Source organism: Amaricoccus sp. W119 (genome assembly GCF_047275745.1).
GTDB lineage: Bacteria > Pseudomonadota > Alphaproteobacteria > Rhodobacterales > Rhodobacteraceae > Amaricoccus.
The window spans coordinates 1-57,092 of record NZ_JBKQWU010000022.1 but is presented as its reverse complement, the minus strand read 5'-3'; the positions used below and the strand labels follow the sequence as shown (position 1 = coordinate 57,092).

Below are 57,092 nucleotides of genomic sequence, written 5' to 3'. Positions count from 1 at the left end.
CCGGTAGAAGACCTGCTTGTCGATGCCCTGCGAATTGGCGAGCACCAGCGCGCCGCTCGTCGAGAAGGGGCTGACATCGACGATCGTGGAGGCGACCGCCATGCCGGCGATGAAGCCGATCGGACCGACGCCGGTTCCGGCCTGCAGGAAGGGCACGGCGAGCGGGATCAGCGCGCCGAGCAGCGCCGTCGAGGAGGCGAAGGCCGAGACGATGGCGCCGATGTAGAAGAGCAGCAGCGCGGCCAGCATCGGCGAGGCCATCGCGGCGACGCTCTCGCCGATGAAATCGATGGTGCCCATGTTGTCGAGCACGGCGATATAGGTGCCGACGCCGGTGATCAGCATGATCTCGGGCCAGGCGACCTGGGCCATCGCGCGCTTCTGCAGGTCGGGCTGGCAGAGCGCGATGACGAGCCCGACCGTCAGCGAGACGAAGCCGATGTCGAGGCCGAAGCCGAGCACCAGGATGGCGACCAGGGCGAGACCGACGATGGTGACGATCTGGACGGGGCCGCCGTCCGATCCCGGGCCCTCGGCGGTCCCGTTGGAGTCGCCGCTTTCCGCCATGTGGCTGCTGAGCGCCTCGGCCTCGCTGTCGCCGAAGATCTGCGGTCCGGTGGCGGGCTTCGCGATCTCGATATGCGGCACGGTGATCGCGCCGTTCGTGCCTTCGGTCATCCTGGCGCTCATCAGCTTGCGGCCGCCGAGGACGAAGAACAGGATGACGACGCAGACGAGGTTGGCGAAGAAGCTCGCCGAGGCGGTCGCCAGTACGTTGAGCGGCAGGCCGGCGCTGGCCACGACGCCGTTGGTGATGCCACCGAAGATGCCGATGGGCGAGAAGGCGCCGGCGGAGGCGCCCTGCGCGACCATCATGCCCATGAGAAGCGGCGGGATCTGGTAGCGGAAGGCGAAGCTCAGCGCGATCGGCGCCACGATCGCCACCGCGCCGGGCGTCACCGCGCCGACCGAGGTCAGGAGCGCCGAGATGCCGAACATGATCCAGGGGATCAGCCCGATCCGGCCGCGCACCGCGCGGACGGCGGCGCGGACCAGCCAGTCGATGGTCCCGTTGTTCTGCGCCAGCGCGAAGAGCCAGGTGATGCCGACGAGGGTCAGGAACAGCCCGCTCGGGAATCCGGCGATGATCTCCTTGGCGGTGTCGGCGGCGATCAGCGAGCCGACGAGGAACGCGCCCACGAAGGCGAGCACGCCGATGTTGATCGGCAGGGCCGTCGCGATGACGAACATCGCGACGAGCAGGAGAATGGCTATCAGGTGATGGGTCATGCAGGCTTCCTCTCCACATGCGCCTCCGTCGAGGGGGGCGTCGTCTGGTTGCGTAATTCATAATTATGAATTCAATTTGATGCCAGAGAAATCTGCATCCGATGCGGATGAGGATCGAATGACCCTTTCGTCCGGGGACGACCCTGCGCGCGGTAGCGATTCTCCTGGGGAGTTTCGAACGCGACCGCGTTCGGTGGAGTTACCGAATCAATCTGATTTTAAACACTTATATATCCGGCAGCGCGACTCGGGCGGCAATGCGCTTCCTTGCGGCCGGATCGCCTTGGGCAAGTCTTCCAATGGTGGAGATCGCGCCCAAATCGGCCCCGACCGCCGCATCCTTCGAAGGAAGGTTGAATGCATTATTCAATTGCGGCGGCCCAAGGTGATTCGAGCCGCGCGACCACGCCCCGCCCCGGCCGACCCCGGCATTTCCTCGAAGCGCCGGCGCGGGACCGAATCGACTGCCGGGCCTCGCCGGCGCGCTGCTCCCGACCCTGCCCGCGGGCCACGATCTTCAGCCGGGAAGGTGGCCCCACCGGTGGATCCGCCGGTCTCGCCCATCCCGTACGGCTGGCGAGTTCACGCGTCGATCGCCTCGAAGAGCCCCGGCTCCAGTTCTTCCCAGAACCTGAGGATCGCGCGGGCGTTGAGGCTGGAGCCCCAGCCATGCTCACGAAAATGCTCGGCGTCGAGCGGGTCGTGGAGCGAGGCGGCGAAGAGCTTGCGGTCGGCATCGCGCTGGGTCGGCGAGCGGGCGGCGGCGGTTTCACGGACGCGGCGGAGCCGCGCGACCCGGAGCCGGCGCTCGCGCTCGGCCGCTTCCGCCTCGGCGAGCGCCTCGGGCGAGACCGGCTCCGCGATCGTGCCCTGCTCCGGTGCCTCGCCGGGCAGGTCACCCCCCTGCCCTGCTCCTGGACGTGCGCCTGAACGTGACCCGGGCCGCCCGGGCATCGCGTAATCCTCCCGGAGCGCGGCGGAGAGATAGCGCAGCGGGCTCGCCACACCATCGCGCGCCTCGACGTAGCTCAGCTTCTCCGCGACATGCGCCTCGCCATGCTCGGCGATCCACTGCCGGGCCAGCCGGTCGCCGACCCCGAGTGCCACCAGCCGGGCATAGACCCCGCTGTCGCGCACGCCCTCGGCGTCGTCGATCTCGAACATCGCGAGCTGCGGGTTCTCGCGGATGCGGAAGCGGATCTCCTCGACCGCCCTGCCCCGCCGCCGGAATTCGGGTGCGACGATGATGTTCGAGGTCCGGTTGATCTCGGTGACGGCGGGTTTGATCACCTTCGCATTCAGGTGCTTGAAGGTCTCGTAATAGCTCGACCCGTCGACCCCCATCAGCCGCCGGAAGAGCTCGATCGGCCACCAGCCGGTGGAGCCGGTCCGGACGAAACGGTAGCAGTTCTCGTAGAGCGCCAGCGCATGGCCGGAGGTGAAGCGGCGCTGGATGTTGAGATTGATGAGCGCGAAGACCTTCGGATCGTGCAGCTTCTCCGCGAGCGCCGGCGAATAGGCGTATTCGCAGACGCCATCCTTGAGCTTGGCATAGGAGAGCAGCGCCGAGACGCCCCACTCCCGCCGCCCGCGCTCATCGAGCATGTCCCATTCCGCGACCGTCTCGGCGAGCCCGCGCAGCGAGGTTTTCAGCGTCGCCATGTCGTTGGAATTGTAGCCGATCATCACCGAGAGCGCCCGCGCGTCGATCCGGTGCGACGGTTTCGACAGCAGATCGTCATAGGCGTTGAGCAGCAGCACGTTGGAGAGCTTGCGCTGCAGTAGCGTGAGCTTGCCCGAGACATGGATCGCCGCGACATTCTTCTTCACCGCGCTGCGCCGGAGCGAGCCGGTCAGCTTCTCGCGCGGGATATCCCTGATCGCATTCATGGTGCGTGCCTGTGGGTTTTCGGAGCCGAGATCGTTCGGGCCCGTGGTTTTGGGGACAGCGTGCCAGACGCGCGTCGCTCGGGCAAGCACCCAGGGCTGGACCGTACGCGGGTACCTCGATGCGCCACGAGCCCTGGACCGCCCTGCCCCGCCCGATTCGCGTCCCGAATCCGGGTACCTTAGGCGCCCAGGCAGCTCACGGGTGCCCCGTGAACGGGTACCTTGAGTGCGGATCGCTGCCACCGAACCGGCCTTTTGGGCTTTCGGAGTCGCTCTGAACGCCCGAAATTAGGCCCGATTGTGCCATCCCGCGAATCGGCACCCGTTGTCCCATGGTGTCCCGCATCCGGGTACTTCCCTTCCTGTTCAAAGGTACCCGTCCCCCTGTTCCCGGGTACCCTCTGGCCCGTGCACGGGTACCATGCGCCCGATACTGCCTTGATATGATGGACGGTTCTCACGGCAAAGATTCTAAAGACTCTTCAAAGACTCTTGAACTTTGTATGGAGCGGCACCCATTCCCGCAGGCCCGAACCGGTGGTTTCGCCGCGAAACCTCGGGCTGGGCTCGGCGCAGATCGATACACGGTTTTCAGAGCGTCATCCCTGTGGAATATAATTCACTGCGATACAGGCAAATCCAATAACAACAGGCAGAACCCGAGCATGACACGCAAGCCGGACCCCGCTCCGCCGCCACCAGCCTATTTCAATCTCGATCCAGAGACAGCCGCCGGCAAGCTCTCCGAGCCGGTCGACACCACCCGATTCGCGAAAGCGGCCGCCTTCGCGTCGCGGGGACGGCTCGATCTCGCCAAGAAGGGCTACGCCCCGGACGGCAAGAAGCGGCTGCGGAAGTTCTCCACCTGGGAGGTCTGCCGCTACCTGCTGCCGATCGCCCCGGCGCATTTCCGCCGCGTGCTGCGCCAGAACCCCGATTTGCCCCAGGGCGAAGGCCAGGGCGGCACCAAATGGTTCACATTGGAGGAAGTCCTGCGGCTCCGCGATCATCTCGCCGACGAGGGTCTCGCGACGAAACAGTACCGGCCGTACCGTCCCAAGGGGCTGCCCGCGAAAATCACCGCCGTGGCCAATTTCAAGGGCGGTGTCGGCAAGACCTCGACGGCCGCGCATCTCGCCATGGCGGCGGCGCTCGACGGCTACCGGGTGCTGGTGATCGACCTCGACAGCCAGGGCTCGATGACCTCGATCCTCGGCGGTTCGGTCGCCGACGAGTGGATGACGGTGTTTCCGCTGATCGCCAAGGACTACGTGCGCTACCTCGATGACGAGAACCGGGTCCGCGCCGCGAAGGGCCTGACCCCCCTGCCCCTCGACGAGACGCTGTCCGAGGCCCGCACCCGCACTGCGCGCGACGTGATCCAGAGCACGCACTGGCCCAACATCGACCTGATCGGCGCGCAGCTCAACCTCTACTGGGCCGAGTTCCAGATCCCGGTCTGGCGCATGCAGGCGCGTGGCTGGCCGCTCTGGGACGGGTTGTCGAACTTCCTGCAGGACGAGGGGCTGCTCGAGAGCTACGACGTGGTGATCCTCGATACGCCGCCGGCGCTCGGCTATCTCACGATCAACGCACTGGCGGCGGCGGACATCCTGCTGGTACCGCTCGGGGCCTCCTTCCTCGAATTCGACTCGACGGGGCGGTTCTTCGACATGCTCTACTCGACCTTCGCCTCGATCGAGGCCGGCGAGAATTCCGCCCGCCGCGCGGCCGGGCTCGAGGAAGTGCGCTTCGAATGGGATGTGGTGCGCGCGCTCATCACCCGCTTCGATGCCAACCAGCAGAGCGACCTGGCGAATGTGATCCAGGCCTATTTCGGTGACCTGATGTCAAGCTATCGGCAGGAATATACCGCGCTGATCGGCCAGGCGGGGGAGCAGGTGAACGGGATCTACGAGGCGGATTACCGCGACTTCAATCGCGAGACCTACGCGCGCGGGCGGGAGGCTTTCGACCGGACCTACGCGGAGTTCAAGGAATTGCTGATCGGCTGCTGGTGGCGCGACCAGCGGATGCTGAAGGCGGAGAAGGAGAGCCGGCATGGCACGCAGAAAGCGGGTTGAGGCGCCGAGCATCGATGAGCTCCGCGACCTGGAGCAGGGTTTCGCGACGAAACCGGCGTCCAATCCCTTCGCGGTGCCGCCGATCGCCCAGGTGGCGGGCGAGGCGGCGGCGGCCTCCGAACCGCTGCCGGCCGAGACCCGGGTCGAAGTGGCGCGGGACCGGTCGGACGCCGAGGCACTGCGCGCCGCGCGCGAGGCCGGGCGGCTGATCGCGGAGATCCCGGTTTCGGAGATTCTCGTGGAGGAGCTGACCCGGGACCGGATGGCGCTCGACCGCGAGGAGATGGATGAGCTGAAGATCTCGATCCGCGCCAACGGTCTGCGGCTGCCGGTCGAGGTCTTCGAACTGCCGGAACCGCCGGGCGGCTCGCCTGACGCCACTGGGGACGGTTCGGGTGAAGGTTCTCGGGGCGGCGTGCGCTACGGGCTGATCTCGGGGCTGCGCCGGGTGACGGCGGTGCGCGAGCTCTACGGACCCGGGGCGCGGATCGCGGCGCTGGTCCGTGCGCCGCGCGACGCGGGCGAGGCGATCGCGGCCATGGTCGAGGAGAACGAGGTCCGCGCCAACCTCAGCCATTACGAACGCGGCCGGATCGCGGCGCTGGCGGTCGGGCAGGGGCGGTTCGCCGATCTCGAGGAATCCGTCGCCCGGCTCTTCGCCTCGGCCTCCAAGGCGAAGCGATCGAAGATCCGCTCCTTCGCACTGGTCCATGAGGAACTCGGGGACATGTTGTCCTTCCCGCAGGCACTGACCGAGAAGGGCGGGCTGCGGCTGGCCAATACGCTTCGCATGGGTTACGAGGCCGCGCTGCGCGCCGCGCTGGCGGAAGGGCAGGGGGTCGATCCGGCGAGCGAGTGGGAGGCGATGCTGCCGGTGATCGAACAGGCGGAGGCCGGCGGCCGGGTGCCGAGCCGGGGCGGCCGCCCGCGCAAGGAGCCGGAGGCGGTGCCGGTGCCTCTTGTCGAATCCTTCGAACTCGCGAACGGCGCGGTGATGCGGCATCTGCGCGACTCGCGGGGCCATGTCATCCGGCTCGAAGGGCCGTCGGTGAGCGCCGAACTGGTGCGCGAGGTCATGGGTGAGATCCAGCGGCTGCTCGGACCGGGCAAGCGGGTTTCGCGGCGAAACCGGATGGAGACGTGAAGCATCCGGGGCTCGGGGAGGGGCAGGGCGCCCTTCAACACAGGTCCCGGGCAGCGTTCGCCGGTTGCTCCCCGATCAGGTCGGGCCCCGGAGGGCGATGATGGCCATCCCCAGAGTCCCAGGCCTCGGAAAGGAGGCAGGTGTCGATGAAGAACATCGCAAGGCCGGGGGCAGGGCCGGGGCCAACGTCCCCCGCTCTCGCCCTCTCCCGGCCGCGAGATCGTCGTCCCAGGCCGCTCCGCGCTCGGTTGCTGTCTTGCGAGATCGAGAATTATCGGACATAGCGAGGAAGCAAGCCATGCGGCGCATTATGCCGCGAATAGCGCCAGAAAGCGCCGGCTTGGCAGAACCGCCCGCGTCAGGCGCCGAGCGCCCCGCGGCGAGGCTGGCCGAGCCTTCGGCGCCGTCCGTCAGACTGTCTCGGCCCCGCGTAGCCGGTCGATTTCCCCGCGGCCGAAGCCATGGCTTGCCAGCACGGCGTCGCTGTGCTCGCCCAGAAGCGGCGGGCGGCTCATCTCGACGCCGCCACGCGAGAGACGGGCCGGGGGCGGCACGATCGGCACGGGGTCGGAGCCGGGGAAGGGCACGTCGCGCATGAAGGTCGCGCGCAGGTCGAGCGCGCCGCCCACCACCTCGGCGGGTGCGAGCACCGGCCCGCAGCCGATATTCGCGCCGCCGAGGATCTCGATGCACTCGTCGCGAGAGCGGCCGGCGGCCCAGTCCCGCATGATCCTGCTGAGTTCCTCGCCATTCTCGCCGCGCAGATCGTCGCTCGCGAAGCGCGGGTCCTCCAGCAGATCCTCACGGCCGATCAGCCGGCACCAGCGTTCGAACACCTTCTGGCCGATGACCTGCATGATGAACCAGCCGTCGCGGGCGCGGAACACGTCCGAGGGTCCCGACATGGGGCTGCGGTTGCCGGTCGGCTCGCGGTGGCGGAAGCCGGTCGCCTCCTCCATCAGGATCTGGTTCGTGATGTTGAGCGATGTCCCGACCAGCGAGCCCTCGACATGCGCGCCCTCGCCGGTCCGCATCCTGCCGATGATCGCCGCCAGCGTCCCGTAGGCCAGCGAGAGCGCGGTCGCGAAGTCGATCGGCGCGGTGGCGGCGCGGAAGGGCTGCCCGGGCTCTCCGGTCAGATGGATCGCGCCGCTGACCGCCTGGCCGACGCCGTCGAAACCGATCCGTTCCGCCATCGGCCCGTCGGTTCCGTAGGCCGAGGCGGAGGCGAGGATGATGTCGGGCCTGATCGCGCGCAACGTGTCGTAGTCGAGCCCGAAATGCCTCAGCCCGCTCGGCGAGTAGTTCGCGACCACGACATCGGCCTGCGCGATCATCCGGCGCATCACCTCGCGGCCCTCGGGCGAGGTCATCCGCAGCGACAGGCTCCGCTTGCCGTCGTTGCATTGCAGGAACTGCGCGCCCTCGCCGTGTCGTGTTACCGGCATCAGATAGCGGTCGTCCTCGCCCTTCGGGCGTTCGACGCGCACGACATCGGCGCCGAGGCTGGCGAGGATATGGGCGCAGTAGGGGCCGGCGATCCAGCGGCCGAAATCGAGGACCCGGATGCCCTCCAGAATGCCATTCATCGTTTCTGGTTCCTTTCGCTCAACTCCTGCGAGAGCGCTTCCCTCAGGAAATCCGGCACCTCGACGGCGCGCCTCGTGTCGAGATTGACGGCGACGAGGCATTGCTCGTTGCTCGCGACGGTCTCGCCGCTTCGGGTGACGATCCGATGCGCGATCGTGAAGGTCCTGCCGCCAACGCCGAGAACGCGCGACTCGCCGTAAAGCACGGTGCCGACCGGTGGCATCGTCCCGAGCGTCACGCGGAATTCGACGGCCATCCGGTTGACACGGCTCCGCTTCGAATAGCCGGGAGTCACCCCGCGGCTGTTGAGAAGGTCGTGGGAAGCGATGGCGAAGCGCCGGGTGATTTCCTCCGCCGTCAGCGCCCCCGTGTGATCCAGCTCGCTCGATCGGACCGGACCCAGCATGACCGTCCCATCGGTCCGCGTGAAGGACGGCCATGCGGGGCCGTCATGCGCTGCGAGACCGCGAGGCATCGCCATCGGGATCGCATCGGCCGCGACATCCGGCAGATCGGCCGCCGAGGTTCCCGGATCGGCGTCGATTCCGGTGTTGATCGCCGTGGCCGACAGCTCGCCCTCGCGGAAGAGCAGATGCGCGATGGCGCCATCCATCGCACCGCCGCGCACGCGCGCGCCGCGGACCGTGACCGCCTGCGAGGCAAAGACCTCGCGGTGAAACCGCATGTGGCGCGCGCGGACCCGCCATCCGCCTGGGCTGATCCCGTCCGGGCCGGCGAAGACACTCTCGGCGGCGAGCTGGAAGGCACGCACGTGGAAGCGGGTGCTCCAGTGATCGTTGAAGTCGCATTCCCAGCTTTCCGCGCGGGCGTGGAAGCTCGGCGCGCCGATCCTCGTCGTCTCCATCTCAGTCGTCCGCTTTCATGGAATGTCTCATCTCGCATCGCGCCGTCCCGGGCGCTCGGCCGCTGGCCGACCGGCTCCGGACGGCGCTCTCCGGCCTGGCCCGTCCGGGCGAGCCGAAGCGGGAGGCGCGGAGAAGGGCTTGCGTCGCGCGGGGGGTCACTCGCGCCCGGCGTGATCCTCGGTCCAGGCGCCGAGCATGAAGTCGACCATCATGCTCTGGACCGCCTCGACCATCTGGTCCCCGGTCGCGGTCCGACAGCCGGCATCGCGGGCGGCCTGGATCAAAGGGGTGACGCCGTGGCCGGCGATCACGTCGCCGACGAAGATCGAGGGATCGAGCAGGCCGGGATCGATCGGCATCGCATCGCCCTCGGCCATGCCGAGATGCGTCGCATGGCAGAGCATGGCGCAGCCGCGCGGGTCGGGCGGGCCATGATGCGCCCGCCCGTCCGCGCGGTCGCCGAGAAGGCGGATGAGATCGCGGACGCGGGTCTCGTCGATATCGTGGATCACGAGTTCCCGCGCACCTCCGGCCAGCAGGGCGATCGCGATCGCGCTTCCCGCGCCGCCCGCGCCGATCAGCAGGACCCTGGACCCCTCGACCACCGCGCCCTGGTCGATCTGCGCCTTCACGAAGGAAGACCCGTCCTGGCTGTCGCCGTGCCATGAGCCGTCTTCGTTCCGGCGAATGACGCTGACGGCGCCGAGCAGCCGTGATGTTTCCGAGAGCGTCGCGCAATGGGCGGTGACCGCGTGCTTGTGCGGCATGGTGACGAGGATGCCGTCAACGTTCCGGCTCGCCGACAATCCCGACATGACCGGATCGAGCGCGTCCCGCGGCACCTCCAGCGGCACGCAGGCGGCATTCGCGCCGCGCGTCCGCAGGCTCGCGGTCAGAAGCTCCGGCGACCGCGCATAAACGATCGGGTCGCCGATGATCGGGAACAGGCGGGTCTCGCCGTCCAGACGCATGTCACTCTCCTTCGTCGGATCTTCGCGCGAGGGTATCGAACGGAAGGGTCTCCGCAAAGCGATCCGGTCGAGGCTTCGGGTCCGCCTATGCGCGATATCGGCGCCCGCTCCGTGGCCGGCGCCGATGATCGCGAGACCGCCCGCTTGGCCGTAGGTCGCGGCCCCGGGACTGTCCGAACCCCCGATCCAAGGAGAGAGAGATGACCGACGAGGAACCGACCCGCTCCGCTCCGCCGGAGGCGCATGCGGTGTCGCCGCGTTTCGCCGAATATACCGACAGGCTCCTGTTCGGCGAAGTCTGGCAGCGGCCGGGCCTGTCCATGCGGGACAAGTCCATGCTGACCTGCTCCGTGCTGATCGCTCTGAACAGGTCACAGTACCTGAGCTTTCATGCGCGCCGCGCGCTCGACAACGGGCTGAGCCCGCGCGAGCTCAGCGAGATCGTCACACAACTTGCGGTCTATTGCGGCTGGCCAATGGCATCGGCGGCGGTCAGCGAACTGGCGCCGGTCTATGCCGAGCGGGGGATCGGCGCGGAGGATGTGGCGCCCGAACCCGTGCCTCCGCTCGACGCCGATCCGGGGATGGAGCTTCGCCGAAAGGCCGTGCTCGATGCCTCGATCGGCGCGGTCTCGCCCGACCTGGCGCGCTATTCCAACGAACTGCTGTTCGGGGATCTCTGGCTCCACCCCGAGCTTGCGCCGCGCGACCGCAGTCTCGTGACGCTGGCGGCGATCTGGGCGATGGGCCTTCAGCCGCTGCTCGACTACCAGTACCGGCGGGCTTTCGACAATGGCGTGACGCGGGACGAAATCAGCGATGCGCTGGTCCATTGCGCCTTCTATGTTGGTTGGCCCCGCGCGATGGCCGCCGCGATGGTCGCGCGCGAGGTTCTCGTCGGGGATGATGGAGAGGACCACGCCTGAGGATTCGGAAAACGGCTTCGCGGAGGCGGGACACCCTTCTCCGCGAAGCCCGCGCGCGATCAGCCCGCGATGTTCGGCAGCCAGAGCGTGATGATCGGGAAGGCGATCAGCAGTGCCAGCGTCACGAGATCCGTCAGCACGAAGGCGAAGGCGCCCCGGAACACCGTGGAGAGCGGCGCGACACCCTTCAGCGACGAGCTGATCACATAGCAGTTCAGCCCGACCGGCGGCGTCACCATGCCGATCTCGAGCAGCTTCACCACGATGATGCCGAACCAGATCATGTCGACATTCGCCTGCTGCAGCAGCGGGTAGATGATCGGCAGGGTCAGGAGCATGATGCCGATGCCTTCGATGAACATCCCGAGCAGCACATAGATCACCGCGATCATCACGATCAGCGTGTACTTGTCGCTGGCGATCGAGAGCATCGCGCCGGAGATCACGCGCGGAACACCCGTCAGCCCGAGAAAGGCGGTGAACATCGTGGCGCCGACGGCGATGATGAAGATCGTGCTGGTTCCGATCGCGGCGTCGCGCACCGCCGCCTTGATGACGGCGAGCGTCAGCGTGCGGCGGAAGGCGGCGATCAGCATCGCGATCGAGGCGCCGACGGCGCCGGCCTCGGTCGGCGTCATCACGCCGAAGAAGATGCCGCCCAGCACGCCGAGGATCAGCGTCGGCAGCGGCCAGACCTCCTTGAAGGCCTGGATGCGTTCCTCGCGCGGCGGGTTGTAGTCGATCGTCGGCGCGAGCTTCGGGTTCAGCTTCGCCCGGATCATGATCATCGACATGTACATGATCGTCGAGAGAGCGCCGGGGATGAAGCCGGCGAGGAAGAGCTTGCCGACCGAGACCTGGGCGAAGATGCCGTAGACGATCATCAGGATCGACGGCGGGATCAGCGAGCCGAGCGTTCCGGCCGATGCGATGGTGCCGGTCGCGAGCGCCTTGTCGTATCCGGCCTTCAGCATCTCGGGCACCGCGATGCGCGACATCGCGGCCGAGGTCGCGACCGACGAGCCCGAGGCCGCTGAGAAGAGCGCGCAGGCGCCGACCCCCGCGCAGGCCGGTCCACCGGGGACGCGCCGCAGCACGATCCGCATCGCGTCGAAGAGCCCACTGGTCAGCCCGCCATTGCTGGCGATGAAGCCCATCAGGAGGAACATCGGCACGGCGCTGAAGCTCCAGTTCGCGATGAAGTCGAACGGGATCGCCCGCGCCATGCCCCAGGCGACCTGAAAGCCGGTCGCGCTCCAGACGCCGACGAAGGACACCAGCAGAAGGACGATGCCGATCGGTGCCCGCATCGCAATCAGGAACAGGACCAGGCCGAGGCTCGCGAAGCCCACCGACCGGCGCTGGCCAGCGGTCGCGCCGGTTCTTCGGATGGCAGGCCGCAGTCCGGACATCACCCCAACCGCGACAGAAGGCCGCGCATGGTCTGGCAAGGGAACTATGACAAGCTGTTCGTCGGTGGCGCCTGGGTCGCGCCGAAGGGGCGCGACGCGCGCTGGACGCTCAAGCGTGGCCGGCGCAAGCGCCGCCCGGATGGGACGATGATGGAGGCGATCACCACCCCCATCTTCGGTTACAAGTCCCACATCAACATCGACAGGACCCACGGTCTGATCCGGAATCGGCGGCGATCTCGATGACCTTGAGACCGGTGAGAGGGCCCATGAAATCCTCCTGATCCGAAGCGGCTTTGCCCGATCCCGCTGGGCGGGCTCAGACCGCGATGACGCGCCGCTCCAGCAGGTCGCCGATCCGGGCCTGGGCGAGCCCCAGATCGACCGACAGAACCTCCTCGGTATGCGCGCCCAGCCGGGGAGCCGGAACGGGCGCGTGCGTCTCGGTGCCGGAAATCCGCGCCATCGCCGCCGGCACCGGATAGAGTCCGGTCGGCTGCGGCGTCTCGGTGAACATCGGGTTGTCGCGGACCAGCCGCGGATCTCCCTCGACCGCCTCGCGCAACGTCCGGTAGGGCTCCCAGCAGCCCGGCTCGCGGTCCAGACTTTCGGCGATCTCGGCGAAGGGCCGGGCAAGAACGGCCCTTTCGATGACGGGAAAGATCTCCCTGCGATGCGTGAAGCGCACGCCTTCGTCGCGGGCGAAGCTGATCCCGAGCCGCGCCTCGACCGATTCGATCTCTTCCCGGATGTCGAGCGCCCTGACGAGACCGGACCATTGCCGGGGTGTGATCGCGACGATCATGATGCGCCGCCCATCCGCCGTCAGGAAATCCCGCCCGAAGGCGCCGTAGAGGTCGTTGCCCATCTTGCCCCGGTCGCCATGCGCCAGCACCTCGGCGATCTGGCCGAGGTTCGCGAGCGAGCCGATGGCGATGTCGCTGAGCGACAGGCAGACCTCGCCACCCTGACCCGTGGCGCTCCGCCGCCGTTCCGCCGCGAGCAGCGCGAAGGCGCCGTAGGCACCCGTCAGAAGGTCCCACGCCGGGAGCGAACTGTTCACCGGTCGCGTGGAATTGGCGTCCGGATCCCCTGTCATGAAGGGCACGCCGACCGCCGCGTTCACGGTGTAATCGACCCCGCTTCGCCCATCCGGCCAGCCCATGACCCTGAGCGTGATCAGATCGGGCCGCAGCGCCGCCAGCCGTTCATGCGCGAGGAACCCGCCCTCCGGGTAGTTGGTCACGAAGAGCCCGCGCCCCGGCCCGGGCATGGTGATGATCTCCGTCGCGAGCTCGCGGCCTTCCTCGCTCCTCAGGTCGACGGCGATCGAGAGTTTGCCCTGATTGAGGCTTTCCCAGTAATAACTCCCGCCCGCGTGGGAGATGGGCCAGCGCCGCTGATCGGGTCCGCCCCCGATCATGTCGAACTTGATGACGCGCGCGCCAAACTGATGAAGATGCAAGGAGCAGGACGGCCCGGCGATGAAGGACGCGCCCTCGACCACGGTCAGATCACTCAGAATCCGGTACATGCTTCTCCCTGTCCCTCGAGTTCGCTCCCTGTCCCCGCGGCATTCGGGGGCGGGGCACCCACGCGCCATGAGGCTTCGGGCCGCAAGCTAGCGAAAGCGATCAGGCCGCGCCAATACGGGGGATTGATGGCCGTGAAAGGCCATGCCTGTCGGCGCCGAGCCTTTCGGGGTTCCCGCCGAATGACGCTTGTCCGGCTTCGACTCCGCGGCCGGAGCCCGCGGATCATCCGCGCAAAGCAAAACGGCGCGCGAGGACTCGCGCGCCGGAGGAGGGCCGCCAGGGCACGGAGAGACAGGGCCGGGGAAACAGGTCCGGAGAAGCCGGGCCGATCTCAGGGCAGGAGGCTTCGGCCGGCCTGTCGTTCCACTTCCTTGGCGGCCTTCAGCTGCGCCTTCGTATACATGAGCGCGTGCGTGGCGAGGTCGAAACCGTCTTCCCACAGGTTGCGCCAGACCCCGAGGATGCCTTCGAGCGGCTGGCCCACGACGCGGCTCGAGAAGCTCTCGAAGGTGATCGGGCCCTGGTACTTCGCGCGGACGATGGCGCGGAACACCGACTGAAGGTCGATCGACCCGGAGCCGAGGTAGCCGCGATGGCTGTCGCCGGTATGGAAGTAGCCGATATGCGGCGCGGCGTCGATGATCGCGGAGGTGATGTCCGATTCCTCGATGTTCATGTGATAGACATCGAGATGAACCTTCACGTTCGGCGCATCGATGCGCTTGCACATCTCGACCCCCTGGGCGGCGGTGTTGAGGATGTTGGTCTCGTAGCGGTTGACGACCTCCAGGCAGAGGTCGATGTCGCTCCGCGCCGCGACCTCCGCGACCTCGCGCAGGATCTCGGCCGAACGGGCGATGCCGCCGGGCGTGGGCTGGGTGTAGTATTTCCCGAAGGCGGAATAGAGGATGCCGGCGATCGATTTGCCGCCGCAGTCGCGGCAGACGGAGACCGCGTCGAGCAGGAGCGCCTTGCCGCGCTTCTCCTTCTCCGGGTCCTCCGAGGAGATGTCGGAGTCGAAGTCGAGCCCCATCGAGAAGGCGATGCCGATGCCGGCCTGTTCGAGCAGCCTGGTCGTCACCTCGGGGTTGATCGAGGACGGGTCGAGCGACGGCGCCTCGATGAAGTCGAAGCCCGCCTCGGCGGTCTTGTTGATCGCGCGCGTGGCCTGTTCCTTGCTCCAGCCGTGCTCCCAGACGAAGGCGTGGACACCCAGCTTGTTCATGGTCAGTCTCCCAAGGTTGTTTCCGCCGCGCCCCGGCTTTGGGGGACGCATCTGGCGCGTTGCCCGGACGGGCGTGCGAGCTCATCGGCCGCCGCCCGATGGTCCCCGGGCGGGGCAGGAGTCATGGCTTCGGGGCAGCCCGGCGACGGACACCGGTGCCCGGCGGCGCTCACGTCACGACGTAATCCGCCGAGGACCCCGAGGCGATCACCAGCCGGCCGTTGGGCAGGTCGTTGTCCTCGAGCTTCGCCACGATCTCGGACTCGCTCAGGCCGTGGCCGACCCAGCGCGCCCGCAGGCGCCGTCGCAGCTCCTCCTCGGGAACGTCGATGCTCACGGTCGCGTCGAAGAACGGGCGGAGCTGGCGCCAGGGGTCGGCGTCGAGCAGCAGGTAGTTCCCCTCGGCCAGGATCAGCCTCACCTCCGGCCCGATGATCCGGGCGCTGCCGCGCGAGATCTCCAGGTCGCGGTCGAAGACCGGAACGGCCACCGCGCCCTCGGCCGGGTCCCGCAACCGGTTGAGCGTGCCGCGCAGGCCGCCCACATCGAATGTATCGGGCGCCCCCTTCCAGGGCCGCCGCCCCATCGCATGCAGGACGGCGTCGTCATAGTGGAAGCCGTCCATCGGCAGGATCGCCACCGGCTGACCCGCCAGCTCGTCCGCCAGACGCTCCACCAGCGTCGATTTTCCCGATCCGGGCGCGCCGGCGATCGCCAGCACCCGCCGCTCGGGACGCGCGAGCAGGTCGCGCGCCACCTCGACCAGATCGCCGAATTCGATCCGCCTGGCCATCAGGGTCGCTTCCGGAAGAAGAAATTGACCACTGCCAGGAACTGCTCCGACCGCAGGATCATCACGGCGATGAGGAAAAGCCCCCAGACGGCGGTCGCGAGATGCTGGTTGGCGCCGATCAGATTGAGCCCGGAGGTCAGGATCTGCAGGATCAGCACCGAGAGCACCACCGGCGCCACCTTGCCATGCCCGCCGAAGGGATCGATGCCGCCGAGAAAGATCGCGAGCACGGTGACGAGCAGCAGGGCCTCGCCATGACCGACGCGGACCGAGTTGAACCGGGCGGCCATCAGGATGCCCGCCACCGCGCAGAGCGTGCCCGAGAGCGCGTAGATGAGCACCAGCGTCCGCTTGGTGTCGATGCCGGAATATTCGGTCGCGCGGATGTTCGAGCCCACCATGTAGACGGCGAAGCCATGCCGGGCCCGGCGCAGCATGATGTGCCAGACGAGGGCCACGATGCCGAAGAGGATGAGCGGCATCGGCAGGCCCAGGAACGAGCCGTGGCCGAGGAAGGCGAGATGCGGCGGGAAGCCCGAGATGTCGCCGCCCCGGGTCAGGAACTCGCCGAGGCCGCGCAGGAAGATCATCATGGCGAGCGACACGAGGATCGGATGCGCGCCGACATAGGCGATCACCGCGCCCATCACCGCGCCCGCGACCGTTCCGACGGCGAGCGCCGCGAGCGAGCCGACGATGATCGCGAACACGCCCGCCTCGGGACCGCCGAACTGGAGCAGCACCCAGGCGAGCGTCAGCCCGGAGATGTTCGCGGTGTAGATGATCGCGAGATTGAGCCCGCCGGAGATCATCGGCGCCAGCATCGCGAGCGTGAGCACGCCGAGCAGCGGCGCCTGGAAGCCGATGGAGGAAAGGCTGCCCGCGGTCAGGAACTGCGGCGTGGCGAGGCTGAAGCAGACCACCATGATCGCCATCAGGATCAGCAGGCCGAAGGTCTCGCGCCCGAAATATTCGCGCGCCCGGTAGATCGCCGCGTTCATTTGCCGCCCTCCGCGCGCTTGGCGAACAAGTTTCCGAACGAGATGCTCGATGTCGAGATCGCGACGAGGATGGCCGCGCCGATGATCATCTGGAAGGCGAAGGGCGAGATGCCGAGAAGGTTGAGGCCGTTCTGGGTGACGGCGACGAACATGACGCCGAGCACGCAGCCGGTGATCGTGCCCCGCCCGCCGCCGAGACGCGCGCCGCCGAGAACCACGGCCGCCAGCACTTCGAGCTCGCGTCCGTAGAGCGCGTTCGGGACCACTTCCTGCACCAGGTTCACCTGCATGAGCCCGGCGATCCCCGCCATGAGCCCGCACCAGCCGAAGGCGAGCGCCTGCATCACCGCGATGCTGACCCCGGCCCGCCGCGCGCCCTCGGGATTGTCGCCGAAGGCGTAGAGCTGGCGCCCGATGTTGACGCGGCGGATCAGCACCCAGGTCAGGCCCACGCAGACGACCATGACCGCGAAGGGCAGCGTCAGTTCCGACCAGGTGCCGTCGGCCGATTCATGCTCGAAGAGGATGACGCGTTCGGTCCACCAGTCGGGCAGGGTATAGATGCTGCGCCCGCCGCTCATGAACATCAGGAGCCCGAAGAAGGCGTTGAAGGTCGCGATGGTGACGACGATCGAGATGATGCGGAACCTGTGGATCAGCCCGGCATTGATGAGGCCGAGCAGGGTGCCGAGGATGCCGCAGACGAGAAAGCCGAGGATCCAGTTGCCCCCGCCCATGCCGATCAGGATCTTCGCCGCCACGTACTGCACGACCGACGAGGCGACCGCGAAGGATATGTCGATCCCGCCCGCGATCAGCACCACGAGCAGCCCGACCGCCCAGATCAGGTTGACCGAGTTGTTGTTGAGGAGCGCCGTGATGTTCGCCATCGTCAGGAATGTGTCGGTCGAGAGCGCCAGCCCGACGCAGAGCAGGGCGAGCACGACGAGCAGGCGGAGTTCGACCTGTCGGTCGCGGAACGGGTTACTCATAGATCGCCTCCTCCAGCGCCTTCACCGAGACCGCGCGGGGATCGTATTCGCGCACGAAGCGGCCATGTGCCATGTGCAGGATCCGGTCCGAGTTGTAGAGCACCTCGGTCACCTCGTCCGAAATGAGCAGGATCGCGAGCCCCTGTTCGGCGAGGTCGCGGGCGATGCGGAAGATGCCGGCGCGGGCGCCCACGTCGACGCCGACGGTCGGGCTGTCGAGGATCAGGAGCTTCGGCTCGGTCGCGAGCCATTTCGCCAGCACCACCTTCTGCTGGTTGCCGCCCGAGAGGGTCGAGATCGCATTCTCGGGCAGTCCGATCTTGATGCCGAGCCGCTTGACCCAGCCGGCGAGGAGGTCGTCCTTGGCCGCCGGCGAGATCAGGCCGAACCGGTCGAGCAGCCGGTCGAGCACCGAGATCGCGGCGTTGTCCACGATCGACTGTTTCTGCAGGAGGCCGAGTTGCAGCCGGTCCTCCGAGACATAGGCCATGCCGCTCTCGATCGCGTCGCGGATCGACTCCGGCTCGTAACGCTGCCCGCGAAGCTCCATCGTGCCGGAGGCCGGCCGGCTCATCCCCATCATCGCATGGGCGAGCTCGGTCCGGCCGGCGCCGAGCAGCCCGATCAGGCCGACGATCTCGCCCTGGCGGATCTTGAGGTCGATCTTCTCGAACTGTCCGGGGAGGGTGAGGTCGCGGGCCTCGAAGACGACGGGCGCGGCGCTCATGTCGCGCGCCGCCACCGTGTCCTCGAGCAGATGCCCGGTCATGAGTTCGCCCAGCCGCGCCTGGGTCATGCCCTCCGTCGGATAGACGCCGATGAGGCGGCCGTCGCGGACCACCGTCACGCGTTTCGCGATCTCCAGCACCTCGGCAAGCCGGTGGCTCACGAAGACGATGGCCACGCCGTCGGCGGAGAGCCGGCGCACGATGTCGAGCAGCTTGTCGGTTTCGGACTGGGTGAGGGAGGCGGTCGGCTCGTCCATGAAGATGAGCCGGGCCTCGTTCATCAGCGCGCGCGCGATGGCCACGACCTGACGCTGGGCGATCGGCAGGGTTTCGAGCGCGACATCGAGGTTCAGCGTCACGCCGAGCCGGTCGAGCGCCGCCCGCGCCCGCTCCTTCATGCCGCCGTAGTTCACGCCGCGCGGGCGGAGGCCGACCATCTCGTCGAAGGCGATGTTCTCGGCCACGCTCATGTTCGGGAAGAGCGCGAGATCCTGCCAGATCACCGACACGCCCATGGCGCGCGACTGGACCGGCGTGATGCCGTCGAGCCTCTCCCCGAAGAGCTCGAAGACCTCCGCCGATTCCGGGCGATAGACGCCGGTCACGATCTTGATGAGCGTGGACTTGCCGCAACCGTTCTCACCGGCGAGGCAATGCACCTCGCCTTCGAGAACCTCGAAATCAACGTTGTCGAGCGCCTTGACGCCTCCGAAGATCTTCGAGACGCCTTTCAGTCGTAGCGCATGGCCTCCCGGCCCGCTGTCGAGCATCGCAATGCCTCCCCCGAAAGCCCGCGGGCGGGATCGCCCGCGGAGGCCCTGTCGTTCAGAGTGCTGGTCCCTGGGATCGCGCGCGGTCAGAGGCCGAGATCGGCCAGCCCGTCCACGGTTTCCTTGTTCAGTTCGAGCAGGTTGTCGGTGATGATGTCGCGGCCCTCGACATCGGGCTCGATCACGCCGACACCGGGGATCTCCTGTCCGGCCTCGATCGCCTGGCCCTCGGCGAGCATCTTGCCGAGGGTCACGAAGACCTCGCCGGCCTGCGCCGGGTTCCACATGTAGCCGCCGGTCAGCACGTCCGAATGCACCATCTTGCGGCCCTGTCCGGGCGAGAACGGCCCGAGCACCGCGATCTCGCCGTCCTTGCGCCGCTCCTCGACCGCGCGGCCGGCACCGATCGGGCCCTGGCTGCCGAAGGCGAGAATGCCCCTGAGATCGGGATTGGCGGCGATCAGGTCGAGCGTGGTGGCACGGCTGTCATCGACGTTCTCGGCGATGCCGTAGCGTTCCCCGACCAGTTCCAGGTCGGTCCGGTTCGCCGTCAGCCATTCGATCGCCGCGTCGGCCCAGGCGTTGTGCAGCGGCACGGTGAGCGATCCGACGAAGACCGCGTATTTGCCGGGTTCCGTCACCGTTTCGGAGAAGAGCTTGGCATGGGCCTCGCCGAAGCCCTGCGCCGAGGCGAGCTCGAAGTCCCAGTCGACGTTGGTCAGGCCGGGCCCCTCATGCGCGATGACCTTGATACCCGCGTCCATCGCCTTCTTCAGCACCGGTTCGAGCGCCGCCTGGTCGTTCGGGACGATGCCGATCACGTCCACGCCCTTGGCGATCAGGTCCTCGATCGCCTGAACCTGCAGCGCCGGGTCGGCGGAGACCGGTCCGATCATCTGCGCGTCCACGCCAAGCTCCTCGGCCTTGCGCTCGATGCCTTCCTCCATCGCATTGAACCACGGAATCCCGCCGATCTTGACGACCACGCCGATCTGGGTCGTCTCCTGGGCGAAGGCGGCGGAGCCCATCAGCGCGGCGGCCGTCAGCCCGCCGATCGCGGTCGCGAGCAGGTCGCGTTTCGTAAGTCCCACAGCTGTGTCCTCCCACATGCGTTGCGTCGAAATCCTGTCTGGCCGCGCGCGAACGGTTGCGAGCGGGATCTCATGCGCCGGGGAGGGGTGGTCGCTGGGGGTCGCCGCGTTGCGAAGGCGCCGGGCACGGCCGCGACGGCCGTGGCAGTGCGAACGGGCATCCGACCCTGTTCATCTCCCTGACGTTGACCGATTTCTGATGAATCGTTTCATCAGAGGTACCGCCGATCGCCCGGCCCTGTCAATATTGCTTTTCGCGGGCAGTTGGCCGAAGCTGGCCCCGGCGAAGGCGCCGAAGCCTGGGCTGTGTCATCGCGGCCCCGGAAGGGCTTTTTCGCGCGTTTCTCGCGGCCTATCGGCAAAGCTCGGGGAGAGACCGGCGGGTCGCGGGAGTTGTGAGCCGGGACGGGCACGCGGTCCGGGCGCGCTCCGCCTTCGGTGCTCGCATGCTTGTATTTCGATCATTTCGATGCAACGGTTCATGAGCGGTGCCTCGGCATTGGCGGTTCATGGTCGGGCGACCGGAGCGGAAGGTCGGCGGATGACTATCTCGATCAAGGAGGTCGCGGCGCTCGCGGGCGTCTCGACGGGAACGGTCTCGAATGTCTTCAACGGCAAGGCGAGCGTGGACAGGAAGCTCGCCGGCCGGGTGCGCGAAGCGGCGCGGGTGCTGGGCTACGAGCCGAACCGCGCCGCCGCCCAGCTGCGCGGCCGTCCGGCCCGGGTGGTCGCGGCGCTGGTGCCCGACCTCAACAATCCGTTCTTCACCAATCTGCTCGCCTCGCTCGAGGCCTGCGTCCGCGAGCGAGGCTTCGACCTGATCGTCGCCAGTTCCAATGGCAGCCCGCGCGAGGAACGGGAGCGGCTCGGCGCGCTGCTCGCCTGGCAACCGGCGGGCCTGATCGTCGTGCCCTGCGACGACGAATTCGAGAGCCGCGCCCTGCCGGCGCGGCGGCGCGTGCCCTTCGTCGTCGTCGACCGGGTGCCGGGGAACTTCCGCGGCGACGCCGTGTCGGTCGACAACGCCGACGCGGGCAGGCTGGCCGCCGAGCATCTGACCGGTCTCGGCCACGGCGAAATCCTCGTCGCGGCATCGACGCTCGGGCTCCAGAACATCCGCGAGCGCTGCGACGGCATCGCTCAGGTCTTCGGCGGCCTCGGGTTGCCCGCGCCTCCGGTCATCGAGGTCGGTCTGAGCTTCGAACAGGCCACCGAGCGGATCGGGACGTTCCTCGCCGGCGGGGGTCACCCGACCGCGTTCCTCGCGCTGACGACCTTCGCCACGCTCGGGATTCTCACCGCGCTCCGGGAGTGGAACCGGAGCATTCCCGGGGATGTGTCGGTCGTCGGGTTCGACGACTATTCCTGGATGCAGGCGGTCTCGCCGCCGCTGACCTCGATCCGGCAGCCGGTCGAGGCGATCGGCCGCGAGGCCTGGGAGCGGCTGCGCGCCCGGATCGAAGGCTCCGGACAGCCTCCCTCCCGGATTCGCCTCCAGTGCGATCTCATGGAGCGGGCCTCGACCGCCCCGCCGAACGGGCCGCGCCGGATGCCGGCCGATGCCGGTGGGACGGCGGGCGAGCCGGCCGGATAGGCGGCGGGAGACGCCATTCGAGAGGGCGGGCCGCAGAAAATACCGCCGGTCGGGCGCATTTTCCGATTTCGCTCGCGCGCCCGCGACGGCAGGATCGAGCCCCCGGGGGTCACGGGGCCCTCGGGGAGAGCGGGCCACAGGAGAGGATGGGCGAGATGCGGAACGGCGGGCAGCTACTGGTCGAGAGCCTGATCGCGCTCGGGGCGACCAAGGGGTTCGGAGTGCCGGGCGAGAGCTATCTCGCCGTGCTCGACGCGCTTCATGACAGCGCCGGCCGGCTCGACTTCGTGCTCTGCCGCAACGAGGGCGGGGCCGCCTTCATGGCGGCGGCCTGGGGCAAGCTCACCGGCGCGCCGGGCCTCTGCTTCGTCACCCGCGGGCCCGGCGTCACCAATGCCTCGATCGGGGTCCATACCGCGACGCAGGACAGCGCGCCGATGCTGCTCTTCGTCGGTCAGGTCGGAACCGACATGAAGGGCCGCGAGGCGTTCCAGGAGATCGACTACCGCGCCGTCTTCGGCACCATGGCGAAATGGGCGGTCGAGATCGACGATGTGGAACGCATCCCGGAAATCCTCGCGCGCGCCTGGACGACCGCGGTCACCGGCCGCCCGGGCCCCGTCGTGATCGCGCTGCCGGAGGACATGCTGACCTCGATGACCGAGGCCGCGCCGCTCACCCGGGCCGCGAAGGTGAGCGAACCCGCGCCCGCGCCCGAGGCGGTCGAGGAGGCGCTCGGCCTGCTCGGCGGGGCGGAGCGGCCGCTGATCCTCATCGGCGGCACGAACTGGAGCGAGGCGGGCAGGGCGGCGTTGCGCGATTTCGCCGAAGGCTCCGATATCCCGGTGATCACCGCCTTCCGCTACCAGGACCAGTTCGACAATTTCTCGCCCGTCTTCGCCGGCGAGGCGGGCGTGGGCATGCCGCCGCATGTGAGCGCGCTGATCCGCGAGGCCGATGTCATTCTCGCGATCAATGTCCGGTTCGGCGAGATGACGACCGGCGCCTATACGTTGCTCTCGGTGCCTTGTCCGGCCCAGACGATGATCCATGTCCACGGATCGGATCGCGAGATCGGCAAGATCTACCAGCCGGCGCTCGGCATCCATGCCGGTCCGAATGCCTTCGCCGCGGCGCTTCGGCCGGTCGGGGGCGGCTGGGCCGCGTGGCGCGCGAAGGGCCGCGCCGGATGGGAGGCGAGCCTGGAGGCGCCGGCGCAACCTTCGCCCGTCGACATGACGCGGGTCATGGCGCATCTGCGCGAGCGGCTTCCCGAGGATGCGATCCTGACCAATGGCGCGGGCAATTTCACCGTCTGGCCGAACAAGTTCTTCCGGTTCGGGCCGAAGGCGCGGCTCCTCGCGCCGCAGTCGGGCGCCATGGGCTACGGGCTGCCGGCGGCGGTGGCGGCGAAGGTCGCGTATCCTGCGCGGGTGGTGGTCTGTTTCGCGGGCGACGGCGACTTCCAGATGAACTGCCAGGAGCTTGCCACGGCGGCGCAGGCCGGCGCCCGGCCGATCGTGCTCATCCTCAACAACGGGATCTACGGCACGATCCGCGCGCATCAGGAGCGCGAATATCCGGGCCGCGTCTCCGGCACCACGATGGTGAACCCGGATTTCAGCGCGCTCGCCCGCGCCTATGGCTTCCATGCCGAGCGGGTCGCCGCGACGGGTGATTTCGCCGATGCCTTCGAGCGGGCGCTCGCCTCCGAGACGGGCGCCGTGCTCGATCTCGACATCTCGCCCGAGGCGTTGACACCGCGCCAGACGCTGAGCCAGATCCGGGAAGCCGCTCTCGCTCGCGAGGCCGGTGCCTGATCGCGGCGCAAGGGGAAACGAGTCCGAAATGAAGAAGACCGATCAGTCAGCCGCGTTCCTGTCCTACGCCGACTGCATGCCGCGGCTGAGCTGGCATGGCGCCGTCGAGGCGCTGCGCCGGGGCCACGGCTTCCCTGCCGCCGAGATCCGGGACGTGTTCCTCGGCCCGGCGTCGGGGACGATGATGAGCCGCTCGGCCTATATCGAGGGGCTCGGCTACGGCGCGAAATCCTTCACCGTCTTCGGTGCCAACGCCGCCCGCGGACTGCCGACGGTGCAGGGCGCGATGCTCGTCTTCGACCCGGAGAACGGAGCGCTCAGCGCGATCGTCGACAGCCCGCTGGTCACGGAACTCAAGACGGCGGCGGATTCGGTGCTGGGCGCGAGCTTGCTTGCGCGGCCCGGAAGCCGCCATCTGCTGATCGTCGGCGCGGGCACGGTCGCGACGAGTCTGGTCAAGGCCTATACCGAGGTGCTGCCGACGCTCGACCGGGTTTCGATCTGGGCCCGGCGCCCCGAGCAGGCGCGGGCGCTGGTCGCGACGCTCAGCGCGAGTCTCGGGGGCATCGACGCCGAGATCGCCGTCGCGGAGGATCTGCGCGAGGCGATCGGCGCGGCCGATATCGTCTCCTCGGCGACCATGGCGCGGGAGCCGGTGATCCTCGGCGACTGGGTACGGCCCGGCACGCATGTCGATCTGATCGGGGCGTTCAAGGCCGACATGCGCGAGGCCGACGACCGCCTGATCGCCGGGTCAGCCCTCTTCGTCGACAGCCGCGCCACCACGCTCGGCCATATCGGCGAGTTGATCATGCCCATTGAGTCGGGCGCGATCACCGCCGGGGATGTGCTGGGCGACCTCTATGATCTGGTGCGCGAGGATGCGCGCCGGCGCGTCTCCGACGATGAGATCACCGTCTACAAGAACGGCGGCGGCGCCCATATGGACCTGATGATCGCGACCTACATCGCCGAGACGATGGCCGGGTGACCTCCCCCGGGGTCAGCCGAGACTGAAATTCTGCTCGACGACCGCCTCCATCGAGACATGGGTCGACGTGTTGCTGACATGCGGCAGGACCGAGATCTTCTCGGCCAGGATACGCCGGAAATGCGCCATGTCGCGCGAGCGGACCTTGAGCAGATAGTCGTAGCCGCCCGCGATCATGTAGCATTCCTCGACCTCCGGGATCGCGCGCACGGCGGCGTTGAACTGCTGCAGCGCCTTTTCGCGCGTGTCGCTCATGCTGACCTGGAGATAGGTCACATTGGTCAGCCCGAGCTTCAGCGGCGACAGGATCGCGCGGTAGCCGGTGATGAGCCCGATCTCCTCGAGACGCCTGATGCGCAGCGCCACCGGCGTCTTCGACAGGCCGACCTTGCGCGCCAGCTCGGCCACGGGCAGGCGCGCATTCTCCGTCAGCTCCGCGAGGATCTTCCAGTCGATGGAATCAAGGTCCTCATCCATTCCGGGCTCCGCGCCGATCCTGTTCCATTCGACCGTTGTACCGAGGTTTCGTGGTCAAATCGACCAGGGATGTGCCGGCGCGCGGGTCGATGAGCTCGCAGCCCTAGCGCGCGCCCCAGGTGTCGGTGAGCTTGTAGCCGCCGGGCCAGGGATCGGACGGGTCGAGCATGTGTTGGTGGATGCCGGTGATCCAGCCGCGTCCGGAGATTTCCGGCCGGATCGCCGGGCGTCCGCCGACGGTGGTCTCGCCGAGGATGCGCCCCGAGAAGGTCGAGCCGATGACCGAACGCGCCGTCAGCCGGTCGCCCACCTTCATCCGCCCGCGTTCATGGAGCACCGCCATCCGCGCCGAGAGCGCGGTGCCGGTCGGCGAGCGGTCTACCTTGCCCGGCTGGATCGCCACGGCGGCGGCGGTCCCGAGCCCCTCCGGCCCCTCCGTCAGCGGCCCGGCGAAGAGGCAGAAGGAGATATGCCGCCAGTCCGCGTTCTCCGGATGCTCGAAGCCGAGCCGGGCATTGGCGGCGTTGGTGATCCTGACGCCGAGCTTCGCGAGGTCATGCGCCTCGTCGGCTTCGAGTGCGAAGCCGAGCGCCTCGGCGTCCACGATCACGAAACTGTCGCCGCCATAGGCGGTATCGACGCTCAGCGTGCCGAGGCCCTCGACCTCCAGCGGCTGATCGAGGCGCGAGGCGAAGGAGGGCACGTTCTCGACGAAGATCCGCTCGGCCTTGCCGTCCCGGCACTCCGCGCGGACCCGGACGAGGCCGCCGGGCGCTTCCAGCACCAGATGCGTTTCCGGCTCCCGCATCTCCACGAGCCCGGCGTCCAGCAGCACGGTCGAGACGCAGATCGAGTTCGAGCCCGACATCGGCGGGGTGTCCTCGGGCTCCATGATGATCCAGGCCGCCTGCGCCTCCGGGTGTTTCGGCGGCACCAGCAGGTTCACGTGGCGGAACACGCCGCCGCGCGGCTCGTTCAGCACGAAATTCCGCAGCGTCTGATCCTGTGCGATCCAGCGGCTCTGTTCCCAGACCGTCTCGCCGGGCGGCGGCAGCACGCCGCCGACGATGACATCGCCGACCTCGCCCTCGGCATGGGCCGAGATCACGTGGATGGTCTTGACCGAGCGCATCTCAGATGTCCTTGACCAGCCGCAGCGCGTCGTAGATCGCCGCGTGGGTGTTGCGCGCCGCCACCGCGTCGCCGATGCGGAAGAGCTGATACCGGCCGTCCTCGTTGTGGCGCACGCTCTGCGGCTGGCCCGCGACGAGCGCCTCGTAATCCACCTCGCCGAGATTGCTCGACCCGGCGCGCAGGTCGAAATAGAGATCGTCGAGCGGGCGGGTGCCGTGGTTGACGACGATCTGCGTCACGTTCCGCTCGCGCGTCACGCCGCCGTAATCCGTCCCGAGCACGGCGGTCAGCGCATTGCCGTCGCGTCGCGCCGCGTCGAGCTTCCAGGTCACGGTGAAGGTCACGTCGCGTTTCTGCAGCGCGCGGATGAAGGGGGTGAGCGACATCGCCATCACCTCGGAGGCGAAGCTGCGGTCACGGGTCACGATCTCGACCTTCGCCCCGGTCTCGGCGATCTTCTCCGCCGCCTGCAGCCCGGCATAATCGCCCGCGTCGTCGTAGATCAGCACGTTCTGGCCCGGCTGCGCGTCGCCCGCGAGAATGTCCCAGGCCGAGATCACGAGCTCGTTGCCCGCGTCGAGCACATCGGTATGCGGCAGGCCGCCAGTCGCGACGATCACCACGTCGGGGTTGTCCGCCTCGACGGTCTCGGCGTCGGCGAAGCTGTTGTAGCGGAAGGTGACGCCCAGCCGCTCGCATTCCGAGAGCCGCCACTGGATGATCTGGATCATCTCGGCGCGCCGCGGGCTCTGCGCCGCGAGACGGATCTGGCCGCCGGCATGGGGCGCCGCCTCGTGCACGATGACCTCGTGCCCGCGCTCCGCCGCGACCCGCGCCGCCTCGACCCCGGCGGGCCCGGCGCCGACGATGACGACGCGGCGCCGTTCGCCGGCCTTCGGAACGATCTGCGGCTGCTCCAGCTCGCGGCCGGTGGCGGGATTGTGCAGGCAGAGCGCCATGCCGCCCTGATAGATCCGGTCGAGGCAGTAGTTCGCGCCGACGCAGGGGCGGATGCGGTCTTCCTCGCCGCGCATGATCTTGGCGACGATATGCGGATCGGCCATATGGGCGCGGGTCATGCCGACCATGTCGAGCTTGCCGCTCGCGATCGCATGGCGCGCGGTCGCCACGTCCTGGATCTTCGCGGCGTGGAAGGTCGGGAAATTCGTCGCGGCGCGCACCTCGCCCGCGAAATCGAGATGCGGCGCCGAGCGCATGCCCTGCACCGGGATCACGTCGGTGAGGCCGGCGTCGGTGTCGATATGGCCGCGGATGACGTTGAGGAAATCGACCATGCCGCTGTCACGCAGGCGGCGCGAGATCTCGAGCCCGTCCTCCTTGGTGAGCCCGCCCGTGAGTTCCTCGTCGCCGGTATAGCGGATGCCGACGATGAACTCGTCGCCGACGCGCGCCCGGATCGCCTTCAGCGTGTCGAAGGTGAAGCGCAGGCGGTTTTCGAGGCTTCCGCCATAGGGGCCGTCGAGATCGTTGGTGAGCGGCGACCAGAACTGGTCCATCAGATGGCCGTAGGCCTGCAGTTCGATCCCGTCGAGCCCGGCTTCCTTCATCCGCTCGGCGGCGTCGGCGTAATCCTCGATGATGCGCGCGATGTCCCAGTCCTCGGCGAGCTTCGGGAAGGCCTTGTGCGAGGCTTCGCGCTCCTGGCTGGAGGACACGACCGGGAGCCAGTCGGCCTTGTCCCAGCGCGTGCGGCGGCCGAGATGCGTCAGCTGGATCATGACGGCGCAGTCGTGCTCGTGCACCTCGTCGGTCAGCTGCTTCATCCAGCCGACCACCTCGTCCTTCCAGGCGAGGATGTTGTTGAAGACCGGCGGGCTGTCGCGGGCGACGGAGGCGGAACCGGCGGTCATCGTCATCGCGACGCCCGCGCGGGCGCGTTCGACGTGATAGGCGCGGTAACGCTCCTTCGGCATCCCGTCCTCGGGATAGGCGGGCTCGTGGCTGGTGATGATCAGCCGGTTCTTCAGATTGAGGTTTTTCAGCCGATACGGCTGGAGAAGTGGGTCGCTCGACATGGCCTGCCTCCCTGGCTACCGGGCGACAATCCCAAGAATCGACACATATGTCAAGTTTGTGTTCACGAGCGTCAGAACATTGTTGGCCGTCCCCCGAGGATGCGCCCGCCCGCGGTTCACTCGTCGCCAGGTACGCCGTAGCTCGGCGCGGCGCGGGGATCGAGCGCGCGGGTGACATAGGCGTCGAGCTGCGGCGCGTAGAGCGACCAGAGCGAGGCGAGCTCCGCGATCGGATCGCCTTCGGTCCAGTCGACGCGGAGATCGGCCACGGGCCAGGCGACCTCGCGGACGAGTTTCATCCCCGCCGAATGGATCGGACCCGCCTCGCCCCCGGCGTCGAGCGCGGCGCGCATCGCGGCGAGAAGCCGGTCGCCGAGATGCCCCGAGGCGGCGGTGAAGGCCTCGGCCATGATCTCGGGCACGCGCGCGTCGGCGAGGAGGTTGCCGCCGCAGGCGACGTTCTCCGCGCGCGCCTCGGCCCAGGTGCCGAGCGCGTTGGGGCCGGAATGGACCGCGGAACCGCCCGCCGCGTCGACGGCGAGCACCTGCCGGTAGTCGGCGTGGGCGCCGGTCCGGCGCAGGATCTCCACCGCCTCCGCCGCCGAGGCGCCGGCGGCCATCAGGTCGAGGCCGCGGGCCCCGAGCGTGGGATCGGTGACGTTCTGGCTCGCGACCGCGCCGATGCCCGCGCGGGCATAGGCGCAGCGGGCGGCGACGGCGGGCGAGGACGAGGCGACCGCGACGCCGAACATTCCGGTCTCGCGGCAGCGGGCGACAAGGGAGAAGGTCATGGTCTGTCCTCGCGAGACGTGGAACGCGTTGATCGGGCCCGGACTGATCTGGCTCGGACCGGTCGGGCCCGGACCGGTCCGGGCCGAGGATGATCGGAACCGGAGCCGGCTCAGTCGGGAATGACCGCCGTCGCGTCGATCTCGACCAGCCAATCCGGCCGTGCGAGGGCGGTGACGACGATGCCGGTCGAGACCGGATGCACGCCCCGGATGTATTCGCCCATCGTCCGGTAGACCGCCTCGCGGTGGCGCACGTCGGTCAGATAGACGACGACCTTGCAGAGATGCTCCATCTCGCCGCCGGCCTCCTCGATCAGCTGGCGGATGTTGCGCATCACCTTGTGGGTCTGCTCGACCGGATCATGGCTCTCGATGTTCTTCGCCGTGTCGAGGTCCTGCGGGCACTGGCCGCGCAGGAAGACCGTGCGGCCGCGCGCGACCACCGCCTGGCAGAGATCGTTGTCGAGGTTCTGTTCCGGATAGGTGTCGCGGGTGTTGAACTTGCGGATGCGGGTATGGGCCATCGGTCTTTCTCGGGGGGCTTTCTCGGGGGTCGGGATCGGGGCTTGGGGCGGCGAGAAGCGGGGCGGGGAGGATCAGCCCGCGCGGGCGATCCTCGCATCCTCCGCCGGCGCCGGGGCATAGTCCAGATAGGCGCGCAGCTTCGCGATATGGTCGGCGACGAATTTCGCATCGTGCCAGACGCCCCAGATGAAGGAGGAGCCGCGCCGCGACTGCCACGGCAGGCCGAGGAAATAGATGCCCGGCTCGGCCGAGACGCCGCGCTGATGGTCCGGCCGGCCCTGCTCGTCGAAGGCATCGACCTTGAGCCAGCCGAAATCGAGCGCGTAGCCGGTCGCCCAGACGATCGAGGTGATCCCCTCCGCCGCGAGATCGAGCGACAGGATCGGGTTCGTCACGCAGTCGGGGTCCGGCGCCATGATGCGCGCCTCCGGCTCCTCCGGCAGATCGAGGCCATTGCGCGCGACATAGGCGTCGGCCTCGTCGAGCACGGAGAGGTAATTCGCATCCCCCGTGGCGAGATTGGCCGCGAGCCCCGGCTCGAAGGTCATCACGCCGTCCCGGAAGCTCCCGGCACGCCCGAGCAGGGTCATGCCGCGCTCGGCCAGGCGGCGGTAATCGACCGTCTGCCCGCCATGCGCGCCGCTCACCGCGAAGGTGACGTGATCCGTGGTCGGCGGCGCCTCCATGTCCCATTTGTTGAGCACGCCGAGCCACCAGACATTGTCGCGCCCGCGGTAGCGCCGGGGCGGGCGGTCGTGCGGCCCGATCGCGATGAAGACCCGGCGACCGGCTTCCAGCAGTTCCTCGGCGATCTGCGCGCCCGAGGCGCCGGCGCCGACCACGAGCACCGCGCCCTCGGGCAGCTGGCCGGGTCCGCGGTAGTCGGCGGAATGCATCTGGGTGATCCCGGCGCCTTCGGGCACGATCCGGGGAAAGACCGGGCGCTGGAACGGGCCGGTCGCCGCGACGACGTAATTCGCCTCCACCACGCCCTCGGAGGTCTCGACGCGGAAGCCCGGGCGACCTTCGAGCCGGCGGACCTCGCGAACCTCGACGCCGCAGCGGATCGGCGCCGCGATCTTCTCGGCATAGGCGACGAAATAGTCCGCGACCTCCTCCTTCGGCCTGAAGGCGTCGGGGTCGCCGGCGAATTCGAGGCCGGGGAAGCGGTCGTGCCAGGCCGGGCCGTTGGCGACGAGCGAGTCCCAGCGGCCGGTGCGCCAGCGCTCGGCGATCCGGCTCCGCTCCAGCACGAGATGGGGAACGCCCTGATTGCTCAGGTGTTCGCTCATCGCGACCCCGGCCTGGCCCGCGCCCACCACCAATGCCTCGACCCGCTCCACCGACATGCCTCGCTCCTCCTCGCTCGGGCACGTTCGGCCCCGGCTGATTTCGCGAGCAGTGTGCCTCGGGACCGGCTTCGGAATAAAGAAACATATCCCGGGTATCGGCTTCGGATTTTCCGAAGCAATAATCCCGATACCCCGAGAACGGCGAAGGCCCCCCGCGCGAACGCGGAGGGCCCTTTGTGGGTCGTGCGGAGCCTGAAGGCGTCAGGCGGCGAGCGCCAGCGCCTCGCGGCGGCGGGTGATCTGGTAGCCGACGCCGAGGATGGCGAACCAGACCGGCGCGACATAGAGCGCCACGCGGGTGCCGTCGTCGAAGCCGAGGAAGATCGCGACCATCGCGAGGAAGGCGAGGATGCCCCAGTTGGTGTAGGGCGCGCCCGGCATGCGGAAGGAGACCGGAGCCGCCTCGCCGCGGGCGACCGCCCGGCGGTAGCCGATATGCGCCAGCATGATCATGCCCCAGGTCCAGAGCGTGCCGATGAGGGCGACGGAGGTCACGTAGATGAACACGCGCTCGGGGATGAAGTAGTTCAGCACCACGCCGAGGAGCATGACGATGACCGAGGCGGTGATGCCGGCCGCCGGCACGTGGTTGCGGTTCACCTTGCCGAAGACCTTCGGCGCCTGTCCGAACTGGGCCAGCGTGTAGAGCATCCGGCCGGTCGAGAAGATCCCGGAGTTGCAGGACGAGGCGGCGGCGGTGATGACGACGAAGTTGATGACGAGCGCGGCGGCGGGCAGGCCCATGCGGTCGAAGACCATGACGAAGGGGCTCTCGCCGGCGGAGAACTCGCTCCACGGCACCAGCATCATCACGACGAGCAGCGCGCCGATGTAGAAGACGAGGATGCGCCAGACGACCGCGTTGGTGGCCTTGGGCAGCGACTTCGCCGGGTCCTCGACCTCGCCCGCCGTGACGCCGAGCAGTTCGACGCCCTGGAAGGCGAACATCACCATCTGGAGCGCGAGCACGACGCCGAGCACTCCGGTCGGGAAGAGGCCGCCATGGTCCCAGAGGTTCGAGACGCTCGCCACCTCGGCATGCTCACCGGTGCCGAAGATCAGGAACAGGGGCCCTGAGACCAGCAGCGCGAGGATGGCGAGGATCTTGATGCAGGCGAACCAGAACTCGATCTCGCCGAAGAGCTTCACCGCGATCAGGTTGACGCCGTAGAGCACGCCGAGCGTGATCAGCGCCGGAATCCACTGCGGCACATCGGGGAACCAGTAGTTCGTGTAGATGCCGACGGCGGTGATCTCGGCCATGCCGGTCACGACCCACATGAACCAGTAGGACCAGCCGGTGGCGAAACCCGCGAAGGGCGAGACGTATTGCTCGGCATAAGTCGCGAAGGAGCCGGCGACGGGCCGGTGCAGCATCAGCTCGCCGAGCGCGCGCATGATGAAGAAGATGACGACGCCGGCGGCGGCGTAGGCGAAGATGAGGCCGGGGCCGGCCTGGCTGATCGCGCGGCCCGAGCCGAGAAACAGCCCGACGCCGATCGCGCCGCCGAGCGCGATGAGCTGGACGTGCCTGTCCTTCAGTCCGCGGTGAAAGTCCTGCGCTTCCTGGCGCTGTTCAGCGTCGAACGACGCCGCCTCATGCGTTGGCATGGGGGTTCCTCCTGGCGAATTTTGGATTGGGTCGGGGAGGGAGCCGCCATCGTTGGGCGGCTCCCCGCCTCGCTCAGGCGAGGCTTGCAGATAGGCGGCCCCGCTCAGGCGCGGCTTAGAGATGGGCGGCCTCGCTCAGGCGAGGCTTGTTGACCATTCGCCCCGCTCAGGCGCGGCTTGCGAACGGTTCGCCCCGGTTCAGGCGAGGCTGACGACGAGTTCGATCTCGACGCTGGCGCCGCGGGGCAGGGCCGCGACCTGGACCGTCGAGCGGGCGGGCTTGTGGGCGCCGAAACGCTTCTCGTAGATCGCGTTGAGCTTGGCGAAATCGCCGAGGTCGGTGACGAAGACCGTGGCCTTCACCACGCGGTCGAAGCTGGTGCCGGCTTCGGCGAGCACGGCGGCGAGGTTGTCGAAGACCTGCTCGGTCTGCGCCTCGATCCCCTCGGGCATGTCGCCGTCGAGCGTGAGCGGGACCTGGCCCGAGGTGAAGAGGAAGTCGCCGGTCCGGATGGCGTGGACGTAGGGACCGATGGCGGCGGGGGCGCCGGCGGCGTTGATCGGGGTCATGAGTGGATCTCCTTCATGTTGGAAACGAGGGTGGAAGCGGCGGCCGAGTAGCGGTCGATCCCGAGCGGGCGGGCGTCGATCGCGGGAGCGCGGCCGGAAACGAGGTCGGCGAGCACGGCGCCGGAACCGCAGGCCATGGTCCAGCCGAGCGTGCCGTGGCCGGTGTTGAGCCAGAGGTTCGAGAATTTCGCCCGGCCGATCACCGGCGGGCCGTCCGGGGTCATCGGCCGGTGCCCGGCCCAGAAGGTGCCGGTGCGGGCGATGCCGCCGTCCGGATAGAGGTCGGAGACGACATGTTCGAGCGTGGCGCGGCGCGCGGCGGGCAGGGTCTTGGAATAGCCGTTGAGCTCGGCCATGCCGCCGACGCGGATACGGTCGCCGAGGCGCGTGATCGCGACCTTGTGCATCTCGTCCATCACGGTCGATTCCGGCGCGCCGGCCGGGTCGGTGATCGGCACCGTCAGCGAATAGCCCTTCACCGGATAGACCGGCAGGTCGATCCCGACCGGCTTCAGCGCGAGCGGCGAGTAGCTGCCGAGCGCCACGACATAGGCGTCGCCCGAGACCGGGCCCTGATCGGTCGCGACGCCGGCCAGCTGGTCGCCGTTGGCGATGAGCCCGTCGATCCGCACGCCGTAGCGGAAGGTCACGCCCCGGGCCGCCGCCAGATCGCGCAGCGCGTTGGTGAACTTGAAGCAGTCGCCGGTCTCGTCGCCGGGGAGCCGCAGGCCGCCGACGAATTTCTCGCGGACACGGGCGAGCGCCGGTTCCGCCTTCACGCAGCCCTCGGCGTCGAGAAGCTCATGCGCGACGCCGAGATCGGAGAGCACATGCACGTCCTTGGCCGCGCCCCCCATCAGCTTCTCGGTGCGGAAAAGCTGCAGCGTGCCCTTCTCGCGCTCGTCATAGGCGATGCCGGTCTCGGCGCGGAGCGCGCGGAGCATGTCGCGGCTGTATTCCGCGATCGGCACCATCCGGCTCTTGTTCACCTCATAGGCCGCCGCGTTGCAGTTGCGCAGCATGCCGAAGGCGAAGCGCCAGAAGCCCGGGTCGAGGGTGGGACGGACCAGAAGCGGGCTGTGCTTCATGAACATCCACTTGATCGCCTTGGTCGGAATGCCGGGCGCCGCCCAGGGCGAGGCATAGCCGGGCGAGATCTCGCCCGCGTTGGCGAAGCTCGTCTCCAGCGCCGGACCGGACTGCCGGTCGAGCACGGTCACGTCGTGGCCGGCTTCCGCGAGATACCAGGCGCTGGTCACACCGATGACGCCGCCGCCGAGAATGATGATCTTCATGCGATGAGCCTTTCGGGCTGGGCGTCCGCGTAGACACGGGCGTAGCGGCCGCCGAGGGAGGTGAGGATTTCATAGCCGATGGTGCCGGCCTCTGTCGCGAGCGCGTCGAGGGACTGGTTCGGGCCGAGAAGCTCGATCCAGCCGCCCTCGCGGACCTCGGGCGCGCCGGTCACGTCGAAGGTCGCGGTATCCATCGAGACCACGCCGACGAGCGGGAGCGGCGTCGCGCCCGCGAAGGCGGTGGCGCGGTTGCCGAGGCAGCGGAGATAGCCATCGGCATAGCCGACCGCGACGGTGGCGATGCGGCGCGGGCCATCGGCGGTCCAGGAGGCGGCGTAGCCGACCGCGTCGCCGGCGCCGATCTCGCGGGTCTGGATCACGCGGGCCATCAGCCGGACGCTCGGCAGCATCGGGTTCTCGGCGCCCGCGACCGGGGCGATGCCGTAGAGCGCGGCGCCGGGGCGGGCGAGGTCGAAGTGGAAATCGGGGCCGAGGAAGATGCCCGAGGAATTGGCGAGGCTCGCGGGTGCCTCGGGCAGGACGCGGCGCGCCGCCTCGAAAGCCGCGAGCTGGCGGCGGTTCATCGGGTGGTCCGGCGTATCGGCGCAGCCGAGGTGGCTCATGACGAGGCGGAGCGCCACGCCGTCGAGCCGCGCCGGATCAGCGGCGATCCGCGCCAGTTCCGCCGCCGGAAGGCCGAGGCGCGACATGCCGCTGTCGACCTGAACCGCCGCCGGAAGCGCCGCGCCGTCGCGGCGGGCGAGGGCGGTCCAGGCGTCGATCTGGCCGAGGCTGTTCAGCACCGGGATCACGCGGGCCGCCGCGCAATCGGCCTCGGCGCCGGCCGGCAGGCCGTTCAGCACGAAGATTTCCGCTTCGGGCAGCAGCGGGCGCAGCGCCAGCGCCTCGTCGAGATGAGCGACGAAGAACTGCCGGGCACCGGCCGCCGCGAGCGCCGGGGCGACGATACCGGCGTCGAGCCCGTAGGCATCGGCCTTCACCACCGCCGCGACCGCGCCCCTCGCCCGCGCCTTGAGCGCGCGGTAGTTCGCCTGGATCGCCCCGAGGTCGATCTCGAGTCGCGCACCCGCGTGATCCGTTCCTGTCCGTGCCATCCGGTGTCGCCTCCCAGCGCCTTGCTTTCACCGACTACTAAGCAAGTTTCGTGCCATGTTTTCGCGCTGGGTATGGTATTGAAAACAAAGGGTATTGCATATCCCGGCCTTGAGCGTCCTGTACGCGAAAGTTTACACGTACGGCAGTCTGGCAGAAAATTCCCCGCTTGCCCAATAGCTTGGATGCGGTGTAAACGAATGGATACGCTGTAACGAAATTCTTACAGGAGGGGAGCTTGCGTCTCGCCATCGCCTTCGCCGACCGCGTGGGCATCGCCTCGGAGATCCTCTCGGCGCTGGCGCTGCGCCGGGTCAATGTCGTCGCCGTCGAGGTCGATGTGCCGCATGTCTATGTCCGGGCCGACATGCCCGACCGGAGCGAGGACGCGGTCGTCGAGCTGATCCGCGCGCTCGATGCGATCGAGGGGGTCCGCTCGGTGCGAACGGTGGACCTGCTGCCGGGCGAGCGGCGGCGGATGCATCTCGACACGCTGCTGGACGCGCTCGGCGGGCCGGTGATGGCGGTGGATGGCGCGGGCACGGTGATCGTCGCCAACGCGGCGGCCGCGGCGGTGGCGGAAGGAGCCGAGCTCACGGGGCTGCGCCTCGCCGACCTGCTCGACGATCCCGCCGAGGCCGGGGAGGCCATCGCCGCCGGATTTCGCCTGCCCCCGCGCGAGGTCTTGCTGCGCGGCACGCCCTACATGCTGGAGACCCGGCCGCTCGGCGCGGCGCCGGACGGGATCGCCGCCGGCGGGGTCGTGCTCCTGCACGCGCCGCGCCGCCTCGGCGAGCGGCTGAACGCGCTGCGCGGCGCCGAGACGGGCGGGTTCGAGGCGATCCTCGGGGATTCGCCGCCGATGCGGGCGCTGAAGGCGCGCGGCGCCCGCGTGGCGGCGGTGGACGCGCCGCTGCTCGTGCTGGGCGAGACCGGCACGGGCAAGGAGCTGCTGGCCCGCGCCTGTCATCTCGCCAGCCCGCGCGCCGGCCACCCGTTTCTCGCGCTGAACTGCGCCGCGCTGCCGGAGAGCCTCGCGGAGAGCGAGCTCTTCGGCTATGCCGGCGGAGCCTTCTCGGGCGCGCGGCGCGACGGCAAGCCGGGGCTGCTGGAACTCGCCGACCGCGGCACGGTCTTTCTCGACGAGATCGGCGAGATGTCGATGTATCTGCAGGCGAAGCTGCTGCGCTTCCTGAACGACGGCGGGTTCCGCCGCGTCGGTGGCGAGCGCGAGGCGCGGGTCGATGTCCGCATCATCTCCGCGACGCACCGCGACCTGCCGGCGATGATCGTCAAGGGCACGTTCCGCGAGGACCTGCTCTATCGGCTGAACACGCTCTCGCTGACGCTGCCGCCGCTGCGGGAGCGCGGCGACGACATCCTGCTGCTCGCCCGGCATTTCGTCGAGCGCGCGGCGTTACAGACCCGGCGCCCGGCCTGCCGTCTGTCGGCGGAGGCCGAACGCGCGCTGATGGCGGCGCCCTGGCCGGGAAATGCCCGCCAGCTCGAGAACATGATCTTCCGCGCCGTCACCCTCGCGGATCACGGCCTTCTCACTCCCGCCGATTTCGATCTCGCCGGGGCCGCTCCGGTGAAAGGCGGCGAAGACGGGGAGGTCGCGAGCTGGGCCGAGGCCGTGGCGGATTTCGAGCGCGACCTGCTGGCCCGGCTCTACCCGCTCTATCCGTCGAGCCGGAAGCTCGCCGCGCGGCTCGGCGCCTCGCACACCATGGTGGCGAACAAGCTCCGCCGCCACGGCCTGCCGGGAAACGGCGGAGCGAAGGAGTGAGGCGCGGGAACCGCGCCTCCGGCGCTATGCCGCGTCGATCCAGTCGGGGGCCAGCGCCACGTATTTGATCGCGCGGCGGTGGAAGGTGAAGGCGAGGTGCAGCCGCCCGTCCGGCCCTTCGATCATCGCCGGGTAGGACAGTTCCTTGTTGTGCCCGTCGAGCGCGTTGTTCGAGAGGCAGGTTCCGGGGCCATCCTCGACGACGCGGCGGACGGGGAAGGTCCGGCCGCCATCCTGCGAGACGCAGAGCGTCAGGGGTGCGCGCGGCACGCCCCAGATCGCCGCCACGCCGCCCTCCGGGTCGCCGCGCCCGTCATCGCCCTCGCCAAGCTCGTCATAGAGCGACTCGCGGCGGGCGTCGGACTGGGCGGCGTTGATCGGATTGCACAGGAGCGCGACACGGCCGTCGCGGAGCGCGATGGCGACCACCGAGGAATTGTTGTTCGGCACATCGGTCGCCTCCGGCACGGACCAGCTCCGGCCGCCGTCGGTGCTCTCGGTCCGGTAGACGAAATCGGCCTGCCGGCGCCGGAAGAAGGCGGCGATCGTCCCGTCGCCGAGCGGGACCAGCGTCATGTGCACGCAGCCGGTGGAATCCGGCACCTCGACGACCTCCCAGCTCTCGCCCCGGTCCGTGCTGGTTGCCACGGCGGCGACGTCGTGGCTGCCGGTCCAGCGCGCGCCAGGCACGGTGCGGCAGAGGAAGAGCGGCAGCATCCAGGCGCCATCGTCGCGGAGCGTCACCTGCGCCCGGATGAACGTGCCCTTGGGAAGCGCGAGCGTGCGCGCCTCGCCCGACGTGACGCCCTCCGCCCCGCGTTCGAGCGGGCGGAAGCGCACGACGCATTCCTCCTGCCGGCCGCCCGGCTGGGCGGTGTGGAACAGGCCGGGGGCGCCGGTGTCCGGATCGCTGAAGATGACCGGGTTCTGCTCGGAATGCTCGGTATCGTCGGAAACCTTGTCCGCCGCGCTCCACTGATCGGCGCCGGGCGCGAGCGTCGCGAGGTGGATGAAGATGTCCGAACGTCCCTCCAGCGTGCCGCCGAACCAGGCGCAGGCGAGCGTTCCGTCCGGCAGCCATTGCAGGAAGGCGGCGTGGTTGTGGACGACGGGGGAGGAGAGGAAGGTCTCGGACCGGCCGGGGTCCACAGCTTCGATCCGCCCCGTCATCCGCTCCGCGATCTCGTCCGGTGTCATCTCGCGCATCTCCCCTGTCGTTGTGTGTGGGCCAGTGGTAGGCTGATTTGACAAGCTTGTCAAGTTGCAATGATTCCGGACCGGATTTCAGGTATGCTATTGAATATTCTTATTTAAATGAAAGATCACACCCTGGATCCTGTGACACGACAAGCGATTGACAAGCATATGTTAACAACTGATGCCGCGAGCGGCATGCTTCGGCGCGTCGCGGTCGGCCGGGCCCCGGGCGGCGCGCGCTTACGGGAGGAATCGGAACATGAGACGAACGACCCTGCTGCTGTCCGCGGCGCTCGTCATGCCGGCTGTCATGTCGGCTTTCGGGCCGGCTTTCGGGCCGGCTTTCGGGCCGGCTTTCGCACAGGACGGGCGCGATGTGACCATCGTGCTGGGCGAGAACACCGATCTGGTCGAGCCCTGCATGGCCACGCGCTCGAACATCGGCCGCGTCATCCTGCAGAACATCAGCGAGACGCTGACGCAGTACGATGTGACGGGCGGGCAGGGCGTGCTCCCGCGCCTCGCCGAATCCTGGGAGGATCGGGGCAACGGCGCCTGGCGGTTCAATCTGCGCCAGGGCGTCACCTTCTCGGACGGCTCGACCTTCGATGCGAATGACGTGAAGCATTCGTTCGAGCGTGCGATGAGCGATCAGCTCACCTGCGAGACGCCGCGCTATTTCGGCGAGGCGACGCTGAGTTTCAACGTCGTCGACGACCACACGATCGACATCACGGCGGAGCCGGCGCAGCCGATCCTGCCGCTTCTCATGTCGCTGGTGACGATCGTCCCGAGCGAGACGCCGGTGGAATTCGTGCGCGAGCCGATCGGAACCGGGCCCTACACGCTCGCCTCCTGGGAGCCGGGCCAGAGCATCGTGCTGGAGCGGCGCGACGACTACTGGGGCGAGGCGCCGGCGGTCGAGACGGCGAGCTATGTCTACCGGACCGACCCGGCGGTGGCGGCGGCGATGGTCGAGCAGGGCGAGGCCGATCTCGCGCCGTCGATCTCGGCCGTCGATGCGACCAATCCGGAGACCGACATCTCCTATCTCAACTCCGAGACGCTGCATCTGAGGCTCGACAGCGAGATCGCGCCGATCTCCGACAAGCGGGTGCGCGAGGCGATCAATCTCGCGATCGACCGCGAGGCCTTCATCGGCACGCTGCTGCCCGAGGGGGCGGTCGTGGCGACGGCTCTGGTGCCGCCGACAACGCTCGGCTGGAACCCGGATGTGAAGCCCTATGCCTATGATCCGGAACGGGCCGCGGCCCTGCTCGAAGAGGCGGCGGCCGATGGCGTGCCGGTCGATACCACGCTCCAGCTGCTCGGCCGCTCCAATCTGTTCCCGAGCGTGGTCGAGGTGATCGAGGCCATTCAGCAGATGCTGCAGGACGTGGGCTTCAACGTCGAGACGCAGATGCTCGAAGCCGGCCAGATCGAGCCGATCTGGAACAAGCCCTATCTGGAGGGTCGCCCGCCGCAGATGCTCGCCGTGCAGCATGACAACAGCCGCGGCGACCCCGTCTTCACCATGTTCTTCAAATATGCGAGCGAGGGGCGGCAATCCGGGATCGCCGATCCGCGCGTGGATGAGCTGATCTCCCAGGCCAGTGCGACCACCGGGGAGGAGCGCGCGAAGCTCTGGTCCGAGCTTTTCGCCTATCTCCACGATGATGTCGTGGCGGATGTGCCGCTCTTCCACATGGTCAACTTCGCCCGCGTCGGGAGCCGCGTCGCCTTCGAGCCGACCATCGCGACGAATTCCGAGCTGGAACTCGCCGACATCAGCTTCCGCTGAGCAAGCCCCGCGTTTCGCTCCCCGCGCCGTCCGATGGCGCGGGGAGCAAGCTATTTCAAAGCGAGGCGCCGCCGCAGACCAGCAGTTGCTGTCCGGTGATGCTGCCCGCGTCGTCCGAGAGCAGGAAGGCGACGAGGCCCGCGACCTCCTCCGGCCGGACGAAGCGGCCGATGGGCGGGGTGCGCGGCGTGACCGCGCCGCGGGCGGGGTCGCGCAGCATCGGGGTGTCCGTCGCGCCCGGTGCCACGACATTGACGGTGATGCCCCTGGGCGCCAGTTCGAGCGCGAGCGAGCGCGCGAGGCCGACAACCGCCGATTTCGAGGCGGCATAGAGCCCCCGGCCCGCCGATCCGGCCGCGGTCCGGCTGCCGACCAGGACGATCCGGCCGCCATCGGGCATTCCGGGCGCGAGCCGGTCGAGGATCTGCGCCGCCGCGTCGAGATGCAGCCGCCACATCACCCGCCCGTCCTCGCGGCCGAGCGCGCCGATGGTGCCGACGCGCAAGAGCCCCGCCGCGTGAACCACCGCGTCGGGGGGTGCGAGGCCGTCGAGCGCGGCGGCGAGCGAGCCCTCGTCCATCAGATCGGCCTGGAGGAACTCGAAACCGGCGTGGTCGATCCAGCCGCGGGTCCGGCTGAGACCGATCACCCGCCAGCCGGACCCGAGCAGCCGGCGCGAGATTGCCTCGCCGATTCCCGAACTCGCCCCCGTCACGAGGGCGGTGCGCGCGCCGCGCCGCGATGCGTCTTCCGACTCGGACATCTGGGCCTCTCCTTCCCGTGTTTTCACCGGCGATCCTGCCTTCTGGCTCCGAATGTTGTCAAGTCAGAAACGCAAGCCCCTGACAACACATATATTGATATATCACAGAATAAACATGGTGTTGAGGTGGATATCGCCTTCGCGTGCCGGGATTCCCCGAGTGACATGTCTTTTCATGTTGACAAGTTGTCGGGTGTCAGGCAGAACGATTCACGCCGACCGCGACAGCCGGTCTTCCCCGACCGGTGGGCCGCGGCGAGACAAGGGGGCCTCGTGAGCCCCGATCGGGAGGACTGAATGAAGAGAACGTCTCTCTTGCTGGCATCGGCGCTCGCCCTGCCGCTCGCGCCCATGTCACTCGCCCCCACGGTGTTAGGAGCGGCCTTCGCGCAGGAAGACAAGGGCGTGACGATCGTCCTTGGCGAGGACATCGATCTCGTCGAGCCCTGCATGGCCACGCGCTCGAACATCGGCCGCATCATCATGCAGAACGTCAACGAGACGCTGACGCAGTATGATGTGACCGGCGGCCAGGGCGTGCTCCCGCGGCTCGCCGAATCCTGGGAGGACCAGGGCAACGGCACCTGGCGGTTCAACCTGCGCCAGGGCGTCACCTTCTCGGACGGGTCCGCCTTCGACGCGGCCGACGTGAAGCACTCCTTCGAGCGGGCGATGAGCGATCAGCTCTCCTGCGAGACGCCGCGCTATTTCGGCGAGACCAAGCTCACCTTCAATGTCGTGGACGACAACACGGTCGACGTGACCGCCGAGCCGGCGCAGCCGATCCTGCCGCTGCTGCTCTCGCTCGTGACCATCGTGCCGAGCGAGACCCCGGTCGAATTCGTCCGCGAGCCGGTCGGAACCGGCCCCTATGCGCTCACCTCCTGGGAGCCCGGCCAGAGCATCGTGCTCGAGCGGCGCGACGACTACTGGGGCGAGGCGCCGGCGGTCGAGAAGGCGACCTATGTCTTCCGCACCGATCCCGCGGTCGCCGCCGCGATGGTGACGCAGGGCGAGGCCGATCTCGCGCCGTCGATCTCGGCGGTCGATGCGACCGACCCGGAAACCGACGTGTCCTACCTCAATTCCGAGACGCTCTACCTGCGGCTCGACAGTTCGATCGCCCCGATCTCCGACAAGCGCATCCGCGAGGCGCTGAACCTCGCCATCGACCGCGAGGCCTTCATCGGCACGCTCCTGCCCGAGGGGACCGAGGTCGCGGTCGCCATGGTGCCGCCGACGACGCTCGGCTGGAACCCGGATGTGAAGCCCTTCGCCTACGATCCCGAGCGCGCCGCGGCGCTGGTCGAGGAAGCCGCCGCCGATGGCGTGCCGACCGACACCACGCTGCATCTGATCGGGCGGTCGAACCTGTTCCCGGGCGTGGTCGAGGTCGTCGAGGCGATGACGCAGATGCTCCAGGAAGTGGGCCTCAACGTCGAAGTGCAGATGATCGAGGTCGCCCAGCAGGAAGAGCTCTACAACAAGCCCTTCCCGGAGAACCGGCCGCCGCAGATGCTCGCCGTCCAGCATGACAACAGCCGCGGCGACCCGGTCTTCTCGATGTTCTTCAAATATGCCAGCGAAGGCCGGCAGTCGGGCATCGCCGATCCGAAGGTGGATGAGATGATCGCCGCCGCGACCGCCGCCACCGGCGACGAGCGGACCAAGGCCTGGCAGGATCTCATCGCCTATGTGCATGACGAGGCTATCGCCGATGTGCTGCTCTTCCACATGGTGAGCTTCGCGCGGGTCGGCGAGCGGATCGACTTCACGCCCACGATCGCGACCAATTCCCAGCTCGAACTGGCCAATATCGCCTTCAAGTAAGGCGCGGCCGGGGCGCGCCTGTCGCGCGCGCCCCGGCGACACTCCATTCAATCGAAAAACGAAGCAATCCCGTCGCGCCAGTGGCGATGGTCAGGGCGCGGAACGCGCCAGGAGGACGCCCCATGCCCCGATACGCCTCCCGAATCCTGTCAAGTCTCGTCTCCCTCGTCCTGCTCCTCGTCATTGTCTTCTTCCTGTCGCGGCTGACCGGCGATCCGGCGGCGCTGTTCCTGCCGATCGACGCCACGCAGGAGATGCGGGAGAACTTCCGCGAGCTGCACGGGCTCAACGACCCCGTGCTGGTCCAGTTCGGCCGCTATGTCTGGGACGTGCTGCACCTCGACTTCGGCGAGAGCCTCAGGCAGGCGCGGCCGGCGATCGAGGTCGTGCTGCAGGCCTTCGTCTGGACGCTCTGGCTCGCCGTCATCACCATGACGCTCGTCACCGTCGCCGCGATCGTCATCGGCTCGCTCGCGGCCTTCCGGCCCGGCGGTTTCTTCGACCGGACCGTGACCTTCACCTCGCTGATCGGCGCCTCGGCTCCCGACTTCTGGATCGCCATCGTCGGCATCACCGTCTTCGCGATCGGCCTCGGCTGGCTGCCCACCTCCGGCACCGGCACCGTCTGGCACTGGATACTGCCGATCGCCGTCCTCTTCATCCGCCCGTTCGGCCTGATCCTGCAGGTGGTGCGCGGCTCGATGGTCCAGGCCTTCGGCTCGGCCTATGTCAAGACCGCGCGGGCCAAGGGCGTGCGCGACCGCTCGATCATCTTCGTCCATACGCTCCGCAACGCCATGCTGCCCGTCATCACGGTCGTCGGCGACCAGGCGGCGGCGCTGCTGAACGGCGCGGTGGTGATCGAGACCATCTTCGGCTTCCCCGGTGTCGGCAAGCTGATGATCGACTCGATCCTCAACCGCGACTTCAACGTGATCCTCGCCGCGATCATGGTCACCGCGATCGCGATCTTCATCATGAACCTGCTGATCGACCTCGCCTACGCGGCTCTCGATCCCAGGATCCGGTCCTGATGGCCGTGGCAAGGAGGCCAAACCGATGACAAGCATCTCCGCCACCCCGACGCCGCAGAAGAGCAGCCTGCAGATCGTCCTCGGCATGCTCTGGCGCGACAAGTTCGCCACCGCCGCGGTGATCTTCCTCCTGATCGCGATCCTCTGCGCGATCCTGGGCCCGGCGCTGTTCGGCGATATCGCGACCAAGCAGAACCTGCGCGGCCGCAACGCACCCCCGTTCGAGCTTGAGCGCGGCTTCATGATGATCCTCGGCGCCGACGCGCTCGGCCGGCCGCTCCTGGCGCGCATCATCGTCGCGGCGCAGAACACGCTCACGATCGCCGCCGGCGCCGTCGCCCTCTCCGCCACCTTCGGCGCGGCCCTCGGCCTCGTCGCGGGCTACGGCCCGCGCTGGCTCGGCAATGCGATCATGCGTCTCGCGGATGTGATCATGTCCTTCCCGTCGCTGCTCCTCGCGGTGATCGTGCTCTACATGCTGAGCCCGTCGGTCGGAAACGTGATCCTCGTCCTCGCCATCACGCGTATCCCGATCTACCTCCGCACGACCCGCGCCGAGGTGCTCGAAGTCAAGGAACGCATGTTCGTCCAGGCGGCGCAGGTCATGGGCGCCTCCTCCTCGCGGATCGTCTTCCGGCACATCCTGCCGATGGTGATCCCGACGCTGGTCACGATCGCGACCCTCGACTTCGCCTTCGTCATGCTCGCCGAGAGCGCGCTCTCCTTCCTCGGCATCGGCATCCAGCCGCCGGAGATCACCTGGGGCCTCATGGTCGCCCAGGGCAAGCAGTACCTCTCCAGCGCCTGGTGGCTCGCCTTCTGGCCCGGCCTCGCGATCATCCTGACCACGCTTTCGCTCAACCTCCTGTCGAACTGGCTCCGGATCGCCCTCGATCCCGCGCAGCGCTGGCGGCTGGAAATCTCGCACAAGGGAGGCAAATGACCATGGCGCACCTGCTCGAAGTGCGGAACCTCTCGGTCCGCTTCCACACCGCCCACGGCATCGTCGACGCGGTCAAGAACGTGAGCTGGTACCTCGACCGGGGCGAAACGCTCGCCATCCTCGGGGAATCCGGCTCCGGCAAGTCGGTCTCGTCCTCGGCGATCATGAACCTGATCGACTGCCCGCCGGGCGAGATCGCCTCGGGCGAGATCATGTTCGACGGCCGCGATCTGCTCAAGGCCTCGGCCGAGGAGCGCCGGCGGATCAACGGCAAGCGGATCGCGATGATCTTCCAGGACCCGCTCAGCCATCTGAACCCGGTCTATACCGTCGGCTGGCAGCTCCGCGAAGTCATGCTGGTCCATGGCGTCGCCCCCGCCGAGGCGGCGTCCCGCGGACTCGACCTGATGCGGCGCGTCGGCATCCCGGAGCCGGAGGGCTCGCTCGGCAAGTATCCGCACGAGTTCTCGGGCGGGCAGCGCCAGCGCATCATGATCGCCATGGCGCTGGCGATGAAACCCGACATCATCATCGCCGACGAGCCGACCACCGCGCTCGATGTCACCGTCCAGGCCGAGGTCCTGCGGCTTCTGGAGGAGCTTCAGGAGGAGATGGGCCTCGGCCTCGTCCTCATCACCCATGACCTCGGCGTCGTCGCGGAGATCGCGGACCGGGTGGTGGTGATGAACGGCGGCGAGATCGTCGAATCCGGCACGCCGAGCGAGATCTACCACAACGCGAAGCACCCCTATACCCGGCGGCTCATCTCCGCCGCGCCGGGCCGGGGCGAGATGAACGCGCCGGTCAGGGGCGCCGATCCGGTCCTGAAGGTCGATCGCGCCACCAAGACCTATGGCACCTTCAAGGCGCTGAACGAGGTTTCCTTCGAGCTCCAGAAGGGCGAGGTGCTGGCGGTCGTCGGCGAATCCGGGTCGGGCAAGTCGACGGTCGCCAAGGCGATCCTGCGGCTGATCGAGGCGGATTCGGGACAGGCGCTCTGGAAGGGCCGCGATCTCTTCAAGATGAGCCCGCGCGATCTCTACGCGATGCGCCGCGACATCCAGATGGTGTTCCAGGACCCGACGCAGTCGCTCAATCCGCGGATGTCGATCTTCCAGATCATCTCCGAGGCCTGGGTGATCCATCCCGAGATCCTGCCGAAGGCGAAATGGCGCGACCGGGTGGCCGAGTTGCTGGCGCAGGTCGGGCTCTCGCCGGAACATGCGCGGCGCTATCCGCACCAGTTCTCCGGCGGCCAGCGGCAGCGCATCGCCATCGCCCGGGCGCTGGCGCTCGAACCCGAGATGATCATCGCCGACGAGGCGGTCTCGGCGCTCGACGTGTCGATCCAGGCTCAGGTCATCGACCTGCTCGGCAAGCTCAAGCGCGAGCTCGGCATCGCCTTCATCTTCATCGCCCACGACCTGCCGGTGGTGCGCGATTTCGCCGACCACGTGATGGTCATGGAGAAGGGCAGGGTGGTCGAGATCGGCACCGTCCGCGAGATCTTCGACAACCCGCGGGAACTCTACACCCGCCGCCTGCTCGCCGCCGGCCTCGACCCGGACCCGGAGGTCCAGAAGGCCCGCCGGCTCGCCGTCGCCTGAGGAGATACAAGATGCTTAGCCTGCAACATCCGATCGAGATGCAGCGTCCCGCGATCGTGCGCTTCGGCGCGGGACAGGTCGAGACGCTCGCCGCCTGGCTCGCCCAGACCGGGGCCAGCCGGCCCTTCGTCGTCGCCGACAAGGTGAACGCCGCGCGCCTCGACATCCTCGGCCTGAAGGACGCGGCCCTCTTCGGCGATGTGAAGCCCGAGCCCGACCTGCCTAACCTCGAAGCCGCCGTCGCCGCCGCCAAGGCGGTGGACGCGGACGCGGTGATCGGCTTCGGCGGCGGCAGCGCGATGGACCTCGCGAAGCTCGTCGCCGTGCTCGTCGGGACCGACCAGCGCCTGACGGAGATTTCCGGCCCGAACCGGGCGCCGGCGCGGCGGGTCGCGCTGGCGCAGATCCCGACGACCGCTGGGACCGGCAGCGAGGTCGGCACCCGCGCGCTGATCACCGATCCCGAGACCATGAACAAGGTCGCGACCGAGAGCCTGCACATGCTCGCCGACATCGCGATCATCGATCCGGCGCTCACCGTCTCGGTCCCGGCCTTCGTCACCGCCGCGACCGGCGTCGATGCGATGGCGCATTGTGTCGAGGCCTTCACCTCCAAACGCGCGCATCCGATCGTCGACGACTACGCGCTTCGGGGCATCGAACTCGTCGGCCGCTACCTGCGGCGCGCGGTCGAGGACGGCTCGGACATCGAGGCGCGCTCCGGTCTCGCGCTCGCGGCCTTCTACGGCGGCGTCTGCCTCGGGCCGGTCAATACCACCGCTGGCCACGCCGTCGCCTATCCGCTCGGCACCCGCCACAAGCTCGCGCATGGCATCGCCAACGCGCTGATCTTCCCGCATGTGCTGGCGGTGAACGCGCCCGCGGTGCCGGAGAAGACCGCGCTCGTCGGCCGCGCGCTCGGCTTCGGCGCGGAGGGGCGGCAACAGGTGCTGGGCGGCGCGCATGATTTCTGCGAGCAGCTCGGGCTCGACATGACGCTGCGCGGCCATGGCGTGCCGAAGGACGACCTGCCCGCCTCGGCCAAGGAAGCCCATGCGATCCGGCGGCTGCTCGACTGGAATCCGGTCGATCTCTCCGAGAGCGACATTCTCGAAATCTATGAGGCCGCCTACTGACATGACCGTTCTTCTCACGACCTCACCCGGCTTTGGCAAGCACGGCCGGGTGCCCGGCCGGCTCGCGGAGCTCGGCTGGGAACTCATCCGCTGCGTCGATACCTCGCGCCCCGACGGCGGGGTGTCGGATCATATCGGACGCGCCGATTTCCTCGTCGTCGGCCTCGTGCCGGTGACGGCGGAGACGCTGGCCCAGGCGCCGGAGCTCAGGGGCGTGCTGAAACACGGCGTCGGCGTCGACAACATCGACATCCCCGCCTGTACCGCGCGGGGCGTGCCGGTGGCGAACACGCCCGGCGCGAATGCCGAGGCGGTCGCGGAACTCGCGATCGGCATGATGTTCGCCATGGCGCGGTCGATCCCGGCCGGCAACGCCTCGGTCATCTCGGGCGGCTGGGACCGCAAGGTGGGGACCCAGCTTGGCGGCAAGACGCTCGGCATCCTCGGTTTCGGCAATATCGGCCGGTCGCTCGCGGTCATGGCGCGCGGCCTCGGCATGAACGTGCTCGCGACCGATCCCTTTGGCGATGCGACCCTCGCGGCGAAGATGGGCGTGGGGCTCGTGCGGTTCGAGACTCTGCTGGAGCAGTCCGACTATCTCTCGCTGCATGTCTTCGGGGGCAAGGACAACGCCGCGCTCATCAACGCCGAGACGCTGGCGACGATGAAACCGGGGGCGCGGCTCCTGAACCTCGCCCGCGGCGAGGTCGTGGATCTTGACGCGGTGGTGGCGGCGCTCGACTCCGGCCAGCTCGGCGGTGTCGCGATCGACGCCTATGTGAGCGAACCGCCGGATCGGGCGCATCCGGTGTTTTCACATCCGAACGCGGTCTTCATGCCGCATTCCGGCGCCGACACCGTCGAGGCGGTGGAGAATGTCGGGCTGATGAACATCGCCGATATCGAAACGCTGATCGCCGGCGGCCGCCCGGCCCGGGTGCTGAACCCGGCCGTCTTCGTCTGACGGGTTCCGATGCGCGGCGGGGTCGGACCGCCGCGCGATTCGCTGGTTGAAAAGTTGTAATCAGTCAACCGTCCATGGCGAACAGATCGCCTCCCGCAAGATCACTTCCGAAGCTTGAACGGGGCGATATACGAATTCATACCATTGATAATTAACCAAGAATCTTATGAAGCGATCAACGACCGCCGTCAGCGGCAAAGATATAACCAGTTGACAACTACTGACATCCCGGACTAGTCTCGCCGGGAACAAAGAGCCCGGTACCGGGGTCCGCGAGGGGCCCGGGCGGGCGGAGAAACGGGGAGAAACTCATGCGCCGACTTCTGACCTCCTGCGCCGTGATCGGCGGGCTCGCCGCCGGGGCGGGCGCCGTCGATGCCCAGGACTGGCCGTCGCAGCCGATCGAGCTCAACGTGCCCTACGCGGCGGGCGGCGGAACCGACCTGTCGATGCGTGTGCTGGGTGAGTCCCTTTCGCGCGCGCTCGGCGGCGCCACCGTCGTGGTCCAGAACGACACCGGCGGCGGCGGCGGCATCGGAACCGGCAACGCGCTGAAGGCCGAACCCGACGGCTACACGCTCGGCACAGGCGCCCAGGGGCCGATCGCGCTCCTGCCGCATTACGGCGCCACCACCTACACGATCGACGACGTGGACTTCCTCGCGCTGATGGCCCGCAACCTGCAGGTCGTGCTGGCCTGCGCCAATGCGAGCTTCAAGGATTTCGGCGCCTTCATGACCTATGCCAAGGAGAACCCGGGCATGACGCTCGTCGGCAACTCCGGCGCGGGCGGTGCCAACCACCTGTCGATGGAAGCCTTCGGCAAGGCCGCCGACGTGACCTTCGAGCACATCCCGTTCAGCGGCGCGTCCGAGGCGCTGACCAACTGCGCCGGCGGTCATATCGACGCGGTGACCGCCACCCCGTCCGAGGCGCGGCCGCATATCGAGGCGGGCAACGTCACGCCGCTCTTCATCATGGAGGCGGAGCGCATCGAGGACATGCCCGACGTGCCGACCGCGGTCGAGAACGGCGTCGACTTCACCTGGTCCTCCTGGAAGGGCGTGATCGCGCCGAAGGGCATCCCGGAGGATGTGCGCGCCAAGCTCACCGCCGCGCTCGAGACCGCGATGGCCGATCCGGCGTTCCTCGAACAGATGAAGTCGATGGGCGAATTCGTCGATTACCGCGACAGCGAGGGCTACGCGGCGCTCGCCAAGGGCGACAGCGAGATGGCCGAGGGCATCATCCGCGAGCTCGGCATGTACGGGATGAACCAGTAGGGCGGACGCGCCTCCCGACGCTGCCCGTCTCCCAGACAGAACGGCATCCGCCAGGCGAGCGAGCCCGGCGGATGGCTGCCATAACCAACGGGAAACGCCCATGTCACGGACCGAACTCCTGCTTCGCAACCGGGATGTCCTCGCCGGTCTGCTCTTCATCCTCCTCGCCCTCGTCTTCGGCTTCGAGGCGATCGGCCTGCCGCTCGGGACGACCATCCGCATGGGTCCGGGCTATTTCCCGCTTCTGCTGTCCGGAGGGCTCGGCTTCTTCGGCCTCCTGACGCTGATCGGCGGCATCCGGAGCGCCGACGAGGCATCGGCGGTCGACTCGCTCGCCTGGTCGCGGGTGCTGCTGATCTCGATCGCGGCGCTGATCTTCGTCTTCGGCCTCTCCCGGCTCGGCCTGCCGCTCTCGGTCTTCCTGACGGTCCTGGTCGCGGCGAGCGCCAGCCGCTCGTTCCGCGTCCTGCCCGGGCTCGCGCTCGCCGCCGGGGTCGCGGCGGGCTCCTGGATCATCTTCGCCATGCTGCTCGGCCTGCCGTTCCGGGCGACCGGCAGCTGGCTCGGAATGTGAGGCGCCGATGGAACTCATCGCCAATCTCGGGCTCGGCTTCCAGACGGCGCTCAGCCTGCACAACCTGCTCTACTGCTTCCTCGGGGCGCTCGTCGGCACGCTGATCGGCGTCCTGCCGGGGCTCGGGCCCGTCGCCACGATCGCGATGCTCTTGCCGCTGACCTTCGGGCTCGACCCGGTGACGGCGCTCATCATGCTGGCGGGCATCTTCTACGGCGCGCAATACGGCTCCTCGACCACGGCGATCCTGATCAACCTGCCGGGCGAGGCCTCCTCGGTCGTCACCGCGCTCGACGGCTACAAGATGGCGCGGCGGGGCAGGGCGGGGACCGCGCTCGCGACCGCCGCGCTCGCCTCGTTCTTCGCGGGCTCGGTCGCGACGCTCGTCATCGCCACGCTCGGCCCGGTGCTCGCCGGGGTCGCGCTGAGCTTCGGGCCGGCGGAATATTTCTCGCTCATGGTGCTCGGCCTCATCGCCTCGATCGCGATGGCCTCGGGCTCGGTCGTGAAGGCGCTCGGGATGATCTTCCTCGGCGTCATGCTCGGGCTCGTCGGGCAGGACATCTATACCGGCGCCGGGCGTCTCACCTTCGGCTCGCCCGCGCTGCTCGACGGGATCGAGTTCGTGGCGATCGCCATGGGTCTCTTCGGTCTCGCGGAGATCTGCCAGAACCTCGAAGATGAAACCGAACGGCAGACCTCCGTCGGCAAGGTCGGCTCGCTCCTCTTGACGAAGGAGGAGGTGAAGGCGGTCCGCAAGCCGGTGGTGCGCGGCACCATCGTGGGCTCGATCCTCGGCCTGCTGCCGGGCGGCGGTGCCACGATCGGCGCCTTCGCCGCCTATGTGATGGAGAAACGGTTCTCGCGCGAGCCGGAACGCTTCGGCGAGGGCGCGATCGAGGGCGTGGCCGCGCCCGAGGCCGCGAACAACGCGGGCGCGCAGACCTCCTTCATCCCGCTCCTGACGCTGGGCATCCCGGCCAATGCGACGATGGCGATGATGGCGGGCGCGCTGATCCTGCACGGCGTCACGCCGGGGCCGAACATCATCAGCTCCGAGCCGGTGCTGTTCTGGGGCCTGATCGCCTCGATGTGGATCGGCAACGTGATGCTCGTCGTCCTGAACCTGCCGCTGATCCGCATCTGGGTGAAGCTGCTCGGCGTGCCCTACCGGATGCTCTTCCCGATCATCGTCGCGCTCTGCTGCATCGGCGTCTACACGGTCAACAGCAACAGTTTCGATGTGCTCGTCATGGTCGGTTTCGGCGTGCTGGGCTACATCTTCCTGAAGCTCAAATGCGAGCCGGCGCCGCTTCTGCTCGGCCTCGTGCTCGGGCCGATGCTGGAGGAGAACCTGCGGCGCGCGATGCTCACGGGCCGCGGCGATCCGATGGTCTTCCTTACGCGGCCGATCTCGGCGGTGCTGCTCGGCATCGCGGCGCTCTGCCTGATCGCGATGATCCTGCCCTCGGTACGCAAGACCCGCGAGGTCGCCTTCGAGGAATAGCAAACCCCGACAGCACCCACTGGCCAGCGCCGGGCAGTCCGGCGCAGCCCCCGGAACAACCCCCCAAGAGAGGCCAAGTCATGACCAAGGAAGCCTTCGTCGCCCTCGTCACCTGTTTCAATGACGACGAGACCGTGAACTACGCCGCCACTCGCGCCCAGGTGCGCCGGCAGGTGGCCGCCGGCAACAACATCATGTGCGCCGGCACCAACGGCGATTTCACCGCGCTGACCTTCGACGAGAAGGTTCGGCTCTGCGCCGAGGTCGCCGAGGAAGTCGATGGCAAGGCGAAGATCATCGTCAACGCCGGGATGCCCGCGACCTTCGAGACCATCCTGCTCGCCAAGGAATTCGAGAAGATCGGTGTCGAGGGGATCGCCGTCATCACCCCGTTCTTCATCCAGTGCACCCAGGACGGGATGATCCGCCACTTCTCGACCGTGGCCGACGCGGTTTCGACGCCGGTCTATCTCTATGACATCCCCGCGCGGACCCAGAACCATATCGAGCCCGAGACGGCGAAGACCCTCGCGAGCCATGGCAATATCGCCGGCATCAAGGACTCGGGCGGCGCGCAGGACACGCTCGAAGCCTATCTCCAGGTGAGCAAGGAAGTGCCGGGCTTCGATGTCTATTCCGGCCCGGACCATCTCGTGCTCTGGTCGTTCCAGAACGGCGCCAAGGGCTGCATCTCGGGCCTCGGCAATGTCATGCCCGAGACGCTCGCGGATATCACCAGGGCGTTCAACGCAGGCGACACGGCGGCGGCCGAGAAGGCCCAGGAGGCGTTCGGCGCCTTCCGCAAGGATCTCTACACCCTCGGCTATCCGCCCGCGCTGGTGAAGCGGTCGCTCTATCTCATGGACAATTCGGTCGGTGCCAGCCGCCAGCCGGCGCTCCTGCCCGATCCGGAGCAGGACAGGAAGATCGCCGCCCTTCTGGTGAAGCACGGGCTGATGGCCGAGGCGAACGCGTGAGCTACGACGCGACACGGCTGACGGGTTTCGCGGAGGAGCTGTTCTCCGCCGCGGGGCTCGAGGCGGAGAAGGCGGCGGCGGTCGCGCGCTATCTCGTCGAGGCCGATCTGATGGGGCACACCACCCATGGGCTCGCGCTGGCCGGCTGGTATCTGCAGGGCATCGCGGAGGGCGTGATGGCCAGGACGGGGGCGCCGGAGGTGCTCTCGGACCGGGGCGCGGCGATCTGCTGGCGCGGCCGGCGGCTGCCCGGCGCCTGGCTGACCTCGGAGGCGGTGAAGCTCGCCGCCGACCGCGCCGTCGAGCACGGCACCGCGACGGTCGTCATCGGCGACAGCCATCATATCGGCGCGCTCGCCGCCTATCTGACGCTCGCGACCGACCGCGGGCTCATGGTCTCGATCGCCTCCTCCTCGCCCTCGGGCGCGCAGGTGGCGCCTTACGGCGGCAAGGTCGGGCTCTACACGCCCGATCCGGTCGCGCATGGCATCCCGACGCCGGACGACCCGATCCTGATCGACATCTCGGCCTCGATCACCACGGTCAACATGGCGCAGCGGATGATCCGCGAGGGCCGGGCCTATGATCACGACTGGCTGCTCGACCGCGACGGCGAGCCGTCGCGCGATCCGGCGGTGCTTCAGGACGGCGGCACGCTCCTGCCGACCGGCGGGCTCGATCATGGCCAGAAGGGCTATGGCATGGCCCTCCATGCCGAGGCGCTGACCCAGGGACTCGCAGGCTATGGCCGCGTCGACGAGCCGAAGGGCACCAACGCCGCCGTCACCGTCCAGGTCTGGGACCCGGAAGCCTTCGGCGGGCGCGACGCCTTCCTGCGCCAGACGGGCTGGCTCGCGGCGGCCTGCCGCGCGAACCCGCCGCGTCGCGGTGTCGAGAGCGTGCGGCTGCCGGGACAGGCGGCGCTCCGGCGCAAGCGGGAGGCGCTGGCCGGTGGCGTGGTCCTGCGCGAGGGGATCATCGAGAGCCTCGCGCCCCATGCCGAGCGGCTCGGGGTTGCGATGCCCGCGGAACTGGCGGCGGCCTGAGGGCCGCTAGCCTCGCCCGAGATCAATCAGCGCGCCGCCGAACAGGCGGTCGCGCGAATGCGTGAGATGGCCCCGCATCAGCCGCTCGGCCGTCTCGCCGTCGCCCTCGCGGATCGCGGCGAAGATCGCCGAATGCTCCTCGAAGACCTCGCGCAGCCCCTGCGCGCCATCGGTCATCAGCGACTGGCCGTGCAGCTTCATGCCGACATAGATATGCTCGCGCAGCGCCCGCATCGACGCCTCGAAATACTGGTTGTTCGCCGCCTGGGACACCGCGAGGTGAAAGGCGAAATCGGCGTCTTCGCGGTGGGTCAGCGAATCCGTCGCGCCTTCCATCAGCGAGAGCGCCGTCCCGATCTCGGCGAGCGCCCCGGTGTCGCGCCGCGCCGCAGCCAGCCGCGCCGCCATCGCCTCGATGCAGATCCTGAATTCGTAGCAGCGCTGGATATCGGCGATGGTCTCGACCCGGGCGAAACCGAGCGGCGCCGTCTTCACCTCCCGCACGTAGCTGCCCGCGCCCTGCCGCGAATGGATGATCCCCTGTTCGCGCAGCCGCTCCAGCGCCGCCCGCAGCACGGGGCGCGAAACGCCGAATTCGTCGGCCAGCACCTTCTCCGAGGGCAGCTTCTGGTTCGCCGGATAGTCGCCGTTGGAGATCCGGCTGTAGAGCAGGTGGTAGACCCTGTCGGCGAGGCCGGGCTTCGACCGCTCGCCCCCCGCTTTCTCGTCGTGATCCGTCATGACGTTCATCGCGTGTCATCTCCAGCTTGCACCGCGGCGTCGACGACCCGCGCGAGTGTGGCTTCGTTGCCAAATCCCCCTGATTTGGTGACAAGTCGCAGGCGGCGTTTTCCGACCAGCATGGTTGAGACCGGGACGCCGGGCAAGATCTCGCCCTCGACGCTGAAGACACCGGCGCCGAGCGCGCCGAGGATCGCATCGGCGGTTTCGCCGCCGCAGCCGAGCAGCGTCCGGAAATGGCCGTCCCTGACAAGTTGTGCGATTCCCGCCGCGAACCTCCCGCCCGCCGCCTGCGGATCGAAGGCGCGGCCATCGGCGGGCACGAGCCGGACGACGCGCGCGCCGACGTCCCCCGCGCCGGCCGCTGGCGCGGGGCAGACGCCATCCGGCGCCAGCGCGAAATCCACATCGGCGCGGTTCGCGATCAGATCGACCTGCGCCTGCGTGATCGCATCATGCGAGCCGATCGCGAGCAGGATCGGACCCTCCAGCTCCGGCTCCCCGCGCGGCGCCGCATTCTGTGCGAGACCCGGTGCCAGACCCGGTGCCAGACTCGGTGCTAGTCGGCGCCCGAGCGCCGCGGCGAGTCCCGCCGCGCCGACGAGAAGCAGCGGCGCCTCCGTCCCGGCCCGTTCGAGCGCCACGTCGAGGTCGCCGTCGTCGCGCGCCTCCGGCACGTCGAGGTCGAGCCCGCTCGCCGCCATCACGGCCGCGACATCGATCGGTGTCGCGACGCCCACGCCGGTCAGTTGTCCGCCGGTGACGACGCGGCCCTGGGCCGGGATCGCCGAGGAGACCAGCGCCCGGGTGCGGCCCGTCCGGGCGGCGAGCGTGGCGGCTTCCTCGGCGACATGGCCCTTGAGGCGCGAGTCGACCTTCTTGAAGACGATCGGGGGCAGGGTGCCGACCGCGTCGAGCGCCGCCGCGACCGCGGCGCGCGCCGCCTCGGCCGTGCTCTCGCGGGAGGCGGTGCTGATCGACAGGACCTCGGGCCTCAGCGCCAGCGCCTCCGGCACATCCGCTGGTCGCCGGGCGACCACGCAGTCGAGACCGGCCTGCGCGAGGGTCACGGCGCTGTCGAGCGCTCCGGTCAGGTCATCGGCGACGATAAGAACTCGCATGGGTCATTCCGCGTTGCTTTTGGCTGAGCTTACAGGTAAACCTGTCAATTGTGAAAGGGAAAATCGTCGCACCTTCCGAGACGTTCTGGCAACCAATCGATTGATCTCAAATCGGATTTCTCCAGACGCCACCGAAGGTTTCTGACTTTACAAACGCGAATCGCGCTCGCCAGGAGGACCGCATGACCGCTTCGAACAACAGCCCGATCGTCATCACAATGGGTGACCCTTCGGGCGTCGGGCCAGAGGTGACGGTGAAGGCACTCGCCACGCTCGACCCGGCGGAGCGGCGCGATTTCGCCGTGGTCGGGGACCGCGCCGTGCTCGGCCGGGCACTGGCCGCCAGCGGCCTCGACATCCCGCTGGTCGCACCCGGCGAGGGCGACGGGATCGCCGTCATCGACGTGCCGATCGACGGATTGCCGGACCGTTTCGGCGTCCTGAGCCCGCGCTGCGGCGAGGCCGTCTTCCAGTATATCCGCGAAGCCGTCGAATGGGCCCAGGCCGGAAAGGCGGCCGGGATCGTCACCGCGCCGATCAACAAGGAGGCGCTCAATTCCGCCGGCCATCACTATGACGGCCACACCGGTCTGCTCGCCCATCTCACGGGACAGAAGGCGTCCTGGATGCTGCTCGCCTCCGAGCGGCTCAATGTCATCCACGTCTCGACCCATGTCTCGCTGCGCGATGCGATCGAGCGCGCGAAGCCCGAGCGGGTGCTCGAGACGATCCGCACCGGCCACCGGCATTTCCGCCGCATGGGCATCGAATCGCCCCGGATCGCCGTCGCGGGCATCAATCCGCACTGCGGCGAGAACGGCCTGTTCGGGACCGAGGACGAGGAGCACCTCGCCCCGGCGGTCGCCGCCGCCCGCGCCGAGGGGATCAACGTCGTCGGCCCGATCTCGGCGGATACGGTCTATCATCGCGCCTACAACGGCGCCTTCGACCTCGTGGTGGCGCAGTATCACGATCAGGGCCATATCCCGATCAAGCTCGTCGCCTTCGATACCGCGGTCAACGTGTCGCTCGGCCTGCCGATCGACCGGTCCTCGGTCGATCACGGAACCGCCTTCGACATCGCCGGGACCGGCAAGGCCAACCACGTCAACATGCTTTCGGCGCTGTCCTACGCCGGCAAGCTGGCGAAGGCGTCGCGCGA

48 protein-coding genes (1 of these 48 running past the window's edge) are annotated in these 57,092 nt (G+C 68.5%); 21 read left to right on the top strand and 27 right to left on the bottom strand.

Features of this window, described 5'->3' with window-relative positions:
- On the bottom strand, positions 1–1,290 hold the 5' portion of the coding sequence (locus ACLJK8_RS12880) for an SLC13 family permease (RefSeq protein WP_413150682.1). 75 nt of this gene lie to the left of the window's left edge; only the first 1,290 of its 1,365 coding nucleotides appear in the window; its start codon is at positions 1,288–1,290; the stop codon falls past the left edge of the window.
- A 582-nt stretch (positions 1,291–1,872) separates the two neighbouring features.
- Positions 1,873–3,180 (bottom strand): replication initiation protein, encoded by a 1,308-nt coding sequence (locus ACLJK8_RS12875; RefSeq protein ID WP_413150681.1) that lies wholly within the window; start codon positions 3,178–3,180, stop codon positions 1,873–1,875.
- Positions 3,181–3,845: 665 nt separating this feature from the next.
- On the opposite strand from ACLJK8_RS12875, the gene ACLJK8_RS12870 reads away from it, so the two are divergent.
- Entirely contained in the window at positions 3,846–5,264 is a 1,419-nt protein-coding gene (locus ACLJK8_RS12870) for an AAA family ATPase (protein WP_413150680.1), read from the top strand.
- Positions 5,242–6,408 carry a ParB/RepB/Spo0J family partition protein gene (locus ACLJK8_RS12865; protein WP_413150679.1) on the top strand — a complete coding sequence of 389 codons (1,167 nt, stop codon included), beginning with the start codon at positions 5,242–5,244 and terminating at the stop codon, positions 6,406–6,408. The genes ACLJK8_RS12870 and ACLJK8_RS12865 overlap by 23 nt, the downstream gene beginning before the upstream one ends.
- A 410-nt stretch (positions 6,409–6,818) precedes the next feature.
- On the opposite strand, the gene ACLJK8_RS12860 is transcribed toward ACLJK8_RS12865, so the two are convergent.
- From ACLJK8_RS12860 to ACLJK8_RS12850, 3 genes are all read right to left on the bottom strand, one after another.
- Positions 6,819–7,997, bottom strand: coding sequence for a CaiB/BaiF CoA transferase family protein (locus ACLJK8_RS12860; RefSeq protein ID WP_413150678.1), 1,179 nt, complete (start codon positions 7,995–7,997; stop codon positions 6,819–6,821).
- The gene (locus tag ACLJK8_RS12855) at positions 7,994–8,863 is read right to left on the bottom strand and encodes an acyl-CoA thioesterase (RefSeq protein ID WP_413150677.1); all 870 of its coding nucleotides are present in this window, start codon (positions 8,861–8,863) and stop codon (positions 7,994–7,996) included. Before ACLJK8_RS12855 ends, ACLJK8_RS12860 begins: the two co-directional genes overlap by 4 nt.
- A 156-nt stretch (positions 8,864–9,019) precedes the next feature.
- Positions 9,020–9,835 (bottom strand): shikimate dehydrogenase family protein, encoded by an 816-nt coding sequence (locus ACLJK8_RS12850; RefSeq protein WP_413150676.1) that lies wholly within the window; start codon positions 9,833–9,835, stop codon positions 9,020–9,022.
- A 200-nt stretch (positions 9,836–10,035) separates the two neighbouring features.
- On the opposite strand from ACLJK8_RS12850, the gene ACLJK8_RS12845 reads away from it, so the two are divergent.
- Entirely contained in the window at positions 10,036–10,761 is a 726-nt protein-coding gene (locus ACLJK8_RS12845; protein WP_413150675.1) for a carboxymuconolactone decarboxylase family protein, read from the top strand.
- Between the two features lie 59 nt (positions 10,762–10,820).
- Here ACLJK8_RS12845 and ACLJK8_RS12840 read toward each other — a convergent pair whose 3' ends face one another.
- A complete protein-coding gene (locus tag ACLJK8_RS12840; RefSeq protein ID WP_413150674.1) occupies positions 10,821–12,173 on the bottom strand; it encodes a TRAP transporter large permease in 1,353 nt (450 codons plus the stop codon).
- 27 nt (positions 12,174–12,200) lie between these two features.
- Here ACLJK8_RS12840 and ACLJK8_RS12835 point away from each other — a divergent pair, with 27 nt between their 5' ends.
- Positions 12,201–12,419, top strand: coding sequence for a hypothetical protein (locus tag ACLJK8_RS12835; protein WP_413150673.1), 219 nt, complete (start codon positions 12,201–12,203; stop codon positions 12,417–12,419).
- A gap of 73 nt (positions 12,420–12,492) precedes the next feature.
- Here ACLJK8_RS12835 and ACLJK8_RS12830 read toward each other — a convergent pair whose 3' ends face one another.
- From ACLJK8_RS12830 to ACLJK8_RS12800, 7 genes are all read right to left on the bottom strand, one after another.
- Positions 12,493–13,707 (bottom strand): CoA transferase, encoded by a 1,215-nt coding sequence (locus ACLJK8_RS12830; protein ID WP_413150672.1) that lies wholly within the window; start codon positions 13,705–13,707, stop codon positions 12,493–12,495.
- 332 nt (positions 13,708–14,039) lie between these two features.
- The gene (locus tag ACLJK8_RS12825) at positions 14,040–14,933 is read right to left on the bottom strand and encodes a sugar phosphate isomerase/epimerase family protein (RefSeq protein WP_413150671.1); all 894 of its coding nucleotides are present in this window, start codon (positions 14,931–14,933) and stop codon (positions 14,040–14,042) included.
- Positions 14,934–15,102: 169 nt separating this feature from the next.
- On the bottom strand, positions 15,103–15,726 hold the full coding sequence (locus ACLJK8_RS12820) for a nucleoside/nucleotide kinase family protein (RefSeq protein ID WP_413150670.1): 624 nt from the start codon (positions 15,724–15,726) through the stop codon (positions 15,103–15,105).
- Positions 15,726–16,727: an ABC transporter permease gene (locus ACLJK8_RS12815; protein ID WP_413150669.1), complete on the bottom strand. Its 1,002-nt coding sequence runs from the start codon at positions 16,725–16,727 to the stop codon at positions 15,726–15,728. The genes ACLJK8_RS12820 and ACLJK8_RS12815 overlap by 1 nt, the downstream gene beginning before the upstream one ends.
- Positions 16,724–17,719, bottom strand: coding sequence for an ABC transporter permease (locus ACLJK8_RS12810; protein ID WP_413150668.1), 996 nt, complete (start codon positions 17,717–17,719; stop codon positions 16,724–16,726). The genes ACLJK8_RS12815 and ACLJK8_RS12810 overlap by 4 nt, the downstream gene beginning before the upstream one ends.
- On the bottom strand, positions 17,712–19,217 hold the full coding sequence (locus ACLJK8_RS12805) for a sugar ABC transporter ATP-binding protein (protein ID WP_413150667.1): 1,506 nt from the start codon (positions 19,215–19,217) through the stop codon (positions 17,712–17,714). The genes ACLJK8_RS12810 and ACLJK8_RS12805 overlap by 8 nt, the downstream gene beginning before the upstream one ends.
- An 86-nt stretch (positions 19,218–19,303) precedes the next feature.
- On the bottom strand, positions 19,304–20,308 hold the full coding sequence (locus tag ACLJK8_RS12800; RefSeq protein WP_413150666.1) for a substrate-binding domain-containing protein: 1,005 nt from the start codon (positions 20,306–20,308) through the stop codon (positions 19,304–19,306).
- Between the two features lie 541 nt (positions 20,309–20,849).
- Between ACLJK8_RS12800 and ACLJK8_RS12795 the strand changes: the two genes are divergently transcribed.
- From ACLJK8_RS12795 to ACLJK8_RS12785, 3 genes are all read left to right on the top strand, one after another.
- The gene (locus ACLJK8_RS12795; protein ID WP_413150665.1) at positions 20,850–21,902 is read left to right on the top strand and encodes a LacI family DNA-binding transcriptional regulator; all 1,053 of its coding nucleotides are present in this window, start codon (positions 20,850–20,852) and stop codon (positions 21,900–21,902) included.
- 155 nt (positions 21,903–22,057) lie between these two features.
- Positions 22,058–23,722 (top strand): thiamine pyrophosphate-binding protein, encoded by a 1,665-nt coding sequence (locus ACLJK8_RS12790; RefSeq protein ID WP_413150684.1) that lies wholly within the window; start codon positions 22,058–22,060, stop codon positions 23,720–23,722.
- 28 nt (positions 23,723–23,750) lie between these two features.
- On the top strand, positions 23,751–24,713 hold the full coding sequence (locus ACLJK8_RS12785) for an ornithine cyclodeaminase family protein (protein WP_413150664.1): 963 nt from the start codon (positions 23,751–23,753) through the stop codon (positions 24,711–24,713).
- 12 nt (positions 24,714–24,725) lie between these two features.
- Here ACLJK8_RS12785 and ACLJK8_RS12780 read toward each other — a convergent pair whose 3' ends face one another.
- The 10 genes from ACLJK8_RS12780 to alr form a co-directional block, all read right to left on the bottom strand.
- Entirely contained in the window at positions 24,726–25,190 is a 465-nt protein-coding gene (locus ACLJK8_RS12780) for an Lrp/AsnC family transcriptional regulator (RefSeq protein WP_413150663.1), read from the bottom strand.
- A gap of 103 nt (positions 25,191–25,293) precedes the next feature.
- Positions 25,294–26,322 carry a trans-3-hydroxy-L-proline dehydratase gene (locus tag ACLJK8_RS12775; RefSeq protein WP_413150662.1) on the bottom strand — a complete coding sequence of 343 codons (1,029 nt, stop codon included), beginning with the start codon at positions 26,320–26,322 and terminating at the stop codon, positions 25,294–25,296.
- Between the two features lies 1 nt (position 26,323).
- Positions 26,324–28,360, bottom strand: a complete 2,037-nt coding sequence (locus ACLJK8_RS12770; RefSeq protein ID WP_413150661.1) for an FAD-dependent oxidoreductase — start codon at positions 28,358–28,360, stop codon at positions 26,324–26,326.
- 116 nt (positions 28,361–28,476) lie between these two features.
- On the bottom strand, positions 28,477–29,151 hold the full coding sequence (locus ACLJK8_RS12765) for a DUF1028 domain-containing protein (RefSeq protein WP_413150660.1): 675 nt from the start codon (positions 29,149–29,151) through the stop codon (positions 28,477–28,479).
- Between the two features lie 110 nt (positions 29,152–29,261).
- The gene (locus tag ACLJK8_RS12760) at positions 29,262–29,675 is read right to left on the bottom strand and encodes a RidA family protein (RefSeq protein WP_413150659.1); all 414 of its coding nucleotides are present in this window, start codon (positions 29,673–29,675) and stop codon (positions 29,262–29,264) included.
- Positions 29,676–29,747: 72 nt separating this feature from the next.
- Positions 29,748–31,025: a flavin-containing monooxygenase gene (locus ACLJK8_RS12755; protein WP_413150658.1), complete on the bottom strand. Its 1,278-nt coding sequence runs from the start codon at positions 31,023–31,025 to the stop codon at positions 29,748–29,750.
- 204 nt (positions 31,026–31,229) lie between these two features.
- Positions 31,230–32,639 carry an amino acid permease gene (locus ACLJK8_RS12750; protein WP_413150657.1) on the bottom strand — a complete coding sequence of 470 codons (1,410 nt, stop codon included), beginning with the start codon at positions 32,637–32,639 and terminating at the stop codon, positions 31,230–31,232.
- 198 nt (positions 32,640–32,837) lie between these two features.
- Complete coding sequence (locus tag ACLJK8_RS12745; protein ID WP_413150656.1) at positions 32,838–33,209, bottom strand: Rid family detoxifying hydrolase; 372 nt, start codon at positions 33,207–33,209, stop codon at positions 32,838–32,840.
- Positions 33,206–34,504 carry a D-amino acid dehydrogenase gene (locus ACLJK8_RS12740; RefSeq protein WP_413150655.1) on the bottom strand — a complete coding sequence of 433 codons (1,299 nt, stop codon included), beginning with the start codon at positions 34,502–34,504 and terminating at the stop codon, positions 33,206–33,208. Before ACLJK8_RS12740 ends, ACLJK8_RS12745 begins: the two co-directional genes overlap by 4 nt.
- Positions 34,501–35,619 (bottom strand): alanine racemase, encoded by a 1,119-nt coding sequence (alr, locus tag ACLJK8_RS12735; RefSeq protein WP_413150654.1) that lies wholly within the window; start codon positions 35,617–35,619, stop codon positions 34,501–34,503. Before alr ends, ACLJK8_RS12740 begins: the two co-directional genes overlap by 4 nt.
- A 236-nt stretch (positions 35,620–35,855) precedes the next feature.
- Between alr and ACLJK8_RS12730 the strand changes: the two genes are divergently transcribed.
- Positions 35,856–37,406 (top strand): sigma 54-interacting transcriptional regulator, encoded by a 1,551-nt coding sequence (locus tag ACLJK8_RS12730; RefSeq protein ID WP_413150653.1) that lies wholly within the window; start codon positions 35,856–35,858, stop codon positions 37,404–37,406.
- Positions 37,407–37,430: 24 nt separating this feature from the next.
- Here the strand turns inward: ACLJK8_RS12730 and ACLJK8_RS12725 are convergent, their stop codons facing one another.
- On the bottom strand, positions 37,431–38,603 hold the full coding sequence (locus ACLJK8_RS12725; protein ID WP_413150652.1) for a sialidase family protein: 1,173 nt from the start codon (positions 38,601–38,603) through the stop codon (positions 37,431–37,433).
- A 259-nt stretch (positions 38,604–38,862) separates the two neighbouring features.
- On the opposite strand from ACLJK8_RS12725, the gene ACLJK8_RS12720 reads away from it, so the two are divergent.
- Positions 38,863–40,404, top strand: a complete 1,542-nt coding sequence (locus tag ACLJK8_RS12720; protein ID WP_413150651.1) for an ABC transporter substrate-binding protein — start codon at positions 38,863–38,865, stop codon at positions 40,402–40,404.
- Between the two features lie 55 nt (positions 40,405–40,459).
- Here ACLJK8_RS12720 and ACLJK8_RS12715 read toward each other — a convergent pair whose 3' ends face one another.
- Positions 40,460–41,167, bottom strand: a complete 708-nt coding sequence (locus ACLJK8_RS12715; protein ID WP_413150650.1) for an SDR family NAD(P)-dependent oxidoreductase — start codon at positions 41,165–41,167, stop codon at positions 40,460–40,462.
- A gap of 297 nt (positions 41,168–41,464) precedes the next feature.
- On the opposite strand from ACLJK8_RS12715, the gene ACLJK8_RS12710 reads away from it, so the two are divergent.
- From ACLJK8_RS12710 to ACLJK8_RS12660, 11 genes are all read left to right on the top strand, one after another.
- Positions 41,465–42,997 carry an ABC transporter substrate-binding protein gene (locus ACLJK8_RS12710; RefSeq protein ID WP_413150649.1) on the top strand — a complete coding sequence of 511 codons (1,533 nt, stop codon included), beginning with the start codon at positions 41,465–41,467 and terminating at the stop codon, positions 42,995–42,997.
- 122 nt (positions 42,998–43,119) lie between these two features.
- On the top strand, positions 43,120–44,031 hold the full coding sequence (locus ACLJK8_RS12705; protein WP_413150648.1) for an ABC transporter permease: 912 nt from the start codon (positions 43,120–43,122) through the stop codon (positions 44,029–44,031).
- 25 nt (positions 44,032–44,056) lie between these two features.
- Positions 44,057–44,974 carry an ABC transporter permease gene (locus ACLJK8_RS12700; RefSeq protein ID WP_413150647.1) on the top strand — a complete coding sequence of 306 codons (918 nt, stop codon included), beginning with the start codon at positions 44,057–44,059 and terminating at the stop codon, positions 44,972–44,974.
- Positions 44,971–46,581, top strand: a complete 1,611-nt coding sequence (locus ACLJK8_RS12695) for a dipeptide ABC transporter ATP-binding protein (protein ID WP_413150646.1) — start codon at positions 44,971–44,973, stop codon at positions 46,579–46,581. The genes ACLJK8_RS12700 and ACLJK8_RS12695 overlap by 4 nt, the downstream gene beginning before the upstream one ends.
- 11 nt (positions 46,582–46,592) lie before the next feature.
- The gene (locus ACLJK8_RS12690) at positions 46,593–47,717 is read left to right on the top strand and encodes an iron-containing alcohol dehydrogenase (protein ID WP_413150645.1); all 1,125 of its coding nucleotides are present in this window, start codon (positions 46,593–46,595) and stop codon (positions 47,715–47,717) included.
- A gap of 1 nt (position 47,718) precedes the next feature.
- Entirely contained in the window at positions 47,719–48,681 is a 963-nt protein-coding gene (locus ACLJK8_RS12685; RefSeq protein ID WP_413150644.1) for a phosphoglycerate dehydrogenase, read from the top strand.
- 311 nt (positions 48,682–48,992) lie between these two features.
- Positions 48,993–49,964 carry a Bug family tripartite tricarboxylate transporter substrate binding protein gene (locus tag ACLJK8_RS12680; RefSeq protein WP_413150643.1) on the top strand — a complete coding sequence of 324 codons (972 nt, stop codon included), beginning with the start codon at positions 48,993–48,995 and terminating at the stop codon, positions 49,962–49,964.
- Between the two features lie 100 nt (positions 49,965–50,064).
- Positions 50,065–50,538: a tripartite tricarboxylate transporter TctB family protein gene (locus ACLJK8_RS12675; RefSeq protein WP_413150642.1), complete on the top strand. Its 474-nt coding sequence runs from the start codon at positions 50,065–50,067 to the stop codon at positions 50,536–50,538.
- 7 nt (positions 50,539–50,545) lie between these two features.
- A complete protein-coding gene (locus tag ACLJK8_RS12670) occupies positions 50,546–52,045 on the top strand; it encodes a tripartite tricarboxylate transporter permease (protein WP_413150641.1) in 1,500 nt (499 codons plus the stop codon).
- 80 nt (positions 52,046–52,125) lie between these two features.
- Positions 52,126–53,022 (top strand): dihydrodipicolinate synthase family protein, encoded by an 897-nt coding sequence (locus ACLJK8_RS12665; protein WP_413150640.1) that lies wholly within the window; start codon positions 52,126–52,128, stop codon positions 53,020–53,022.
- On the top strand, positions 53,019–54,068 hold the full coding sequence (locus tag ACLJK8_RS12660) for an Ldh family oxidoreductase (protein WP_413150639.1): 1,050 nt from the start codon (positions 53,019–53,021) through the stop codon (positions 54,066–54,068). The genes ACLJK8_RS12665 and ACLJK8_RS12660 overlap by 4 nt, the downstream gene beginning before the upstream one ends.
- A 6-nt stretch (positions 54,069–54,074) precedes the next feature.
- On the opposite strand, the gene ACLJK8_RS12655 is transcribed toward ACLJK8_RS12660, so the two are convergent.
- A complete protein-coding gene (locus ACLJK8_RS12655) occupies positions 54,075–54,818 on the bottom strand; it encodes a FadR/GntR family transcriptional regulator (protein WP_413150638.1) in 744 nt (247 codons plus the stop codon).
- On the bottom strand, positions 54,815–55,930 hold the full coding sequence (locus ACLJK8_RS12650) for a four-carbon acid sugar kinase family protein (protein WP_413150637.1): 1,116 nt from the start codon (positions 55,928–55,930) through the stop codon (positions 54,815–54,817). Before ACLJK8_RS12650 ends, ACLJK8_RS12655 begins: the two co-directional genes overlap by 4 nt.
- A gap of 182 nt (positions 55,931–56,112) precedes the next feature.
- On the opposite strand from ACLJK8_RS12650, the gene pdxA reads away from it, so the two are divergent.
- A partial coding sequence (gene pdxA, locus ACLJK8_RS12645; protein WP_413150636.1) for a 4-hydroxythreonine-4-phosphate dehydrogenase PdxA occupies positions 56,113–57,092 on the top strand: 980 nt, incomplete at its 3' end.

Coding starts and splice junctions, on each gene's coding strand:
- ACLJK8_RS12700 (WP_413150647.1), top strand. CDS start 44,057: ATGACAAGCATCTCCGCCACCCCGACGCCGCAGAAGAGCAGCCTGCAG.
- ACLJK8_RS12830 (WP_413150672.1), bottom strand. CDS start 13,707: ATGTACCGGATTCTGAGTGATCTGACCGTGGTCGAGGGCGCGTCCTTC.
- ACLJK8_RS12850 (WP_413150676.1), bottom strand. CDS start 9,835: ATGCGTCTGGACGGCGAGACCCGCCTGTTCCCGATCATCGGCGACCCG.
- ACLJK8_RS12820 (WP_413150670.1), bottom strand. CDS start 15,726: ATGGCCAGGCGGATCGAATTCGGCGATCTGGTCGAGGTGGCGCGCGAC.
- ACLJK8_RS12790 (WP_413150684.1), top strand. CDS start 22,058: ATGCGGAACGGCGGGCAGCTACTGGTCGAGAGCCTGATCGCGCTCGGG.
- ACLJK8_RS12680 (WP_413150643.1), top strand. CDS start 48,993: ATGCGCCGACTTCTGACCTCCTGCGCCGTGATCGGCGGGCTCGCCGCC.
- ACLJK8_RS12770 (WP_413150661.1), bottom strand. CDS start 28,360: ATGTCGAGCGACCCACTTCTCCAGCCGTATCGGCTGAAAAACCTCAAT.
- ACLJK8_RS12805 (WP_413150667.1), bottom strand. CDS start 19,217: ATGCTCGACAGCGGGCCGGGAGGCCATGCGCTACGACTGAAAGGCGTC.
- ACLJK8_RS12825 (WP_413150671.1), bottom strand. CDS start 14,933: ATGAACAAGCTGGGTGTCCACGCCTTCGTCTGGGAGCACGGCTGGAGC.
- ACLJK8_RS12870 (WP_413150680.1), top strand. CDS start 3,846: ATGACACGCAAGCCGGACCCCGCTCCGCCGCCACCAGCCTATTTCAAT.
- ACLJK8_RS12655 (WP_413150638.1), bottom strand. CDS start 54,818: ATGAACGTCATGACGGATCACGACGAGAAAGCGGGGGGCGAGCGGTCG.
- ACLJK8_RS12750 (WP_413150657.1), bottom strand. CDS start 32,639: ATGCCAACGCATGAGGCGGCGTCGTTCGACGCTGAACAGCGCCAGGAA.
- ACLJK8_RS12760 (WP_413150659.1), bottom strand. CDS start 29,675: ATGGCCCATACCCGCATCCGCAAGTTCAACACCCGCGACACCTATCCG.
- ACLJK8_RS12755 (WP_413150658.1), bottom strand. CDS start 31,025: ATGTCGGTGGAGCGGGTCGAGGCATTGGTGGTGGGCGCGGGCCAGGCC.
- ACLJK8_RS12710 (WP_413150649.1), top strand. CDS start 41,465: ATGAAGAGAACGTCTCTCTTGCTGGCATCGGCGCTCGCCCTGCCGCTC.
- ACLJK8_RS12685 (WP_413150644.1), top strand. CDS start 47,719: ATGACCGTTCTTCTCACGACCTCACCCGGCTTTGGCAAGCACGGCCGG.
- ACLJK8_RS12865 (WP_413150679.1), top strand. CDS start 5,242: ATGGCACGCAGAAAGCGGGTTGAGGCGCCGAGCATCGATGAGCTCCGC.
- ACLJK8_RS12795 (WP_413150665.1), top strand. CDS start 20,850: ATGACTATCTCGATCAAGGAGGTCGCGGCGCTCGCGGGCGTCTCGACG.
- alr (WP_413150654.1), bottom strand. CDS start 35,619: ATGGCACGGACAGGAACGGATCACGCGGGTGCGCGACTCGAGATCGAC.
- ACLJK8_RS12840 (WP_413150674.1), bottom strand. CDS start 12,173: ATGTCCGGACTGCGGCCTGCCATCCGAAGAACCGGCGCGACCGCTGGC.
- ACLJK8_RS12810 (WP_413150668.1), bottom strand. CDS start 17,719: ATGAGTAACCCGTTCCGCGACCGACAGGTCGAACTCCGCCTGCTCGTC.
- ACLJK8_RS12670 (WP_413150641.1), top strand. CDS start 50,546: ATGGAACTCATCGCCAATCTCGGGCTCGGCTTCCAGACGGCGCTCAGC.
- ACLJK8_RS12690 (WP_413150645.1), top strand. CDS start 46,593: ATGCTTAGCCTGCAACATCCGATCGAGATGCAGCGTCCCGCGATCGTG.
- ACLJK8_RS12725 (WP_413150652.1), bottom strand. CDS start 38,603: ATGACACCGGACGAGATCGCGGAGCGGATGACGGGGCGGATCGAAGCT.
- ACLJK8_RS12815 (WP_413150669.1), bottom strand. CDS start 16,727: ATGAACGCGGCGATCTACCGGGCGCGCGAATATTTCGGGCGCGAGACC.
- ACLJK8_RS12855 (WP_413150677.1), bottom strand. CDS start 8,863: ATGGAGACGACGAGGATCGGCGCGCCGAGCTTCCACGCCCGCGCGGAA.
- ACLJK8_RS12715 (WP_413150650.1), bottom strand. CDS start 41,167: ATGTCCGAGTCGGAAGACGCATCGCGGCGCGGCGCGCGCACCGCCCTC.
- ACLJK8_RS12765 (WP_413150660.1), bottom strand. CDS start 29,151: ATGACCTTCTCCCTTGTCGCCCGCTGCCGCGAGACCGGAATGTTCGGC.
- ACLJK8_RS12785 (WP_413150664.1), top strand. CDS start 23,751: ATGAAGAAGACCGATCAGTCAGCCGCGTTCCTGTCCTACGCCGACTGC.
- ACLJK8_RS12875 (WP_413150681.1), bottom strand. CDS start 3,180: ATGAATGCGATCAGGGATATCCCGCGCGAGAAGCTGACCGGCTCGCTC.
- ACLJK8_RS12650 (WP_413150637.1), bottom strand. CDS start 55,930: ATGCGAGTTCTTATCGTCGCCGATGACCTGACCGGAGCGCTCGACAGC.
- ACLJK8_RS12745 (WP_413150656.1), bottom strand. CDS start 33,209: ATGACCCCGATCAACGCCGCCGGCGCCCCCGCCGCCATCGGTCCCTAC.
- ACLJK8_RS12835 (WP_413150673.1), top strand. CDS start 12,201: ATGGTCTGGCAAGGGAACTATGACAAGCTGTTCGTCGGTGGCGCCTGG.
- ACLJK8_RS12860 (WP_413150678.1), bottom strand. CDS start 7,997: ATGAATGGCATTCTGGAGGGCATCCGGGTCCTCGATTTCGGCCGCTGG.
- ACLJK8_RS12705 (WP_413150648.1), top strand. CDS start 43,120: ATGCCCCGATACGCCTCCCGAATCCTGTCAAGTCTCGTCTCCCTCGTC.
- ACLJK8_RS12740 (WP_413150655.1), bottom strand. CDS start 34,504: ATGAAGATCATCATTCTCGGCGGCGGCGTCATCGGTGTGACCAGCGCC.
- ACLJK8_RS12845 (WP_413150675.1), top strand. CDS start 10,036: ATGACCGACGAGGAACCGACCCGCTCCGCTCCGCCGGAGGCGCATGCG.
- ACLJK8_RS12665 (WP_413150640.1), top strand. CDS start 52,126: ATGACCAAGGAAGCCTTCGTCGCCCTCGTCACCTGTTTCAATGACGAC.
- ACLJK8_RS12720 (WP_413150651.1), top strand. CDS start 38,863: ATGAGACGAACGACCCTGCTGCTGTCCGCGGCGCTCGTCATGCCGGCT.
- ACLJK8_RS12675 (WP_413150642.1), top strand. CDS start 50,065: ATGTCACGGACCGAACTCCTGCTTCGCAACCGGGATGTCCTCGCCGGT.
- ACLJK8_RS12775 (WP_413150662.1), bottom strand. CDS start 26,322: ATGCGCTCGGTCAAGACCATCCACGTGATCTCGGCCCATGCCGAGGGC.
- ACLJK8_RS12780 (WP_413150663.1), bottom strand. CDS start 25,190: ATGGATGAGGACCTTGATTCCATCGACTGGAAGATCCTCGCGGAGCTG.
- ACLJK8_RS12695 (WP_413150646.1), top strand. CDS start 44,971: ATGACCATGGCGCACCTGCTCGAAGTGCGGAACCTCTCGGTCCGCTTC.